Annotated in this window: 60 protein-coding genes, 1 tRNA gene, 1 other RNA gene and 1 pseudogene (1 of these 63 running past the window's edge); 39 read left to right on the top strand and 24 right to left on the bottom strand. The window is 39.1% G+C overall.

Going from position 1 to position 57,671, the window contains the following annotated elements; genetic code table 11:
* A protein-coding gene (locus JWR23_RS12655; protein WP_299516501.1) for a hypothetical protein crosses the window boundary here: on the bottom strand, positions 1-108 show its start. Its footprint begins 438 nt before the window's first position; only the first 108 of its 546 coding nucleotides appear in the window; its start codon is at positions 106-108; its stop codon lies beyond the left edge, outside the window.
* Positions 109-238: 130 nt separating this feature from the next.
* Between JWR23_RS12655 and JWR23_RS12650 the strand changes: the two genes are divergently transcribed.
* The 3 genes from JWR23_RS12650 (at position 239) to JWR23_RS12640 (ending at position 1,705) form a co-directional block, all read left to right on the top strand.
* Positions 239-370, top strand: coding sequence for a hypothetical protein (locus tag JWR23_RS12650; protein WP_299516499.1), 132 nt, complete (start codon positions 239-241; stop codon positions 368-370).
* Positions 371-381: 11 nt separating this feature from the next.
* A complete protein-coding gene (locus tag JWR23_RS12645; RefSeq protein ID WP_299516497.1) occupies positions 382-867 on the top strand; it encodes a DUF4126 family protein in 486 nt (161 codons plus the stop codon).
* A gap of 220 nt (positions 868-1,087) precedes the next feature.
* Positions 1,088-1,705, top strand: a complete 618-nt coding sequence (locus JWR23_RS12640) for a TetR/AcrR family transcriptional regulator (protein ID WP_299516495.1) — start codon at positions 1,088-1,090, stop codon at positions 1,703-1,705.
* A gap of 216 nt (positions 1,706-1,921) precedes the next feature.
* Here JWR23_RS12640 and JWR23_RS12635 read toward each other — a convergent pair whose 3' ends face one another.
* Entirely contained in the window at positions 1,922-3,160 is a 1,239-nt protein-coding gene (locus JWR23_RS12635) for a nucleoside recognition domain-containing protein (protein ID WP_299516493.1), read from the bottom strand.
* A gap of 107 nt (positions 3,161-3,267) precedes the next feature.
* Here JWR23_RS12635 and JWR23_RS12630 point away from each other — a divergent pair, with 107 nt between their 5' ends.
* Both JWR23_RS12630 and JWR23_RS12625 read left to right on the top strand, forming a co-directional pair.
* The gene (locus JWR23_RS12630) at positions 3,268-3,705 is read left to right on the top strand and encodes a DinB family protein (RefSeq protein ID WP_299516492.1); all 438 of its coding nucleotides are present in this window, start codon (positions 3,268-3,270) and stop codon (positions 3,703-3,705) included.
* 13 nt (positions 3,706-3,718) lie between these two features.
* Complete coding sequence (locus tag JWR23_RS12625) at positions 3,719-4,138, top strand: DUF3052 domain-containing protein (RefSeq protein ID WP_299516490.1); 420 nt, start codon at positions 3,719-3,721, stop codon at positions 4,136-4,138.
* Here the strand turns inward: JWR23_RS12625 and JWR23_RS12620 are convergent.
* A complete protein-coding gene (locus tag JWR23_RS12620; RefSeq protein WP_299516488.1) occupies positions 4,135-4,611 on the bottom strand; it encodes a hypothetical protein in 477 nt (158 codons plus the stop codon). The genes JWR23_RS12625 and JWR23_RS12620 overlap by 4 nt on opposite strands.
* A 104-nt stretch (positions 4,612-4,715) precedes the next feature.
* Here JWR23_RS12620 and JWR23_RS12615 point away from each other — a divergent pair, with 104 nt between their 5' ends.
* From JWR23_RS12615 to JWR23_RS12605, 3 genes are all read left to right on the top strand, one after another.
* Entirely contained in the window at positions 4,716-5,144 is a 429-nt protein-coding gene (locus JWR23_RS12615) for an OsmC family protein (protein WP_299516486.1), read from the top strand.
* Between the two features lie 20 nt (positions 5,145-5,164).
* Positions 5,165-6,352 (top strand): aminotransferase class I/II-fold pyridoxal phosphate-dependent enzyme, encoded by a 1,188-nt coding sequence (locus JWR23_RS12610; RefSeq protein WP_299516484.1) that lies wholly within the window; start codon positions 5,165-5,167, stop codon positions 6,350-6,352.
* Positions 6,353-6,649: 297 nt separating this feature from the next.
* Positions 6,650-8,032, top strand: a complete 1,383-nt coding sequence (locus JWR23_RS12605) for an OmpA family protein (protein WP_299516482.1) — start codon at positions 6,650-6,652, stop codon at positions 8,030-8,032.
* Between the two features lie 87 nt (positions 8,033-8,119).
* Here JWR23_RS12605 and JWR23_RS12600 read toward each other — a convergent pair whose 3' ends face one another.
* Positions 8,120-8,500 carry an SRPBCC domain-containing protein gene (locus tag JWR23_RS12600; protein ID WP_299516480.1) on the bottom strand — a complete coding sequence of 127 codons (381 nt, stop codon included), beginning with the start codon at positions 8,498-8,500 and terminating at the stop codon, positions 8,120-8,122.
* A gap of 9 nt (positions 8,501-8,509) precedes the next feature.
* Positions 8,510-9,094 (bottom strand): acetate uptake transporter, encoded by a 585-nt coding sequence (locus JWR23_RS12595; RefSeq protein ID WP_299516478.1) that lies wholly within the window; start codon positions 9,092-9,094, stop codon positions 8,510-8,512.
* 101 nt (positions 9,095-9,195) lie between these two features.
* On the opposite strand from JWR23_RS12595, the gene gpmA reads away from it, so the two are divergent.
* Complete coding sequence (gpmA, locus tag JWR23_RS12590) at positions 9,196-9,885, top strand: 2,3-diphosphoglycerate-dependent phosphoglycerate mutase (protein ID WP_299516476.1); 690 nt, start codon at positions 9,196-9,198, stop codon at positions 9,883-9,885.
* A 100-nt stretch (positions 9,886-9,985) separates the two neighbouring features.
* The gene (locus tag JWR23_RS12585) at positions 9,986-10,447 is read left to right on the top strand and encodes a nuclear transport factor 2 family protein (RefSeq protein ID WP_299516474.1); all 462 of its coding nucleotides are present in this window, start codon (positions 9,986-9,988) and stop codon (positions 10,445-10,447) included.
* Positions 10,448-10,543: 96 nt separating this feature from the next.
* Here JWR23_RS12585 and proC read toward each other — a convergent pair whose 3' ends face one another.
* Together proC and argB are read right to left on the bottom strand one after the other, a co-directional pair.
* Positions 10,544-11,362, bottom strand: a complete 819-nt coding sequence (gene proC, locus JWR23_RS12580; RefSeq protein WP_299516473.1) for a pyrroline-5-carboxylate reductase — start codon at positions 11,360-11,362, stop codon at positions 10,544-10,546.
* Complete coding sequence (gene argB, locus JWR23_RS12575; protein ID WP_299516472.1) at positions 11,359-12,156, bottom strand: acetylglutamate kinase; 798 nt, start codon at positions 12,154-12,156, stop codon at positions 11,359-11,361. Before argB ends, proC begins: the two co-directional genes overlap by 4 nt.
* 302 nt (positions 12,157-12,458) lie before the next feature.
* Between argB and JWR23_RS12570 the strand changes: the two genes are divergently transcribed.
* Both JWR23_RS12570 and JWR23_RS12565 read left to right on the top strand, forming a co-directional pair.
* On the top strand, positions 12,459-13,754 hold the full coding sequence (locus JWR23_RS12570; RefSeq protein WP_299516471.1) for an NAD(P)/FAD-dependent oxidoreductase: 1,296 nt from the start codon (positions 12,459-12,461) through the stop codon (positions 13,752-13,754).
* 26 nt (positions 13,755-13,780) lie between these two features.
* A complete protein-coding gene (locus tag JWR23_RS12565) occupies positions 13,781-15,028 on the top strand; it encodes a sodium:proton antiporter (protein ID WP_299516470.1) in 1,248 nt (415 codons plus the stop codon).
* A gap of 24 nt (positions 15,029-15,052) precedes the next feature.
* Here the strand turns inward: JWR23_RS12565 and JWR23_RS12560 are convergent, their stop codons facing one another.
* From JWR23_RS12560 to JWR23_RS12515, 10 genes are all read right to left on the bottom strand, one after another.
* Positions 15,053-16,000: an acetylornithine carbamoyltransferase gene (locus JWR23_RS12560; protein WP_299516469.1), complete on the bottom strand. Its 948-nt coding sequence runs from the start codon at positions 15,998-16,000 to the stop codon at positions 15,053-15,055.
* A gap of 105 nt (positions 16,001-16,105) precedes the next feature.
* Positions 16,106-17,233, bottom strand: a complete 1,128-nt coding sequence (locus JWR23_RS12555) for an aminotransferase class III-fold pyridoxal phosphate-dependent enzyme (RefSeq protein ID WP_299516467.1) — start codon at positions 17,231-17,233, stop codon at positions 16,106-16,108.
* A gap of 61 nt (positions 17,234-17,294) precedes the next feature.
* Positions 17,295-18,293 (bottom strand): N-acetyl-gamma-glutamyl-phosphate reductase, encoded by a 999-nt coding sequence (gene argC, locus JWR23_RS12550; protein WP_299516466.1) that lies wholly within the window; start codon positions 18,291-18,293, stop codon positions 17,295-17,297.
* Positions 18,271-18,621, bottom strand: a complete 351-nt coding sequence (locus tag JWR23_RS12545; RefSeq protein ID WP_299516465.1) for a cupin domain-containing protein — start codon at positions 18,619-18,621, stop codon at positions 18,271-18,273. Before JWR23_RS12545 ends, argC begins: the two co-directional genes overlap by 23 nt.
* A complete protein-coding gene (gene argG, locus JWR23_RS12540) occupies positions 18,621-19,814 on the bottom strand; it encodes an argininosuccinate synthase (protein ID WP_299516464.1) in 1,194 nt (397 codons plus the stop codon). Before argG ends, JWR23_RS12545 begins: the two co-directional genes overlap by 1 nt.
* 33 nt (positions 19,815-19,847) lie before the next feature.
* Positions 19,848-20,210, bottom strand: a complete 363-nt coding sequence (locus JWR23_RS12535) for a four helix bundle protein (RefSeq protein ID WP_299516463.1) — start codon at positions 20,208-20,210, stop codon at positions 19,848-19,850.
* Positions 20,211-20,247: 37 nt separating this feature from the next.
* Positions 20,248-20,916 carry a GNAT family N-acetyltransferase gene (locus JWR23_RS12530; RefSeq protein WP_299516462.1) on the bottom strand — a complete coding sequence of 223 codons (669 nt, stop codon included), beginning with the start codon at positions 20,914-20,916 and terminating at the stop codon, positions 20,248-20,250.
* Between the two features lie 415 nt (positions 20,917-21,331).
* Positions 21,332-22,291 (bottom strand): YpdA family putative bacillithiol disulfide reductase, encoded by a 960-nt coding sequence (locus JWR23_RS12525; protein WP_299516461.1) that lies wholly within the window; start codon positions 22,289-22,291, stop codon positions 21,332-21,334.
* A gap of 124 nt (positions 22,292-22,415) precedes the next feature.
* Positions 22,416-22,514: signal recognition particle sRNA small type (ffs, locus tag JWR23_RS12520), an RNA gene on the bottom strand.
* Between the two features lie 142 nt (positions 22,515-22,656).
* A complete protein-coding gene (locus tag JWR23_RS12515; RefSeq protein ID WP_299516460.1) occupies positions 22,657-23,274 on the bottom strand; it encodes a 2'-5' RNA ligase family protein in 618 nt (205 codons plus the stop codon).
* A 73-nt stretch (positions 23,275-23,347) separates the two neighbouring features.
* Here JWR23_RS12515 and dinB point away from each other — a divergent pair, with 73 nt between their 5' ends.
* From dinB to eutC, 4 genes are all read left to right on the top strand, one after another.
* Positions 23,348-24,532 carry a DNA polymerase IV gene (gene dinB, locus JWR23_RS12510; protein ID WP_299516458.1) on the top strand — a complete coding sequence of 395 codons (1,185 nt, stop codon included), beginning with the start codon at positions 23,348-23,350 and terminating at the stop codon, positions 24,530-24,532.
* A gap of 210 nt (positions 24,533-24,742) precedes the next feature.
* Positions 24,743-26,071 (top strand): ethanolamine permease, encoded by a 1,329-nt coding sequence (gene eat, locus JWR23_RS12505; protein WP_299516457.1) that lies wholly within the window; start codon positions 24,743-24,745, stop codon positions 26,069-26,071.
* Positions 26,072-26,164: 93 nt separating this feature from the next.
* On the top strand, positions 26,165-27,541 hold the full coding sequence (locus tag JWR23_RS12500; RefSeq protein WP_299516455.1) for an ethanolamine ammonia-lyase subunit EutB: 1,377 nt from the start codon (positions 26,165-26,167) through the stop codon (positions 27,539-27,541).
* Positions 27,538-28,287 carry an ethanolamine ammonia-lyase subunit EutC gene (gene eutC / locus JWR23_RS12495; RefSeq protein ID WP_299516453.1) on the top strand — a complete coding sequence of 250 codons (750 nt, stop codon included), beginning with the start codon at positions 27,538-27,540 and terminating at the stop codon, positions 28,285-28,287. The genes JWR23_RS12500 and eutC overlap by 4 nt, the downstream gene beginning before the upstream one ends.
* Positions 28,288-28,298: 11 nt before the next feature.
* On the opposite strand, the gene JWR23_RS12490 is transcribed toward eutC, so the two are convergent.
* The 4 genes from JWR23_RS12490 to JWR23_RS12475 form a co-directional block, all read right to left on the bottom strand.
* Positions 28,299-28,826: a DUF4251 domain-containing protein gene (locus JWR23_RS12490; RefSeq protein ID WP_299516451.1), complete on the bottom strand. Its 528-nt coding sequence runs from the start codon at positions 28,824-28,826 to the stop codon at positions 28,299-28,301.
* A 78-nt stretch (positions 28,827-28,904) separates the two neighbouring features.
* Positions 28,905-29,426, bottom strand: a complete 522-nt coding sequence (locus JWR23_RS12485; RefSeq protein WP_299516449.1) for a DUF4251 domain-containing protein — start codon at positions 29,424-29,426, stop codon at positions 28,905-28,907.
* A 120-nt stretch (positions 29,427-29,546) separates the two neighbouring features.
* Entirely contained in the window at positions 29,547-31,430 is a 1,884-nt protein-coding gene (htpG, locus tag JWR23_RS12480; protein ID WP_299516447.1) for a molecular chaperone HtpG, read from the bottom strand.
* A 153-nt stretch (positions 31,431-31,583) separates the two neighbouring features.
* Positions 31,584-32,102 (bottom strand): NADPH-dependent FMN reductase, encoded by a 519-nt coding sequence (locus JWR23_RS12475; RefSeq protein WP_299516445.1) that lies wholly within the window; start codon positions 32,100-32,102, stop codon positions 31,584-31,586.
* A 362-nt stretch (positions 32,103-32,464) separates the two neighbouring features.
* Between JWR23_RS12475 and trxB the strand changes: the two genes are divergently transcribed.
* From trxB to JWR23_RS12460, 3 genes are all read left to right on the top strand, one after another.
* Entirely contained in the window at positions 32,465-33,421 is a 957-nt protein-coding gene (gene trxB, locus JWR23_RS12470) for a thioredoxin-disulfide reductase (protein WP_299516443.1), read from the top strand.
* Positions 33,422-33,560: 139 nt separating this feature from the next.
* Entirely contained in the window at positions 33,561-35,870 is a 2,310-nt protein-coding gene (locus JWR23_RS12465) for a family 20 glycosylhydrolase (protein ID WP_299516442.1), read from the top strand.
* An 11-nt stretch (positions 35,871-35,881) separates the two neighbouring features.
* Positions 35,882-36,646: a hypothetical protein gene (locus JWR23_RS12460; protein ID WP_299516441.1), complete on the top strand. Its 765-nt coding sequence runs from the start codon at positions 35,882-35,884 to the stop codon at positions 36,644-36,646.
* A 48-nt stretch (positions 36,647-36,694) separates the two neighbouring features.
* Here the strand turns inward: JWR23_RS12460 and JWR23_RS12455 are convergent, their stop codons facing one another.
* Complete coding sequence (locus tag JWR23_RS12455) at positions 36,695-37,414, bottom strand: DUF72 domain-containing protein (protein WP_299516440.1); 720 nt, start codon at positions 37,412-37,414, stop codon at positions 36,695-36,697.
* Positions 37,415-37,541: 127 nt separating this feature from the next.
* Here JWR23_RS12455 and JWR23_RS12450 point away from each other — a divergent pair, with 127 nt between their 5' ends.
* The 14 genes and pseudogenes from JWR23_RS12450 (at position 37,542) to JWR23_RS12385 (ending at position 51,408) form a co-directional block, all read left to right on the top strand.
* On the top strand, positions 37,542-39,614 hold the full coding sequence (locus tag JWR23_RS12450; RefSeq protein ID WP_299516439.1) for a BatA domain-containing protein: 2,073 nt from the start codon (positions 37,542-37,544) through the stop codon (positions 39,612-39,614).
* Positions 39,615-39,619: 5 nt separating this feature from the next.
* Positions 39,620-40,882, top strand: coding sequence for a dihydroorotase family protein (locus tag JWR23_RS12445; RefSeq protein ID WP_299516438.1), 1,263 nt, complete (start codon positions 39,620-39,622; stop codon positions 40,880-40,882).
* On the top strand, positions 40,879-41,547 hold the full coding sequence (locus JWR23_RS12440) for a hypothetical protein (RefSeq protein WP_299516436.1): 669 nt from the start codon (positions 40,879-40,881) through the stop codon (positions 41,545-41,547). The genes JWR23_RS12445 and JWR23_RS12440 overlap by 4 nt, the downstream gene beginning before the upstream one ends.
* Positions 41,548-41,563: 16 nt before the next feature.
* Positions 41,564-42,124: a DUF4199 domain-containing protein gene (locus JWR23_RS12435; protein ID WP_299516434.1), complete on the top strand. Its 561-nt coding sequence runs from the start codon at positions 41,564-41,566 to the stop codon at positions 42,122-42,124.
* 21 nt (positions 42,125-42,145) lie between these two features.
* Positions 42,146-42,916, top strand: coding sequence for an AraC family transcriptional regulator (locus tag JWR23_RS12430; protein WP_299516432.1), 771 nt, complete (start codon positions 42,146-42,148; stop codon positions 42,914-42,916).
* A 66-nt stretch (positions 42,917-42,982) separates the two neighbouring features.
* Entirely contained in the window at positions 42,983-43,495 is a 513-nt protein-coding gene (locus JWR23_RS12425; RefSeq protein WP_299516430.1) for a hypothetical protein, read from the top strand.
* A gap of 72 nt (positions 43,496-43,567) precedes the next feature.
* A pseudogene (locus tag JWR23_RS12420) lies at positions 43,568-43,692 on the top strand (IS3 family transposase); the annotation flags it as partial.
* A gap of 455 nt (positions 43,693-44,147) precedes the next feature.
* The gene (locus JWR23_RS12415; RefSeq protein WP_299516428.1) at positions 44,148-45,077 is read left to right on the top strand and encodes an SIS domain-containing protein; all 930 of its coding nucleotides are present in this window, start codon (positions 44,148-44,150) and stop codon (positions 45,075-45,077) included.
* Between the two features lie 6 nt (positions 45,078-45,083).
* Complete coding sequence (locus JWR23_RS12410; RefSeq protein ID WP_299516426.1) at positions 45,084-45,869, top strand: helical backbone metal receptor; 786 nt, start codon at positions 45,084-45,086, stop codon at positions 45,867-45,869.
* Between the two features lie 131 nt (positions 45,870-46,000).
* Positions 46,001-46,082: transfer RNA gene (locus tag JWR23_RS12405), tRNA-Leu, on the top strand.
* A gap of 182 nt (positions 46,083-46,264) precedes the next feature.
* On the top strand, positions 46,265-46,660 hold the full coding sequence (locus tag JWR23_RS12400; protein ID WP_299516424.1) for a cupin domain-containing protein: 396 nt from the start codon (positions 46,265-46,267) through the stop codon (positions 46,658-46,660).
* 172 nt (positions 46,661-46,832) lie between these two features.
* Positions 46,833-48,677, top strand: coding sequence for a CocE/NonD family hydrolase (locus JWR23_RS12395; protein ID WP_299516422.1), 1,845 nt, complete (start codon positions 46,833-46,835; stop codon positions 48,675-48,677).
* 123 nt (positions 48,678-48,800) lie between these two features.
* Positions 48,801-49,685 carry a TIM barrel protein gene (locus JWR23_RS12390; RefSeq protein ID WP_299516420.1) on the top strand — a complete coding sequence of 295 codons (885 nt, stop codon included), beginning with the start codon at positions 48,801-48,803 and terminating at the stop codon, positions 49,683-49,685.
* Between the two features lie 382 nt (positions 49,686-50,067).
* A complete protein-coding gene (locus JWR23_RS12385) occupies positions 50,068-51,408 on the top strand; it encodes an MFS transporter (protein ID WP_299516419.1) in 1,341 nt (446 codons plus the stop codon).
* Positions 51,409-51,630: 222 nt separating this feature from the next.
* On the opposite strand, the gene JWR23_RS12380 is transcribed toward JWR23_RS12385, so the two are convergent.
* Entirely contained in the window at positions 51,631-52,551 is a 921-nt protein-coding gene (locus JWR23_RS12380) for a c-type cytochrome (RefSeq protein ID WP_299516418.1), read from the bottom strand.
* 148 nt (positions 52,552-52,699) lie between these two features.
* Between JWR23_RS12380 and JWR23_RS12375 the strand changes: the two genes are divergently transcribed.
* The 3 genes from JWR23_RS12375 (at position 52,700) to JWR23_RS12365 (ending at position 54,385) form a co-directional block, all read left to right on the top strand.
* Complete coding sequence (locus JWR23_RS12375) at positions 52,700-53,428, top strand: (Fe-S)-binding protein (protein ID WP_299516417.1); 729 nt, start codon at positions 52,700-52,702, stop codon at positions 53,426-53,428.
* 98 nt (positions 53,429-53,526) lie between these two features.
* A complete protein-coding gene (locus tag JWR23_RS12370; protein ID WP_299516416.1) occupies positions 53,527-54,108 on the top strand; it encodes a DUF4468 domain-containing protein in 582 nt (193 codons plus the stop codon).
* 49 nt (positions 54,109-54,157) lie between these two features.
* The gene (locus JWR23_RS12365) at positions 54,158-54,385 is read left to right on the top strand and encodes a hypothetical protein (RefSeq protein ID WP_299516415.1); all 228 of its coding nucleotides are present in this window, start codon (positions 54,158-54,160) and stop codon (positions 54,383-54,385) included.
* On the opposite strand, the gene JWR23_RS12360 is transcribed toward JWR23_RS12365, so the two are convergent.
* Positions 54,377-54,898, bottom strand: a complete 522-nt coding sequence (locus JWR23_RS12360; protein WP_299516414.1) for an O-acetyl-ADP-ribose deacetylase — start codon at positions 54,896-54,898, stop codon at positions 54,377-54,379. The genes JWR23_RS12365 and JWR23_RS12360 overlap by 9 nt on opposite strands.
* A gap of 133 nt (positions 54,899-55,031) precedes the next feature.
* Here JWR23_RS12360 and thrS point away from each other — a divergent pair, with 133 nt between their 5' ends.
* The 3 genes from thrS to JWR23_RS17770 all read left to right on the top strand — a co-directional run.
* The gene (thrS, locus tag JWR23_RS12355; protein WP_299516413.1) at positions 55,032-56,957 is read left to right on the top strand and encodes a threonine--tRNA ligase; all 1,926 of its coding nucleotides are present in this window, start codon (positions 55,032-55,034) and stop codon (positions 56,955-56,957) included.
* Position 56,958: 1 nt separating this feature from the next.
* The gene (gene infC, locus JWR23_RS12350; protein ID WP_299516412.1) at positions 56,959-57,525 is read left to right on the top strand and encodes a translation initiation factor IF-3; all 567 of its coding nucleotides are present in this window, start codon (positions 56,959-56,961) and stop codon (positions 57,523-57,525) included.
* 92 nt (positions 57,526-57,617) lie between these two features.
* The coding region (locus tag JWR23_RS17770) for a 50S ribosomal protein L35 (RefSeq protein WP_367277554.1) at positions 57,618-57,671 on the top strand (54 nt) is incomplete at its 3' end.

The raw sequence follows: 57,671 nt of genomic DNA, 5'->3' as shown, positions 1-57,671 counted from the left end.
TATCATTTGCGATAGAGTAATAGCTGCTGTCGCTGCTAAGCCTGCAAGTAATCCTTTGCCTACTGCACTACCTAACTCGCCTAAAGCATTATTTTGATGAATTTTCATAAGTGATAGTATTAAATGTATTTAAATTGCTATTACAAATTTAGTATTCAAAATGATGCCACATTTTTAGGAATGATTATTGTATTTATGTTAAACAGGCTATTATATTAATCTACCTAAAAGTATTTGTATGAATAACTTACAACTTAATAACGACATAAGAGTAGAAGGTAACCCAACCTACGGTTTTCCGCTTAAACCAGAGATACCCGATTTATGGATGACCTTTAAAGAAAAAGAAAAACTGGTAAAAGGAAATTAAACAAAGTGAACATGGAATTTAAAATAGAAAAGCCTTTATGGCAAGCGTTAAGTATTGGCATATTGGCAGGTATGCGGTCTGCATCAGCTCCGGCTGTTACAAGCCATATTTTGAGCCATCATCACTCAAAAATATTAGAAAAGTCGCCATTGAGTTTTATGCAGGCGAACGCTGTTGCAAATGGCTTAAAAATAATGACATTAGCCGAGTTTGTTGGTGATAAACTTCCGTCAACCCCTAACAGAATAAAGCCTGCTGTTATAACCGTACGTTGCCTGTCGGGAGCATTAGCAGGGGCGGGAATACTTAAGGCGAGTGGAGGTAATGCAATAGTAGGAGCGATATTGGGTGGTACCGCAGCTTTTGCATCAACATTCGGAAGCTTCTTTTTGCGCAGGGCAATGGTAATAAGTTCAGGTATAACAGATCCAATTATTGGTGCCATAGAAGACGCGTTAGTTATTGGTGCAGGAGTTGGCTTAGCCAGATTAGCTTAATTTGCTAAAAAGTCAAATATGATTGTCATTTATAGGAGAAGCAATTGAGAAATGACATGAAGTATATTTTGTTATATAATATAGAGACACTGTAACCTGATTGTAATTTCTATATCAATTTTGTGAGTTTAAACACTTATAGCATGCATATTTGAGTTAATAATGTAGAATTTTTGATAATTTTGTTTAAATAGTCAGTTTTGCAGTAATAAGTCTACAAATGAGCTCAGGAAGCGACCAGCAGGATATAAAAAGAGAGAAGATTTTAGAGGCAGCCTATCAACGGTTTTTGCATTATGGGTATTCAAAAACCACTATGAATGAAATAGCCGGCGACCTGTCACTTTCAAAAGCATTGCTTTATTATTATTTTCCGGATAAGAGTCAATTGTATATTGCGGTAATGCGTAAACTGGCGGCCGAATACATACAGAAACTGCAAAATAAACTTAATAAGTTTGACAACCTGAGAGAAGCTTTCATATTTCAAATAGATACCCAACATGACTTTGTTGTAAAGAATTACAATTTTTTTGATTTTTTCAGGGTGAACGAGCAAAACCTGCCGGATACCATTTGGGAGATTATAACCGAGATACATCAAACAGAAATGGTGCTTTTAAGCGCCGCTATTCAAATTGAAGCCGATAAGGGCAATATTAAACCGGTTGATAACCCGGGTGAGATAGTAGACCTGTTATTAGACGCATTGCATGGCGTAAGGGTAAGCGCGGTATCACACAAAAAGGCAATGTTTCCGCAAAAAGAGCACCTGGAAGAGATACATACCAAACGCTTGTTATTGCTTGATATTTTTATAAAAGGCTTGATGTATTAGCTAATAAGTTACTGTCACCCAGCAGTAAAAAATTACACTATTTAATTTTTGCAAATAACTTATTAATACCTTTGACTAAAGTATTTACCAAGTCAATAATTAATATTATATACATATCAATTATCAAAGATACTTCTAAAGTTAAGAGGTGATTGTTTTAGAGTGATTAAGCAGGCCGGAAGTGATTCCAGCCTGCTTTTTTTATATAAAAAAGAACTATCCAAAGAAAAGATAAGAGATTAAAATAGCGGTAACTATTCCAAAAAAATCGGCTATCAACATGGCAGGTATGGCATAGCGTGTTTTTTTAATACCAACGGCACCAAAGTATAGTGCCACAATGTAAAACGTAGTATCCGCAGTACCATATAAAACACTGGATAAATGCCCGGTAAAGCTATCTGCACCAAATGTTTTTAGGTTATCAAGCATCATAGCACGCGCCCCAGATCCGCTTAACGGGCGCAAAAAAGCAATAGGCAAAACATCAGTAAAGCGGGTATCTATGTTAAAGTGGCCAAATACCCATTTAAAGCCATCGCCCAAATAGGTAACTGCTCCGCTAATTCTGAATATGCTTACAGCTGCCAATAAAGCTACCAGGTAGGGTATTATTTTTATAGCTATGTCAAAGCTTTCTTTTGCACCTTCAATAAAAGTTTCAAATACATTTATTTTCTTCCTTACGCCGCCTAAAATAAACAATACAGGCAAACCAAATAAAGTTAAATTGCTAAATACTTTTGAAACTTCGCTTATCTGGGCTTTTGTTAACCAGACCGTGAAATACCAAATTACAAATCCTATAAAAGCGGTTATACCACCCAGCCAGGTTAATATAACCCTATCAAACAGGTTTATTTTTTGTTTAATACTTACCACTATTAAACCGGCAAGTGTTGCAACATAAGTTGCTATAATGCAAGGGATAAAAATATCGGTAGGGTCTTTAGAATGATAGATGGCCCGCTGCGCTATAATAGCTATGGGTAAAAGCGTTAACCCCGATGCATGTAACACCAAAAACATGATCTGCGCATTTGACGCGGTGTCTTTATCCTTATTTAGTTCTTGCAGGCCGTTCATGGCTTTCAAGCCAAAAGGGGTGGCAGCGTTATCAAGACCTAATAAATTGGCTGCATAATTCATCATCATTTGCCCAACAGCGGGGTGATCTTTTGGTACTTCGGGAAACAAGCGGTTAAAAAACGGACCTACCAGGCGCGAAAGGAAATTTATTGCACCGGCTTTTTCGGCAATTTTTAACATGCCCAGGTAAAACGCCATGATGCCTACCAACGGCAATGCTATATCCATTACAGATGCTTTGGTAGAATCGAACGTGCCTTCTACCATTAGCCTGAAAATTTCTGTATCACCAAAAAATATTAACTTAATAAGGCCGATAACAAAGGCAATTACAAAAAATAATATCCAGATATAATTTAAAGCCATAGTTTGATTTGCAAATATGCAGATGTGAAAATATACAAATGATTTTGATTTTTACAGATGAACAATATGTTCATGATTTTAATTATCTTCAAATAAATAATATTAAAGTGAAAGATACTATTCTGAAATTAAGTGACACAATTGATGAGGTGCTAAAAGTAGACAGGCAAACTATAAATTGGAATTATAAACCCACAATTGATAAATGGTCGAAAAAAGAGATTATTGGGCATTTAATTGACAGTGCACAAATTAACCTGCAACGTTTTGTACGTTGTACTTACGAAGAAAATTTTAAGCTGATATATGAACAGGTAGAGTGGGTTAAGGTGCAGCACTATCAGGATGTTGATACACATGATATAATAACGCTGTGGAAATTGCTTAATCAACAAATTATCAGGGTATTAAAAAACTATCCGGTTGATAGGTTAAATGCCAAATGTGATAATGATAAAAATGAAGTTCAACTACATACGGTGGAGTGGCTTGCGCAGGATTATGTTGATCATTTAAGGCACCATTTAAAACAAGTATTAAGTTAAATGAACAAGTGATATGTCTCAATCTGCAGGTTACTCCGGGACCCCCTTAGCTAAGAAATTGGGTATTAAAGCTGGTTATACTCTAAGTTTGATAAATGAGCCGCCAAATTACTTCCAATTATTTACCGAGCTTCCTATTGATATAAAGATTACAAAGAATGAAGATGTAAAAAAAGATCTTATTCATTTTTTTACAAAACAAGAGCCTGAACTTGTTTACCTGCTTCCACAATTAAAAGCACAAATTAAGCCGGATGGGATAATCTGGGTATCGTGGCCCAAAAAAGCCTCAAAAATGGTAACAGATATTACAGAGGACTATATCAGGAATTACGCCATCAGTATTGGATTGGTTGATATAAAGGTGTGTGCTGTTGATGAAATATGGTCGGGATTAAAATTAGTTATACCCGTTAAAGACCGGATATATTAATCATAAGCCGTAATGTTTTTATCAGATATTATCTGCACAACGTAATCCTTCTTTAACGGATCGTAAGGCATAGTATCATTGGTAGTTATATAGATCTCACAAAGATTTTTTATAACATATGTTTGTATATCACCTATTGCCCCCTTTGTGTGGATATACTGTGATATAGAATTGTTTAGCAAGTCATACTGCTCCATTGCGTTTGTTTCCAGTTCCATAAACAAACGCTTGCCATCCGCCCGTAGGCTTACATTTACATGGCTGCCGCCCTTTATGGACAGAGTATATATCCTGTTATTTGTTTTGGTATTTTTTAGTGTGAGGGTATAACCCTTAGCCATCAAAAAGGTATCGGCCCTTTGTAGGTTGTTATGCAATATGTATTTGAGATCTTCATAGGAGATTAAACTTTTTTGACCAAAACATACACAGGTTGAGCAGGTAAGCAGCACTGCTAATACTAAGTTTTTCATGACAGGTTTTACAATAAGATGTTCTTAAAATTACAGAAATGTTATTTTAGAGCAAAATTTACTCCCTCAAAAGTTATAACTTAGCGCACTTGTTACAATAATATATGCCTACAATACAACTTTCGCGCGTGCATGGCGATTTTGGCTTTGCCGCCACCGATGAAAACGGACATACCGTTAATATGGATAGCAGCCCCGAAAGCGGGGGCCAAAACTATGGCGTGCGTCCAATGCAAATGCTGCTTATGGGCCTGGGCGGATGCTCTGCAATTGATGTAATCGCTATATTAAAGAAACAGCGTCAGGAAGTTAAGGATTATAAGATGGTGATCAACGGCGAACGCGAGGCAGGCAAAGAACCTTCTTTATGGAAAGAAATTAATATCGTATTTCACTTATATGGCGACATTGATCTTGACAAAGCCAAAAAAGCAGCAGAATTATCAGTTAATAAATATTGTTCAGTAGGTGCCACTTTAAATAAAGCAGGCGCCGAAATTAAATGGCAGGTGTTTGTACATCCTGCTGCATAATTATAAAACTATCTTACATCATGTCATCTACATCTAAATTAGATCCGATAAGCCAGGCTATACGCATTCAAACAGAAAGAACGCAGCAGCGCGAACATTCTACACCCTTATATTTAACCAGCAGCTTTATATTTGAAGAAGCGGAAGCTATGCGCGCCGCATTTGCTGATGAAACTGATGATAATATATACAGTCGTTTCAGCAATCCTAATGTAGACGAGTTTATAGATAAGATGTGTGCCCTTGAAGGCGCAGAAGATGGTTTTGCAACATCTACCGGAATGAGTGCCATATTCGGTGCGTTCTTTGCGCTGCTTAAGCAAGGCGATCATATAATAAGCTGCAGCTCTGTTTTTGGGAGCACTTATACCCTGGTTACCAAATACCTGCCCCGTTATGGTATTACCTGCACGTTAGTGCCTGCCGGCGACGAAGCGGCATGGGAAGCAGCTGTACAGCCAAATACAAAAATGATTTACCTGGAAACCCCAACCAACCCGCAATTAGAGGTATTGGATTTGGAGTGGTCAAATAAATTTGCCAAAAAGCATAACCTTATATTAAGTGTAGATAATTGTTTTGCAACACCATTACTGCAAAAACCCATTGAATACGGCGCGGACCTGGTAATACATTCTGCAACCAAATGGATAGACGGACAGGGTAGGGTGCTTGGTGGTATAATTGTTGGGCGCAAAGATCTGATAAAAGAAATTTACCTGTTTTGCCGTAACACCGGCCCGGCTATGTCACCTTTTAATGCCTGGGTATTAAGCAAAAGCTTAGAAACGCTTGATGTACGTATGCAACGCCATTGTGAAAATGCGCTTAAGGTTGCCGAAACCTTGCAAAAGCATCCTAACGTTTCGTGGGTAAAATATCCTTTCCTGGAAGGGCATCCGCAATACGCTATAGCTAAAAAACAAATGAAATTAGGCGGCGGTGTGTTTTGCATGGAAATAAAAGGCGGACTGGAAGCGGGCCGTAAATTTTTAGACGCTTTAGAAATGCTTTCGGTGACAGCTAATCTTGGCGATACACGCAGCATTGCATCACACCCGGCAAGTACCACGCACTCCAGGTTAACCGATGCAGAAAGATTAAGCGTTGGTATTACACCCGGGCTAATTCGTATTTCTGCCGGTTTAGAAAAAGCAGAGGATATTATTGCAGATATTATCCAGGCATTAGAAAAAAGCGCAGGTTAATTAAAACCTGTACTTTTTAAAACTATCCCCATATCATTACAAAACTGTATAGTTTTAAACTCATAACCTTTAATCCCTCAAACAGGTCATTTGTTATTCATTTAAAATATTATCAAGTGATTTATATCATTTGATAATTATTTTATACTCCATTTTCAATATATAACTTATTGTTTTTAAGTTCAGTGTATTTATTAATTTAAGTAAGTTGAATTGCGTTTTTGTGTATGGCACTAATGTTGCCTAAAGCCAGTTAACATCTGTCTTATTTAAGGCAGATCAACTAAAACAACAATCATGAAAAAAAATTTAAAAAAAGCCGCCCTCTTATTAACAGGAGTTCTGTTAGGCGGCAGTGTATTTGCCCAAACCGACTCTGTAAGTAGTAGAGAGTATGTAAAGCCATTTTCAGGCATTGGCTCATACCGCACCTGGTCAATAGGTGCTAACATTGGTGCTCCATCACTTTTGCTTGCTACAGGCGGACATAATGGTTTTAATCACTGGGACCCTACATTAGGCTATGGCCTGTCAATAAGGGATCAACTGGTACATTCATTCGGCCTGCAACTTGATTATAATGGTGGAAAGGTAAAGGGGGGAGTATCTTCAAAACAGCCCTATGTTACTAATATATATGGAGAGCGTTACACCAGTTTCAGTACTAAATATAATCAAGTAACCCTAAGCGGTGTATTAAACTTTGCTACGGTTGATTATTTGCGCCGTAAAAACGCTATTGGGTTTTATCTGAGCGCCGGTTTGGGTGTTGTTTATTATACGCCGACTGTTTATGGCGCAACTACCCCGGGTATCCCAACCACTGAATCAGCTTCATTTAACTCATCAAACATTGTTCTACCTGTTGGAGTAGGTGTAAAATTCAGGTTAACTGATGCGGTAAATTTAAACCTGGGATATAACGAAAACTTTATTGATGGAAGTAGCTTCAATGGTGCTAATCAATACCCTGTTACGAGTCATTACTCTTATGGTTATGCAGGTTTAGAATTTACATTAGGTGCAAAATCAAAACCAAGTATACAATGGGCTAATCCCATCGCCTCAATACGTCACGAGTATTTGACAGAGGAGCAAAGGCTGCAAGCATTAATTAATGCACAAAAAGCTGCAAATGATAAATTAAGAGCAGATATGGATGCAATGAATGCAACTTTGGCCAAATTTACTACCGATAGCGATGGTGATGGCGTTCCAGATTTCTTTGACAAATGCCCGGGTACGCCTGCAGGTGTTAAAGTTGATGGCTCTGGTTGTCCGTTACCTGTAGCAGCTGCAAAACCAGCTGATGTCAAAGTTTATATAACAGAAGAGGATAAGAAAATTGTTAAAGAAGCTATCAGAAATCTTGAATTTGATTTCGGTAAATCTACTATACGTGCGCATTCATTCCCAAGCTTAAGTAGGGTTGCTCAATTATTAATTGACAAGAACTTTAGCCTAAAATTGGCCGGACATACAGATAATGTAGGTTCGAACGATTTTAACTTAAGGTTGTCTAAAAATCGCGCGGAATCTGTTAAAGCTTTTTTAGTAAGTAAAGGCGCTAATCCGTCAAGCATAGAAGCTACAGGTTATGGAGAAACACAACCAATTGCAACTAACAAAACTGCAAAAGGTCGTCAAATGAACCGTCGTGTAGAGTTTACATTATTCTAATATCTAATACATAAGTGCAATTTCGTGTCTTTATACAATAGAAAAAGCCGCTCAATTTTGAGCGGCTTTTTCTATTAATGATTTTAATTACCCTTCATAAAAATCTATTAAAGCGCCAAAGTAGCTATTGTTCCAGCCATCAACAAAATCATCATATCCAGAATCGGGAATATTAGTATGTCTTAATTCTGCCGATGTGCCTCCTTTATCAGGATGCAGTTTGATGGTTACAATAGATTCTTCTGTCTGTCCATCAAAATACCATTGCTGAACTATTTTTTTACCGGGATCAAACTCAAGGTTCTTGCCAATAATACTCCCATCCCACATAGAAAACTCAGAGCCGGGTTCCGTCGACATTTCTGCAGTGTCACCCGTCCATAACTCAATAGTAAGCGGATTGGTAAGCGCCATATAAACTTCATCCGGAGTAGCCGGAATTATATAATATTTTTTAAAATCTTTCACTTGCGCAATTTAGCTATTTACCGGGCCAATTGGCAACACCGTTTTTCCATAAACTTCATTTAGTACCTGGGCAATACCTGTATAAATTGCCGATGCGCCGCAAATTATACCTTCATATCCGGCTAAATGTGTAATGTTTTTATTTTCAGTGGCATCGCCAATAGCCAGTAATGCAAATAAAATGGTAAGTGAACCAAAAACAAATTGTAATGCGCGATTTAATTTTAGTGTACCAAAAAATAGACAAAAGGTAAACAAACCCCACATTGCCAGGTAAGCAACCATGGCAGAACCCGCCGGAGCCGCAACCCATCCTAACTTTGGTAATACAATTAATCCTACAAGCGATAGCCAGAAAAACCCATAGGATGTAAAAGCTGTTAAACCAAAAGTGTTATTTTTTTTAGCTTCAATAATACCAGCAATCACTTGTGCCAGGCCGCCATAAAAAATGCCCATTGCCAGTATCATGGAATTTATTTCGAAAAATCCGGCATTGTGAATATTTAACAGAACGGTTGTTATACCAAAAGCGCATAAGCCAAGTGGTGCAGGATTGGCTATGCCATCCTTAACAGGAGCAATTGTTGTCATAAAATGATTTGGTTTTAATGGTTTATGATGCAATTTAAATGATTTATAATCATTTGCAAATATTAAAAGCAGATTAATAACTTTATATTTAAGCCACAACCATGCAAAAATTAGTATTAATACGCCACGGTGAAAGTGTTTGGAACCGGGAAAACAGGTTTACGGGATGGACAGATGTTGATCTTTCGGATGAGGGCTATCAGCAAGCTAAAAGGGCAGGGCAGTTATTAAAAAAGTATGATTATAATTTTGATATTGGATTTACTTCATTGCTAAAGCGATCTATAAAAACCCTGCATATAGTATTAGAAGAACTTGATCATTTATGGATACCTGTTGAAAAATCATGGCGGCTTAATGAGCGTTTTTATGGTGCTTTACAAGGAATAAATAAAGATGAAGCAGTGGGAAAGTATGGCATAGAACAGGTACAAAAATGGCGCAGGGATCCGAATGAAGCTCCACCATCTATTACCAAAGAAGATAAGCGTTACCCGGGCCATGATATACGATATGAGGACCTTACCGAACGCGAATTACCACTAACAGAAAATTTAAGCCAAACGATGGATAGGGTATTACCCTTTTGGAATGAGACCATCATACCCGCAATTCGTAAAAATGAAAAGGTAATTATTTGTGCGCATGGCAATAGTTTACGGGCATTAATTAAATATATAGATAATCTTTCTGATAAAGATGTTACCGCCCTTGAAATACCAACAGCTGTACCATGTGTATATGAGCTGGACGAAGGGTTAAACAGGATACGGCATTATTACCTGGAGTAAGTAACTTATTTGATGGGATAGTAATGAAAATACTTCATTAACTTGTATATCTGCCTGCATCGAATTACTTTCGTTTATTATTATAAACCCAATAAACCACATGAAAAAGTTAACAGGATTATTATTGATTCTTTCGTTATTTACTGTAACAGCTTTTGCGCAAAGCGCTGATCAGAAAGCCGTAGCAAAACAAATTGAGGCGCTGCGCAAAGCCATGATTGCGGGCGACAGGGCTGCGCTTAACAGCCTTACCCTGCCCGACCTCCATTATGCACATTCTATGGATGTTATACAAACCAGGTCTGGTTTCGTTGATTCATTAGCTACTAAAACATGGACCTTTACCAAAATTATAATTACCAAACAGGAGATACATGTTAGCGGCAATACTGCAACTGTAACACACCGGCTTTATGGCGATATTAAAAATGTTGGAAAAGATGCTGCAAAAACAGCCTTAGGTGTAATGCAGGTATGGAAAAAAGTAAACGGGAAATGGTTACTATTGGCAAGATCTGCTTACAAGTTGATGCCGCCAAATGATGTGCCGCCGGCTCAATAATATATTAACCTTACGAAGTTTAATTCGGTAGTGTTTGTTTTTAAAGGCCTCATTGAGGGCTTCGCCGTTTAAAAACTTCGTAAGGTTTTCTAAAGATTAGCTTTCACTCTTATACAGATCACCTGCTTTTTCAGCAGATAATTTTATACCTTTTATCATAGCAGAACTGAAGCCATTATGCTCCATTTCATTTAATCCGGCTATGGTACAACCCTTAGGTGATGTTACTTTATCAATTTCCTGTTCAGGGTGTGAATTTAACTGCAGCAGCAGGTTAGCCGCTCCTTTAGCGGTTTGCGCGGCCATTTTAAGGGCATCATGGGCATGAAAACCAATCTCAGTTCCGCCTTGCGATGCGGCACGTATAGAACGCAGGAAAAATGCTATACCGCAGGCACACAATGCAGTTGCGGCAGTCATTAATTCTTCATTAATAATAATACTTACACCTACTGTATCAAATAGTGACCTTACCAGTGTGATATTCTTATTGGTCCCATTATCGGTAGCAATACAAGTCATAGAATCGCCAATAGCTATAGCCGTATTTGGCATAGCACGCACAACCTGTATGTTCACTTCAAGGTGTTGGCGTATCTCTTCACAACTTACACCTGATATTACAGAAACAAGCAACTGTTTTTCTGATTTAATACCAGGTTTTATTTCATCCAGTAATTTATTTAACTGTTGAGGTAATACAGCCAATATTACAATATCGGCCTTTTTTGCAGCCTTAGCATTGTTATTTGTGATTTGATAACCCAGTTCTGCATAATCAGCTAATGCATCTAAATTTCTGCGTGTAAGGGTAATTTGCTGGGGTTTAAAAATACCGGCTTTTACCAATCCCTTTGCTAACGATAAACCAATATTACCGCTGCCTAATATGGCAATATGTTGTTGCATGTTCATATATCTTTACTTAAACGTGTGCCAAATGTTTTGTTTTGTTTTAGCTCTCCTAAATCATTACTGTGGCCAATAACTACGGCTTTAACACCGCATGCTATCGCCGTAAATGCATTGTCTAATTTGGGCAACATACCGCTATGTATGATCTGCCGTTTTTTTAATTCTTCATAACGGGCGGGGTTAATATCCCTTATTATAGAATCGTCATCATTTATATCCATTAGTACACCTTTCTTTTCGAAACAGTATATCAATGTGGTTTCAAATAAGTCAGATAAGGCAACAGCTAACGCCGACGCTATTGTATCTGCATTAGTATTTAAGAGTTGTCCTTCGCCATCATGTGTTAGTGCGCAAAAAGCAGGAGCGAAGCCTGCTTCCATTAATTTGCTTAACCCTTTACTATCAATTGATTTTTCATCTATATCGCCAACAAATCCATAATCAATTGTTTTTACCGGTCGTTTTTTTGTGCGGATAAAATTTCCATCGGCACCTGTAAGCCCAATGGCGTTTGTACCAAAGCGTTGCAACTGCGCTACAATATTCTTATTTATTAATCCCCCATAAACCATGGTAACTACCCGCAGGGTTTCAATATCAGTTATTCTGCGGCCATCAACCAGCTGGGTTTCAATGCCTAATGTTTCGGCTAATTGTGTAGCTACCTTACCACCTCCGTGTACCAATATCTTATAACCATCCAACGCTGTAAAATCCTTTAAAAAATGATACAGGTTTTCTGAATTATCAATAACATTTCCCCCAATTTTAATGATATTTAGGTTTTTCATTGATGATATTTGATATTAAAGGGTAAAAATAGCTAAATAATAGGTTAAATAAGGAGATGCGGTCTAAAAAAATACTTCTTTTAACTAAATAAAATCACAAAACTGCTTAATGTGACAAAAAAGTAGTAAAACTATTGTATATGCTACTGTAAATACAACCAATCATATATAATATAAATGATAATAATATCACAGTGGTAACAACTAACTATACGTGGTTTGGCATCATTAATGTTAATATATTTACACAATTATGAAAATGAGGCCTTTACAAACACAATGTTTATTGCATACTATTGTACATGGATCAACAAAAAAATAGCAAACCCCGCGTAGTAATTATTGGCGGCGGGTTTGCTGGTTTACAATTGGCAAAAAAACTCAAAAAAGCACCGGTTGATATACTAATGCTTGATAAGCACAATTACCATACCTTTCAGCCTTTATTATACCAGGTGGCAATGGGTGCTATTCCGGCCGATTCTATCGCTTTTCCTATCCGTAGAATATTTACCTGTCAGGACAATTTTAGTTTTAATCTGGCTCATGTAGAAGCTATTAACCCTGAAACAAATATCCTTACAACCAATATAGGCAATATTCATTATGATTATTTGGTTATTGCAACAGGCTCAAATACCAACTTTTTTGGTAATACAACAATTGAAAATTGTGCAATGCCAATGAAAAATGTACCGGAGGCATTAAACTTACGGGGCCTTATTCTACAGCATTTAGAGATGGCCATGATAACCAAAGAAAAAGACGAGAAAGATGCCTTAATGACTTTTGTAGTAGTAGGAGGCGGCCCTACAGGCGTTGAACTTTCAGGGGCTTTAGCCGAGATGCGACATTTAATTCTGCAAAAAGATTATCATGGACTGAGTAAACATGACATGAACGTTTATTTGGTAGAAGGCAAAGACAGGCTACTGGCAGCAATGTCTGACGGGGCTTCAAAAAAGGCTAAACAGTTTCTTTTGGCAAATGATGTTACCATATATAACAGCGTTCATGTAGAAAGCTATGACGGGTTAATATTAAAGATAGATGATGGAATGACGATAAAAACCCGTAACGTATTTTGGGCAGCAGGTGTAATGGGCGAGGTACCCCAGGGAATAACAAATGCTACGTTAACCCGTGGCTCGCGCATACAAACCGATGAAATAAATAGGGTAAAGGGCTATCAAAATATTTTTGCTATAGGGGATGTATCAGCTATAATAAGCGAAGAATATCCTAACGGCCATCCGGGTGTTGCACCTGCAGCTATACAACAAGGGGCATGGCTGGCCAAAAACCTGGTTCATTTAATAAATGCAGAACCGACAGAACCTTTTAAATATCATGATAAAGGTACGCTGGCTACCATTGGGCGTAATAAATCGGTAGCAGATTTGGGCAGGCTACATTTCCAGGGATTTTTTGCCTGGCTTTTATGGGGTTTTGTACATATCATGTCGTTAGCGGGCTTTTCAAATAAAACGTCGGTTTTTTTAACCTGGGCCATAAATTATTTTACCAAAAACAGTGATAACCGCTTAATAATAAGAAGTTTTAACCGTCAAACCAGAACGGTTGAACCTGAAAAGTAATATAGTCATAACTTAATACCATTAAAATGGATCTGTTTGTAATTATTGCTTTATTGGTTATAGTGAGTGCCATCTACTCCTACATTAATGCCCGCTTTATAAAACTACCGGGTACAATTGGTATAGTTACTATAGCTATACTGGTATCGGTAATAACTATTACTATTGATAAGCTAAACCCAGGCATTGAACGATATCTTACGTTACTGGCAAAGAATATAAATTTTTCGAGCACGGTATTAAACATTATGCTGGGTTTTTTACTTTTCTCCGGTTCGTTTTCATTAAATACTAAAAGATTAAAAAAAGAAATGCGGCCCGTATTTATACTAAGTACGTTAGGGGTTATATTTTCAACCGCTATTTTTGGTGGATTGTTTTATGGTGTTACCACGCTGTTTCATATCCATGTGCCGTTGGTTTACTGCTTTTTATTTGGTGCGCTGATTTCGCCAACCGACCCGGTAGCAGTAGGAGCGATCATCAAAAATTCAAAATTGCCGGTAAACCTGGAAACTATAATTTCCGGCGAATCCTTATTTAATGATGGTATAGGGCTGGTACTATTTATTACCATATTAGAGTTTACGCAGTCAGGCAGCGACAAATTAGATTTTGCCAAAACAAGCATTTTATTTATTCGTGAGGTGTTTGGTGGAATCATTTTGGGAATTGTATTTGGTTTTATTGCTTTCCGGCTAATGAAAACCATTACTGATTTTCAAACCATTGTTTTGGTATCACTTGCATTAGTTATGAGCATTTCTGTTGTAGCTGCGTTTATGGATTTTTCTATCCCGTTGGCTGTTGTGTGCGCCGGGTTATTTGCCGGTAACCAAACTATAAATATTGATAGTACTGAGCACTCGCACCAGGCGCTCGAGAAGTTTTGGCAGCTAATAGATGAAATGCTAAACACAATTTTATTTGTAATGATAGGCCTGCAAATGATCAATTTACCCTATTTAAATAATTACTGGTTGATAGGTGGGGTGGGAATATTTGTGATATTAATAGCACGTTGGCTAAGTATTAGTTTACCCTTAACTTTTTTGCGTCGTACATTAAATATTAGTTATAGCAGTGTAAATATTCTTACCTGGGCAGGATTGCGTGGGGGCATATCAATTGCGTTGGCGCTATCATTACCTGCCAGTCCCTATCGGCATATTATATTGGCAGGTAGTTATTTTATAGTGATATTCTCGGTGATAGTGCAGGGGTTAACCTTGAATAGGGTTATTAACGCATCAATTAAGCCTGATGGTAAATAATTATTTCAATTTTGCCATATAAGTTTATAAACTCTCCAACATTTGCTTCAATACTGCCTGAGCTGCCCATACACGATTACCAGCTTCGTGAACCACAATTGAGTTCGGTCCGTCTAAAACCTCAGCTGATAACTCCAAATTACGGCGCACTGGTAAGCAATGCATTACCTTTGCATTGTTGGTGATCTTTAATTTTTCATTGGTCAGCATCCAATCTTCATTACCCGGGAATATCTGCCCGTAAGGCTCAAAAGCCGACCAGTTTTTTACGTAAATAAAATCAGCGTCAGCTAAAGCCTCATCCTGGTTAGTGGTGATGGTAGCGCCTTGTGTAAAATCGGTACAAAGTTCATAACCGGCAGGTTGGGCAATAGTAAAATCAACATCAGCCTTACATATCCATTCGGCAAAAGAGTTTGGTACAGCCTGTGGTAGTGGCTTAATATGTGGTGCCCAGGTTAATACAACTTTAGGGCGTGCTTTAGTTTTTAATTCTTCTATAGAGATCAGATCGGCTAAACTTTGTAGTGGGTGACGGGTGGCCGATTCTAAACTTACCAACGGCACACCGCAAAACTCAACAAACTTATTAAATACTACTTCGGCATAATCCTCATTACGATCTTTTAGTCCGGGAAAAGAGCGTACCCCTATAATGTCCACATACTGCCCCATAACAGCCGCAGCTTCGCGAATGTGCTCTACAGTAGTGCCGTTCATTACAACGTTGTCACGAAGCTCTAATGCCCATCCTTCCTTATCTACATTAAGCACCATAACGTTCATCCCCAGGTTAAGGGCAGCTTTCTGCGTGCTCATGCGCGTACGTAAGCTTGGGTTAAGAAAAACCAGTCCCAATGTTTTGTTTTTACCCAAATGCTGGTGCGCGTAAGGGTTTTGCTTTAACTCCAATGCTTCGGCAACAAGTGCTTTAATATCGGTTACGTCGTTAACGGAAGAGAATAGTTTCATAATTTATTAAAATTCTTTGTCATTTCGAGCGCAGCGGGAAATCTATACATGCTAAGCAAATATCCAACTAATGTATAGATTCCTCCCGCTGGTCGAAATGATATGCTATTTATTGATTACAGTTGTAAAAGCCTCTAAAAATTGATCAGCATGTGCTTTGGTTAAATTTAATGCCGGCAGCAGCCTGATCACGTTTGGTTTAGCCTCGCCGGTAAATATATGATGTTTAAATAGCAGGTCCTTTTTGGCGTGTGCATATTCGGCAGGCAGTTCTATGCCTATCATTAGGCCACGTCCACGCACTTCTTTAACCTGTTTGAATTTCTTCAATTCATCAATTAAATATGCACCAACTGTAGCTGCATTTTGCAGTAAATTATCCTGTTCCATTACTTCTAATACTGCTAACGCAGCAGCGCAGGCCAAATGGTTGCCTCCAAAAGTAGTACCCAACATACCATATGCGGGCTGTATTTTTGGCGATATACTTATGGCCCCAATAGGGAAACCGTTACCCATTCCTTTAGCCATAGTATAAATATCTGCATTTATCCCGGCAAAATCATGCGAATAAAACTTGCCTGTCCGTCCGTATCCGCATTGTATACCATCTGCAATAAATACCGCGTTATGGGTATCGCAAAGCGACCTTATTTTTTGCAGGAAACTTTCCGGTGCAACCTGTATACCACCAACTCCCTGTATACCTTCAATAATTACTGATGATATTTCATTATCAACAAAAGTCTGTTCTAAAGCTGCCTCATCTTTCCATGGAACGAAAATTACATTATCTGTTTCATTAACAGGGGCAACTATCTTTGGGTTGTCTGTAACTGCTACTGCTAATGATGTCCGTCCGTGGAAAGCACCGGTAAATGCGATAACCTTCTTTTTGCCATTATAGAAAGAGGCCAGTTTTAAAGCATTCTCATTGGCTTCAGCGCCCGAGTTAACTAAAAATAACTGGTAATCTTCCTTACCTGATACACGACCTAATTTCTCGGCTAATTCTTTTTGTAAAGGAATTTCTATTGAGTTAGAATAAAATCCTATTTGATGTAATTGATTTTCTAACCGTTTTACATAATGCGTATTAGTATGGCCGATAGAGATAACAGCGTGGCCGCCATACAGGTCCAGGTATTCTTGTCCTTTATCATCATAAACCAAACTGCCAACACCTTTTACAATATTGATAGGGTTAATAGGATATACGTCGAATAATTTCATTTTTATTTAGATAAGGTATAAAATTTAGATACTTAATACAGTGTTTCGAGGTGGCTCGGGGCTAAAAGCCCGTCGCCTTAAGTCGTAATCCTGCGCGCTCATCAAAGCCAAATAATAGGTTCATGTTCTGAACCGCCTGACCCGAGGCGCCTTTAAGTAAATTATCTAACATGCTTATAATAAATAGTTTATTACCATGTTTCTTAACCTGTAAAAATACTTTATTGGTATTTACCACTTGTTTAAGGTCTATATTCCTGTCGGTTACATGGGTAAATGGGTGACCTGCAAAAAAGTCCTCATAAAGCTTCAACGCTTCTTCTTCGGATAACTCGCTATCCATATAAATAGATGCAAAAATGCCTCTTGTAAAATCGCCCCTATATGGTATGAAATTTAAAGTTTGATCAAATGTAGGTTGTAGTTGTTTTAAAGATTCGCCGATCTCACTTAAATGCTGGTGATTAAAAACCTTATAAACCGAAAGATTATCATTTCTCCAGGTAAAGTGAGAGGTAGCAGCCAAACTCTGACCAGCACCTGTAGAACCAGTTGTAGCCGAAATATGAACCTCGCTATTTAATAATCCTTTGCTGGCTAATGGCAATAAACCTAATTGCAGGCAGGTAGCAAAGCAGCCCGGGTTTGCTATATTTTGTGCCGATTTAATAGCGCCCCTGTTTAATTCTGGTAAACCGTAAACGAAACTTTTTGAACCTGTTTTTGAATTTTTACTCAACCTAAAATCCTGGCTTAGGTCAATAATCTTCACATTATCAGGTATCGCGTTAGCCTCTAAAAACTTTTTAGCATCGCCATGGCCGACGCATAAAAATAGTACATCTATGTCGGTTTGTAGTCCGTCCGAAAATTTTAGCTCTGTATCACCGAACAGATCGGTATGCACCTCGTAAATATAATTACCGGCATTGCTGGTACTATTTACAAAGGCAATATCTACGTTGGGGTGGTTAATTAATATCCGCAGCATTTCACCGCCGGTATAGCCCGCACCACCAATTATTCCGGCTTTTATTTTATTTGATCTCAATTCTGTCATTTTTTGTTGATGGATAAGAATATAAAATAAACTCCAGGTCGGTATTTTGATGATTAGCTATAAAATGCTTCTGATTTGGATTGATCTGTATGGCCTGCTGCTCCCTTAGTTCAATCACCTTACCATCAATAGTAAACTTGGCCCTTCCCCTTAAAATAAAGAAAAATTGGATAGCCTTTTCATGATGATGCATCTTTTCAGCCGTATCAGGCGGCATTAATTCTTGCTTGACGGATAGCGCTTCGGTATCAACAAAGGTCCACCCATGGCAATCATCGCCCCAGGTATAATGCTCAATACATTCGCCTTTTGAAAATACCGTATTCATTATTCAGGTCCGTTAACTTTATGATAGATCATTACCTGGTTACCAAATATTTTTGAGAACCCTTTTACATCCTCGCCACTCCATGAATTATTCATTTCACCATAGCTGCCAAATTTGTTCGACATCAGGTCATGATCCGACTCAATACCAATTATTTGGAAACGATAAGGATGCAATTGTACAAATACTTTGCCGCTTACATTCTTCTGCGTATCAGTTAAAAATGCTTCCATATTACGCATAATAGGATCATGAAACTGCCCTTCGTGCAGCCAGTTACCGTAAAACACAGATAGTTGGTCTTTCCACGTTAACTGCCATTTGGTTAAGGTATGTTTTTCTAAAGTATGATGAGCTTTAATAATGATCATCGGCGCGGCAGCTTCAAAGCCAACACGGCCCTTAATGCCTATAATAGTATCGCCAACGTGTATATCACGGCCAATACCATAAGGTTGAGCGATAGCCTGTAAAGACTGTATAGCTTTGGTCGGATGATCATATCTTTCATCATCTATACCAACTAATTCACCCTTTTCAAAAATTAACTCAAGGCTCCTGACTTCAGACTCACTGACTTGTGTTGGCCATGCCTCTTCCGGCAAACCTAAGTTTGAGGTTAAAGTTTCTTTACCACCAACTGATGTTCCCCAAATGCCTTTGTTGATAGAGTACTTCGCTTTTTCAAAGTTCATTTCAACGCCGTGCTTTTTAAGGTATTCTATCTCGGCTTCACGACTTAATTTCAGATCGCGAATAGGAGTGATGATGCCCACTTCGGGGATAAGAATATTAAATATCATATCAAACCTAACCTGGTCATTACCGGCGCCTGTGCTGCCATGAGCCACATATTCGGCACCAATTTCTTTGGCATAGTTAGCAATAGCGGTTGCCTGACTAACGCGCTCCGCACTTACAGAAAGAGGGTAGGTGTTATTTTTTAATACATTACCATATATAAGGTAACGTACGCAGGTATTGTAAAAATTCTCGGTCTCATCAACTACATGGTGCGATGTTACACCCATTTCATAAGCGCGCTTTTCCACCTGGTTCAATTCTTCAGCACTAAAACCGCCAGTGTTTACTATTACTGAGTGTACCTCGTAACCTAAATCACGCGTTAGATAAATGCAGCAAAATGAGGTGTCTAATCCGCCGCTGTAGGCAAGTACTACTTTCTTTTTCATTGAGGTAAAAGGTAAAAGGAGAAAGGTAAAAGGTTATTTTCCATTTCTTAAAAAATTTATAAATGAAATTAACATTGCCTTTACTTCGTTAATTAATGAGTTTATTAAATCGTATTGATCTTGGGTAATATAATCAAGATCGAAAATTAAATAGCAAGTATATTCTGCTTCAAGGGTCGAACCCAAAGCATTATCCAGATAATGTGCAAAATCTTTATCGGTGTTTTTACCACACCCTTCTACAATATTTAAAGGAATCGAGTAAGTTGACCGACGTAATTGGCTGGTTAAAGCAAAGCGCTCTTCAATAGGCATTAATGGCAAAACATCTTTATACATTTGCTTTGTCAGTAAATGTGATTTTTTCCATACATCGAGTTTTTTATAATCTCTCATTACCTTTAACCTTTCGCCTTTTACCTTTAACCTCTATCTAAAATACTTTCAAGTCCTGACCAAAACTTTTAATGGCGTTTTCAATACGCTCAAATAAAGTGGCTTTGTGTGTTATTTTTCTAAGCTTGTCATCATCATTCTCTTTCTTCTCCGCATCTTTTGCTTTCTCTGCCGGATCAAAAAGCATAGCGGTACACATGCAGTTTTTGCGCTCTTTCATGGTTAATATATCATAATTAACGCAGCTTTTGCAGCCTTTCCAAAAATCCTCATCCTGCGTAAGTTCAGAATAAGTTACCGGTTCGTAGCCTAACTCAGAGTTTATCTTCATTACGGCCAGTCCGGTTGTTAGGCCAAATAGCTTTGCTTCAGGGTACTTTGTTCTTGAAAGCTCGAATATTTTATGCTTAATAGCCTTAGCTAAACCTACTTTACGGTATTGCGGCGCTACTATTAAGCCAGAGTTAGCCACAAAGTCGCCGTGGCTCCAGGTTTCAATATAGCAAAAACCTGCCCAGGTACCATCTTTATATAGCGCGATAACCGCTTTGCCTTCCAGCATTTTATCGGCAACATACTCAGGCGAGCGTTGGGCAATGCCCGTGCCACGTGCCTTTGCCGACTCTGCCATCTCATCGCAAATGATAGGGGCATAGTCTACATGCTGGGCAGAAGCAACCTGAATATCAAAATCTTGTATAGTCATTGTAAATAGAAAAATTACTGTTAAAATAATGGTTTGTTAAACCTTAAGTAATTAGATGATTTTTTGTTGAAGAAGTTTAAAAAACTTCGGTGACGGGCAATAGGATAGCTTAGCAATTAAACCCGCGGGATAAATAGCCTTCGTCGTGATGGAGAAAATAAAACAGTTGAAACCAAAGCAGCGGCAACCGGAGCAATAATTGCTCTTACAGTGGGCTTATTTAAGGTTTGCAGATTCATTTTAATTATAATGTTTGTTTTATTTAAAATTTGATGCAAAAGTTTGCATTAAATTTTAAATATGCAAGGAAAATGTTAATTAGTTTTTGGTTGATTAGGTTAAATGGTTAATTAAGTTAAGTAGTTGACAGTGTTATGATAAAACCAAACCATTCACTTAATCAACTATTCACCAATCAACGCCGCTTCGCAACTATATCATCTACTATCATATCCGCGTGTATGCGGCTGTTTTCAATGAACCATAAATGCGTATCTAAACCACCGCATACTACGCCTGCAAGGTATAAGCCGGGCAGGTTGGTTTCCATAGTTTCGTGATTGTATTCGGGGATAAATTTATCATCGGATAGTTTGAGCCCCCATTTCTTTAACTGGTCGAAATTTGGTTTATAACCTGTCATCGCCATAACAAAATCATTAGGGATGGTTATAGTACCTTCCGGCGTTTCAATATCAACCTCGGTTTCGCGTATGGCTTTAAGGTTCGAGTTAAAATAAGCTTTAACACTGCCTTCTTTAATACGGTTAATAATATCGGGTCTTACCCAGTATTTAACACGCTGGCTTATTTCGCTTCCGCGGATTATGAGCGTAACGTCAGCACCTTTTCTAAAGGTTTCCAGTGCCACATCAATGGCCGAATTGCTTGACCCCACCACAACTATCTTTTGCATGGCGAAGTAATGCGGGTCTTTATAATAATGCTTTACTTTAGGCAGGTCCTCGCCGGGGATATCCAGGTTAACGGCCACATCATAAAATCCGGTTGATATGATGATGCGCTTAGTCTGGTAAGTAGCTTTGCTGGTTGTAACCGTATAAATAGCGTTATCGCGCGTAACAGCTGTTACTTCTTCAAATAGATTTATAGGAAGATGATTAGATGTTGCCACCCTGCGATAATATTCCAACGCCTCGGCACGGGTGGGTTTGTTGCTGATGGTTACGAATGGTATGCCGCCTATCTCCAGTTTTTCTGATGTAGAAAAGAAGGTCATGGTAGCAGGGTAGTTATAAAGCGAATTTACCAGGCAACCTTTTTCGATAATAACAAAGCTTAAACCTGCTTTTTGTGCCTTAAGGCCGCAGGCTATTCCTATGGGGCCACCGCCGATGATGAGTATATCGAGCATTTTATTTTGAGTGATTAGAGATTGAAGATTAGATATAGTGTGGATATACTATCTAAATAACTTCGTCATTCAATATTCGGTGTTCAAAATTTATTAGTTGTCACCCAAATAACAAAAAATAAAAAAAGGGTAAGCTACTTTTATCGCACCGCTCAACTCTCTACCCTTGCTGCGTTCCCACCCTGGGGGAGTTCAAGAGGAGCTGGCCGTAAAAGACTTACCCCGGCGCAAATATAGCAAAAGGTTGGTTTTTGAGTTAATAAATTGTTAAAAAAGGACTAAGATTCTTAGGATTAGAGGATTATAAGATCTTACTTAATCAAGGTTATCATACAATCCTAAGAATCATGGTTCAGACAAAATCTCTAAAACAAACTTATCTGCTGGCTATTCACCGGCTTTAATAACGATGGTTTCGGCGGTGCAAGGCTGTACTGCGCTTTACCTTCAAATTGTAGTTCGGTAAAGGGTTCCCATTTGGCAAAGCTGGCAAAGGTTTCGCGTTGCAGCACGGTAAGCGCATTAACGGTAAAGGTTTCTTTCCACTCCATAGCTTTAAAGTGCGGCCATAGTTTTTCAAAATCAGCCACGGGTATGTTGCGGCAAATGGTGATATGCGGTACCATGAACTCTTTTATACGCAGGTGCTGCTTCAGCATTTTAAACCAATGGCTGGTTTCGGGTGTGCTGCGTATGCGGGCGTAAATGGTTTTAAAATCTTCGCCGTGGTTAAAGTAATCAAAGCCATCAATGGTAAGGGTTACGGGGGGTATAACACATAACCTTTTCCTGAAGGCCAATATATCCGGTTCGGTTAAAAAGGTTTTTTGGCGATGCATCATTTTAATAGAGATATGCGCTATTGCGTGCATGCTCTCATAATTGCCTATCACACTTGCCGCATAAAACTTATGATTATGCACCACGGCTTTCACTCTATCAGAAGGAGAAAGCAACATTAAAAAATCTGTATAACCTTTCATACACTTTAAATTTACGGGAAACAATAATACTAATATTTTTAGCATTTATGCAAATTAATTTTATATTTGTGGTATGGAAGCAAAGCGCTGTATAGTACATATTGATCTGGATTCCTTCTTTGTATCGGTCGAGCGTAAGTTTAATCCCGACCTGATTGGCAAAGCAGTTTTAATAGGCGGATCGGCAGACAGGGGGGTGGTAGCCTCATGCAGTTACGAGGCGCGTAAATACGGTGTACACTCGGCCATGCCCATGCGGCAGGCCATGAAGCTTTGCCCGCATGCCATTGTGATACGTGGTAGTCACGGGCGCTATAGTGAAGCCTCACGGCAGGTTACACAGATCATCCATGATAGTGTACCCCTTTATCAAAAAACATCAATAGACGAGTTTTATATAGATATGACAGGCATGGAGCGCTTTCATGATTGCTATAAATTGGCTACTGAACTTCGCGCGCGTATTACCAGGGAAACCGGCCTGCCTATTTCCTTTGGAATGGCATCCGGCAAAACAGTTGCTAAAATGGCTACCAACGCCGCCAAACCAAATGGACAGTTGCTTATAGAACACGGTAAGGAAAAAGAGTTTATGGCGCCGCTATCCATCCGTAAAATACCTATGCTGGGCGAAAAGACCTGCCAGAAGCTATACCAATTCGGCATTGAAAAAATTGGCGACCTGCAACGGGTAGAACTTAAATTTTTAGAGACGGTTTTTGGCAAGCATGGCCGTTATATATGGGAGCGGGCAAATGGTATTGACGAAAGCGAGATAGTACCGCATAGCGACCGCAAAGCCATATCAACAGAAAATACTTTTCATACCGATGTAGCCGACAAGAAAACGCTGGAAACCGTACTGGTATCTATGACCGAAGAGCTGGCCTTTAAACTTCGTCAGGAAAACAAAGTAGCATCATGTCTTGCTATAAAAATACGTTACGCCAATTTCGAGACCCATACCGTACAGGAAAAAATAGCCCTCACCGCTGCCGAGCATATACTAATACCCGGCATAAAAAACCTGCTCACAAAAGCCTGGAACCAGCATAGGCCCATACGCCTGATAGGTGTTAAACTAAGCAACTTATGCCAGGGCAGCTACCAGATAAACCTTTTTGAGGATAACGAAGAGCGCATTAAGCTATATCAGGCTATGGACAAGATCAACTTTAAATTTGGCGATAAAACGGTTTGCCGGGCAGCGGGTATGGCCATTGGTACCAGGAATTTTAATCCGTTTTTGAGGGATTAGGCAACTCCACGCGTCATTGCGAGGAGGAACGACGTGGCAATCTCTACATGATAGGTCGACGGCTTTTATTACCACTAACATTTTGCTTATTGATTAGTATGTGTAGAGATTGCCACGCTTCGCTCGCAATGACGTGTTGGATATGGTCATTTTGAATTCCCCTGCACTTTCACTATCTTAACCCTGCAATAACAACTACAAAACAGGCTTATGGCAGGTACCGGTACAGAACAGTTAAAGCGGGTATTAAAACCTGTGCATTTATGGGCAATTGGGGTTGGGCTGGTTATATCCGGCGAGTATTTTGGGTGGAACCTTGGCTGGGCCGTTGCGGGCACAATAGGGCTTTTAATAGCTACGTTGGTAGTCACCCTGATGTATGTTACCTTTATTTTTAGCTATACAGAACTTACCGCCGCTATACCACACGCGGGCGGCGCATTTGCTTATGCTTACCGGGCCATGGGGCCATTTGGCGGCCTGATAGCCGGTTATGCCACACTCATAGATTTCTTGCTGGCTACGCCTGCTATAGCGGTATCATTGGGTAGTTACCTGCATTTTTTATATCCTGTTATCCCCATAATGCAATCGGCGTTGTTGTTTAACGCGGTATTTATTTTGCTGAATATATCCGGAGTTAAAGAATCTGCTACCTTTTCGGTTTTCATTACCATATTGGCAGTAGCCGAATTACTGCTGTATATGGGCATAGTAACCCCTCATTTTAAAATGGTAAACTATATAGCTAACCCCATGCCATTTGGTTGGGCGGGAGTATTCGCCGCTTTACCATTCGCGGTATGGTTTTATTTGGCGATAGAAGGTGTAGCCATGGTAGTTGAGGAGGTTAAAGAACCTAAAAAGAATATACCTAAAGGGTATATATCAGCCATAATAACACTGGTTTTTTTAGCATTAGGTGTAATGATATTAACAGGCGGCGTTACCGACTGGCGCAAATTAAGCAACCTTGATTATCCTTTGCCCGAAGCCATAGGCATTGTATTGGGCAAAGCCAACGGGTTAACCAAAATATTTGCCAGCATTGGCTTATTCGGGTTAATAGCATCCTTACATGGCACTATATTAGCATCGTCAAGGCAGGTATTCGCAATGGCGCGCAGCGGGTATTTACCAAGAGGATTGGCGCAAATTAACCATCGGTTTAAAACGCCGCATTGGGCGCTGATAGTAAGCGGACTGGTAAGCTTTATAGCCATATACATTGGTACAACCGCACAGATCATTATACTATCTGTATTAGGCGCGGTGGTAATGTATATGATGAGTATGGTTAGCCTATTTATGTTAAGAAAAAAGGAACCCAATTTAGAACGGCCATTTATCTCGCCCTTTTACCCAATATTTCCGGCTACGGCATTGGTTATATCGTTGATATGCCTGGTTGCAATTATGTATTTTAGTGTAATAGTTAGCCTTATATTTTTTGCCATATTAGCTATGGCCATTATAATTTTTATGCTGATGGGAAAACATAAAGTAAAGATATTGGACGATGTACTTTTAGAGGTGTAGGGTAAAAGGTTTTAGCGGACAAAAAGGTAGTCATTTTAAAATCGGACGGACAGTACTAAATAACATAATGATTAATGACCCAATGACCAACTAATGTATAGATATACCATAAAAAGCAAAGTATACAGGTTTGAGGATCTAAAAACCCTGCTTGCCAGGGCATCGCCATACCGGTCGGGTGATGAGCTGGCAGGGATATGTGCCTCAAGCTATGAAGAGCGTGTGGCAGCGCAGATAACTTTGGCAGATGTGCCTTTAAAAACATTCCTGAATGAAGTAGTTATCCCCTATGAGCATGACGAAGTAACAAGGCTTATTATTGATACGCATGATACTGAAGCTTTTGAACCGATAAGCCATTTAACCGTTGGTGAGTTTTGCGACTGGCTGTTAAGCGATGATACCACAACCCAAATCTTGCAAAGCATTGCAACTGGTATAACCCCCGAAATGGCTGCAGCGGTATCTAAACTAATGCGTAACCAGGACCTGATCGCGGTAGCAAAAAAATGCGAAGTGGTTACCCGGTTTCGCAATACCATTGGCTTAACGGGCCATTTCTCAACCCGCCTGCAGCCTAACCACCCAACAGACGACCCGAAAGGCGTGGCAGCAAGTATTATTGACGGGCTGCTTTATGGCAGTGGCGACGCGGTTATTGGTATTAATCCGGCAACGGATAGCCCCGCGGCTGTAGCTAATTTATTAATCCTGATAGATAACCTGCGGCAGCAATTTGATATACCCACGCAAGCGTGTGTACTTAGCCATATCACCACAACCATACAGCTTATTAATGAAGGCGCACCGGTTGATCTTTGCTTTCAATCTATTGCCGGTACAGAGAAAACCAATTCAAGCTTTGGTATCAGTTTAGAATTGATAGAAGAAGCCTACCAGGCAACCTTATCATTAAAACGAGGTACGGCAGGCGATAATGTAATGTATTTTGAAACCGGGCAGGGTAGCTGCCTGTCGGCCAACGCAAATTTCGGGGTTGATCAGCAAACTTGCGAAGCGCGTGCCTATGCTGTGGCAAGGAAATATAAACCATTGTTAGTCAATACAGTTGTAGGGTTTATCGGTCCCGAATATTTATATGATGGCAAGCAAATTATACGTGCAGCTTTGGAGGATCATTTTTGCGGGAAATTGCTTGGTCTGCCTATGGGGGTTGATGTATGCTATACCAACCATGCCGAAGCCGACCAGGACGATATGGATAATCTGCTTACCCTCTTAGGGGTAGCCGGATGCAATTTTGTGATGGGTATACCGGGTTCTGACGATATTATGTTGAATTATCAATCCACCTCATTTCATGATGCTTTATACCTGCGTAAAGTATTAGGCCTGCGCCCCGCCCCTGAATTTGAACTATGGTTAATTAAACAGGGGATAGTTGATGATAAGGGCAATTTATTATCGGTTGATTCAATGCATGGATTGCTTAAAGCGGGTAAAATATGAAAAAGGCAATTAAATCGGCAGAGCTATTAATTGCACTACAAGAATTTACGGCTGCACGTATAGCTATTGGGCGGGCGGGTACCAGTATCCCGCTTAAAGAATCGCTGGAGTTTAAATTAGCCCATGCCCACGCGCGGGATGCTGTATATTCAGAATTAGATATTATTGGATTAACAGATAGCCTTAAACAATTTAATTTACCCGTATTACATCTGCAAAGTATGGCCGGCTACAGGGAGCAATATTTAAAAAGACCAGACCTGGGCAGGAAATTAAATGAAGCATCATTAACCAGGTTGGCAGATCATCATGTGCCAACAGATATATCCATAATTATAGCCGACGGATTATCAGCAACTGCAGTTAATGCAAATGCCGCAGGTTTGTTAGAAACATTGATGCCAATGCTGCAAGCAGTAAATTTTAAATTGGCTGATATAGTACTTGTTGAACAGGGAAGGGTAGCTATAGCCGACGAAATAACATCAGCATTAAAAGCTAAATTATCATTAATATTGATAGGTGAACGGCCCGGATTAAGTTCGGCAGATAGTATAGGGGCTTATTTAACTTATAACCCTAAACCGGGTTTAACAGACGAATCAAGAAATTGTGTATCTAACATAAGGCCCGGTGGCCTTAACTATAAACAGGCATCAAAAAAGATATTTTATTTAATACAAGAATCCTTTAAAAGAAAACTTTCGGGCTTTCTTTTAAAGGATAACGCGGGATTATTGAAATAACAGGCGTTAAATCAATTATCATCCATCTTTTTATATTTTTGGATATACCCCTGGAAACCTATAGGGTCAAGATTTGGATCTGTAAAAATAACCTGTACCTGCACAACATCTTCTGTTATAATACTAACAACAATTTGGGCAACATTAGTCATATCGGTTGTGCCGGGTTTTGGGGTTATCAGCATATTGTATTGGTATGGATTAGTTGAAGGCACAGTTTTTTGCGACTGATAATCAAAATTGGTTGTGTGAAACTTGGCTTTTATACCCGCGTTGATAATTTTATCTCCGCCATAATAAGGTAAGTTACACTCTGCTACACCATGCGAAATACTAAGATAAGGCGAGCCGGATAAAAGTATTTGATTCATATTTTTAGGAAAAGCTTTTTCCATAATTATAGTAAAATCGGCGGTGTCAATCATTTTTTGATAAGCCGCCATTCTTGCCGCTTTTTTATCCACCTTTTGTGCTTTTACCGAATTTATGCTTAATAAAGCAACTGTAAAAATCAATACGGTTTTTATTAATGTGTTCATTCTCATGGTTTTTTTTGGTTTATTGGTAGTTAGTATGAATTTTTAAAGCTAATAAGTTTTTAAATAAAAACCATATAGTTACTTTTCCTTTTTTTGCTCTTCAATAGTTCCGTTAAATGATATAGACTCTCTGTTAAGGCTGGTAACCTGCAATGATGCATATCCATCGGCTGATATAGAAAGCCTCAATAATTGCACATCTTTTGAACCAGATGTTTCCCTGTCTTTTGGTTTTATAACCACATCCCAGTTGCCTTTTTTGTTTCGTTCCGCTTTATAATCAAAATGAATGGTGTTTAATTTTATGCCTCCATCGCTTGCATCCATTGGTGCAATATATGCCCTGCCAAAATAGGGCAGATAAATAACTAACTTGTTTTTTGAGACAGATACGCTATATTCTCCGCTTAGCTGTTTACCGCCACCATGTAAGGGCAAAACATAATTGGCATTAAAAATATAATTTTTAGCGTTTATAATTCTGCTTGTTTCGACTGATCTGGCAGCTTTTTTATCCGCTTTCGCGGTTTGTGCATTAACAGTGTTGAAACTGTAAACACAAATTAGGGTAACACCTAATATTTTAAGTAATCTTTTCATTGTAAGTAGGATTGATAATATATCAAAAGGTTTATTATAGAATAAAAATACTCAAATATTGTTTAATAAAAAAGCCGCCCCAATAACAATCGGGGCGGCTTTTTGTAGTATAATTATTTATCAGATCAAATTAACACTCCGGTTAACAAATTCAGTTAAATCGGCACCGGTTAGCAATCCCTGTGAAAGCAAGGCAAGGTCAAACGCTTGTTTAGCTAATTGCGATTGCACATCTTCATTCTCGTCCTGTAATATGCGGCTTACCAATTTATGGTTGCCATTGACTATTACTTTATAATTATCAGGCATGCTGCCATAAAAGCCCATTCCGCCACCCATTGCTGCCATATCTTTCATACGGCGCATAAACTCGTCCATAGTTACAGTTACCGGTAATTCATCCGGATTAAGGCTTTCCAACTCAACTTTATAAGCAGGGCGGTTTATAGCCTTATCAAAAATGGCTTTAACTTTGGTAGCCTCCTCTTCTGTTAAAACATGCGCCGGAGCATCATCCTTTTTTATCAACTTATCGGCCACATCAGCATCAACACGCTTTAAAGATGTTTTTTCCAGCTTTTGCTCCAGTTGGCTGATAAAATGATTGTCGATAGGCGAATTCATCAACAATACATCATAGCTTTTTTTATTGGCAGATTGTATAAACGCGTCCTGTTTAGACGGATCATTAGTATAGATATATATCAGCTGGCCATCTTTATCAGTTTGTATTGGTTCAACCTTAGTTTTGTATTCGTCTAAAGTAAAATTCTCTTTAGCGGTATTGGTTAACAAAACAAAGTCTTTCGCCTTATCATAAAACTTGTCTTCGCTTATCATGCCGTATTTTACAAACAGGCCAATATCGGCCCATTTTTCTTCATAAGCTTTACGGTCGTTTTTAAATAGCTCTGCCAATTTATCAGCTACTTTTTTAGTGATGTAGCTATTTATCTTTTTAACATTGCTATCAGCTTGTAAAAAGCTGCGGGATACATTCAGCGGAATATCCGGCGAATCAATAACACCATGCAGCAACATTAAAAATTCAGGTACAATATCTTTTACTTCATCAGTAATAAATACCTGGCGAGAGAAAAGCTTGATCTTATTACGTTGAATCTCAAAATCATTTTTCAGCTTAGGGAAGTATAATACACCTGTTAAATTAAATGGATAATCAACATTTAAGTGTATCCAGAACAACGGATCCTCAGTAAAAGGATATAACTCTTTATAAAAAGCCAAATAGTCCTCATCCTTTAAATCAGCAGGTGCTTTTGTCCAGATAGGGTTAGTAACATTAACAATGTTATCAACCTCTACATCAATATATTTTGGTTTACCTTCTTCATCAACCCCATCTTCAACAGATTCTGTTGTTGTGCCGAATTTAATAGGCACAGGCAAGAAACGGCAATATTTATCAAGAATTTGCTGTAAACGTTGTTTATTTAAAAACTCTTCAGATTCTGCATTAATATGCAGGGTTATTTCAGTCCCGCGTTCTGCCAGGTTGCCTTCGCTTATTTCAAACTCGGTACTTCCATCGCAGGTCCAATGTGCAGGTTCGGCACCTTCCTGGTATGATAGGGTTTCAATTTCCACCTTATCGGCTACCATAAATGCAGAGTAAAAACCTAAACCAAAGCGACCAATGATCTCGTTAGCATCTTTAGCTTCTTTAAACTTCTCCATAAACTCGGTAGCGCCCGAAAATGCTATCTGGTTAATATATTTTTTTATCTCATCGGCGGTCATGCCTAAACCATTATCAGAAATAGTAATGGTTTTTTTCGCTTCATCAAAAGCTATTTCAACACGCAAATCGCCCAGATCGCCATTATACTGACCCAATGACGCCAAACGTTTTATTTTTTGCGTAGCATCAATAGCGTTCGATACCAGCTCCCGTAAAAATATCTCGGTATCAGAGTATAAAAATTTCTTAATTATCGGAAAAATGTTTTCGGTGTGTATCGAAATGGTTCCTTTTTCTTGCATAATTTTATTATTGATTTTCTGGTTAATGATTAGTAACAAATCCTGCTCATCAATGAGCGTTCCAAAGAGGGATGATTGTCAAATTGGCAGTAATCCAAATCAGGGATAGATTTAAGGAGGTAGCCCTGCAAAATATAGAATGGTTGTAATTAGTTAACCCAATCTATTCAGAAAAGCATTTAATACATCTCGCAAATTTTCAATCGTATCCTTATCTTTGATATCCCCATCCATATCCATTTTCGATCGTACAAATTGTATTAACAAAGTTGGCCCAATTTTAGCCGATAACGCACGCAGAGTTAACAATAGCGAAGCATACGCATTCTTGCCGCCTAATGATGCGGTGATAACAGCCACGGGCTTATCAACTAATGTGCTGCTTGATACCATCCAATCAAGCATGTTTTTTAATTGGCCGGGTACACCAAAAGCGTATTCGGGTGTGCAGATGATTATGCCATTGGCCTCCGTCAATAACTTACGTAATGAAGCTACTGATGCAGGCGGATTATCGGTATCCAAGCCGGGATCAAAAGGTGGTATTTGTGCAAGATCGTTGTAGATGTTGTATTCAATATCCGCAGGCACAATTGAACTTAAATATTGTAAAATAGCATGGTTGGATGAACCCTGGCGTAAACTGCCTGATATGGCTAAGATATTTTTCATGGTTTTAGAGCCGGCAATTTATTACATCCTTGTCTAATTAACTAATGTTGTTTCACTAAGTTGTTTCATCGGTGTTTAACAGCAGGTAAATTAACCAATTTTCAATGTGTTGATTATCAAATCAATAGTAAAATTTTATGCTTACTCTTACAAACGTATAAGTTGTTTCATTTTGTTTCACCACATTTTATCAATCATCTAATAGTCAACATTTTAAGCAAAAATATTGTTTCACATGTTTCATTTGTTTCACTTATTCGTGAAACAAATGATCGCATCCAAATCTAATGGCAATATGCTGACTAATGCCTATTGATGCGAACCGCAATTAATACTATTTTTGTGCTTCATTTTTTAATTCGATGTCTGAAAATATTGAACATGTTAAATGCCTGATAATTGGTTCGGGTCCTGCCGGATATACAGCTGCCATATATGCTTCGCGTGCTGACCTGAAACCGGTTATGTATACCGGAATGCTTGCCGGCGGCCAGCTTACCCAAACTACCGATGTGGAGAATTTTCCGGGGTATCCTAACGGAATCATGGGGCCCGAAATGATGGAAGATTTTCGTCATCAGGCCCACCGTTTGGGTACTGATATTCGTTTTGGATACGTAAGCTCCGTTGATTTTTCGAGCCTGCCGCATAAGGTTGTGGTTGATGAAAACAAAACCATATTGGCCGATACCGTTATTATATCAACCGGCGCGTCTGCCAAATGGCTTGGGTTGGAGTCCGAACAAAAATATAGTGGTTTTGGCGTATCTGCCTGCGCGGTGTGCGATGGTTTCTTCTTTAAGGGCCAGGATGTAGCCATAGTAGGAGCGGGTGATACTGCTGCCGAAGAAGCAACCTATTTGGCTAAATTATGCCGTAAAGTGTATATGATTGTTCGCAGGGACGAGTTTCGTGCATCAAAAGCGATGGTGCACCGTACTTTAAACACGCACAATATCGAGATACTGTACAATACCGAAACTAAAGAGATTTTAGGCGACGGACAAAGTGTGAACGGTGTTAGCGTGTTTAACAACAAAACAAACGAAGAAAGAGATCTGGATGTTACCGGCTTTTTTGTAGCCATAGGCCACTCGCCTAATACCGAAATATTTAAAGAGTGGATAGATATGGACGAAACCGGCTATATCAAAACCAAACCCGGCTCAACACAAACCAATATAGAAGGCGTGTTTTGCTGCGGCGATGCACAGGACCATATTTATCGCCAGGCGGTTACCGCCGCGGGCACAGGCTGTATGGCAGCAATTGATGCCGAACGCTACCTGGCTGCTAAAGAACACCCGGTTATTGCTTAATAAAATTTAATTTATATATAAATAGCTGCCCGAAAAGGCAGCTATTTTACTTTACAGCAATTTTTTTACGTAGCAAATGCAGATTAATTTTTCAAATCTGCTAACTTCACGATCTTTATTAATCGGTTAACTTATAACTATGTATAAGAAGATATTTTTATTGCTTTTTAGCTTCCTTTACCTTTCTGAATTTATTGTAAATGCACAAGGTGCTGATCCTAATTTAGGGATAATACCGGCCCCTGTATCCGTAAAAAAGGCCCCCGGCCAATTTGTTCTTAGCCAGGAAACCGTATTACAAACTGATAGCTTAGACACAAGGCCGGTAGCTTTCTTAATAGATTACCTGCAGAACAAAGCGATACTTCGTATTCAGCCCAAACCTTATACCGGGCAGATTATAAATAGCATCATTTTAACCAGTTCAGGTACAGATGGTTTACCTGCCGAAGGTTATCGTTTAACCATAACTCCTCAAAATATTACCATTGCCGCTAAAGATGCCGGAATGTTTTACGGCATACAAACCCTGATACAATTAATGCCCTTAGAGCGTGCTGCAACTGCCAAATTACCCTGTGTGCAAATTGAAGATTATCCCCGCTTTAGCTATCGCGGATTTATGCTGGATGTATCCCGCCATTTCGCTTCAGTCGAGCAGGTTAAGAAATACATTGATCTGATGGCAGCTTATAAACTGAATAATTTTCACTGGCATTTAACTGATGATCAGGGTTGGCGCATAGAGATAAAAAAATATCCAAAGCTTACCGCGATTGGCAGCAGGCGCGCAGAAAGCCTTATAGGCAATTACCATGACCGTACCCCCCAGCAATTTGACAATACACCTTATGGGGGCTTTTATACCCAGGACGAGATACGCGATGTGGTAAAATATGCTGCTACAAGATACATTAATATTGTGCCCGAAATTGAAATGCCCGGTCATTCGGATGCCGCGTTGACTGCTTATCCCGAGTATGGCTGTAATCCGCCGGATACCTATAAAGTATCCGGAACCTGGAGTGAACGGCACGATGTGTTTTGTCCAACGGAGAAAACATTTACCTTTCTGCAAGATATTTTAACAGAAGTGATGGAGCTCTTCCCCGGAAAATATATTCATATAGGCGGCGATGAAGTAGCAAAAGACGATTGGATAAATAATGATTTCTGCCAAAAGCTTATCAAAAAATTAAAGTTAAAGGATGAGAAGGGCTTGCAAAGCTATTTTATCTCGCGCATGGAACAGTTTGTTAACTCAAAAGGGCGCAGCGTAATTGGCTGGGACGAGATATTAGAAGGAGGTTTAGCGCCAAATGCTACGGTTATGAGCTGGCAAGGCGAATCGGGCGGTATACAAGCCGCAGGGTTGAGCCATGATGTTATTATGGCACCAAGCAGCCAGGGCCTTTACTTTGATCATGCACAAGGTAAACTGGGTACAGAACCTTTAGGAATAGGTGGTTACGCGCCTATACAAAAAAGCTATGCTTATAATCCTGTTCCGGCTGTTTTAACACCTGAGCAGCAAAAATTTGTAATTGGTGTGCAAGCCAACCTATGGACAGAATATATACCTACAGCTAATAAGGTGGAATATATGTTATTGCCCAGAATGCAATCGTTGGCAGAAATAGCGTGGACACAGTTAGCCAATAAAAATTATACAGATTTTTCTGAGACACGACTGCCTGCGCATTTAGCCTGGTTTGATAAAAATAATTTTAATTACCGGGTGCCATCTACTATTGGCGCAAAAGATACTATCATATTTGGTAACCAGTTAAAGGTCGATCTCAAATCGTCTGTAAAAGGTGCAAAGGTTTACTATACTATTGATGGTTATACACCCAGAGAAACTGATTTTGAATACAGCACACCGGTAATTTATAATGTACCGCCTGATCAATACCGCGAATTACAAACCATTGTAATAACACCTGCCGGCAAGCGAAGCACAGTTACCAAAACCGTGGTTTATAATAAAACACTATTACCTGCGGTTAAGTATACAGCTACTACCGCAACCACAGGGTTACGTTACCAGGTTTTTCCGGGCGAATTTAATACTACCGCCGATTTTAAAATATCAGATAATACAGATACATTGGTAGCAAAAAGCTTTAATACACTTACCTTTAGAAAAAATATGCCGGCGTTTGGGGTAATATATAATGGTTTTATACGTATTGATGCTGATGGAGTTTATGGATTTTCAACCCTGTCTGATGATGGGTCGTTGTTATTGATAGATGATATACCGGTTGTTGATAATGACGGCAAGCATCCTGTATATGAAAAGGGTGGTTCTGTTCCTTTGCAAAAAGGGTATCACCGTTTTACCTTGAAATATTTTAATATAGGAATAACGGGTAGTTTGCGGGTTTTTATGACCATACCGGGTAAACCAAGTGGCGAGTTATCAGCAGATTCTCTGTTTAATTAAACCAACCTACAATGAGAATAAGATTTTATTTTTTTATTTTAATTGGCTGCGTTATCCTGGCGGGTTGTACCGGGGATCAGAAAAAAGCAACTAATTTGACCAACATAGTTAAACCTTCGGCTATAATGGATCCTTTCAGATATCATAAGCTGATAGAGGTTTCACCCGGCCAATATTACGATGTTTTAAGCTGGGGCAGGGGTGCGGTTGATACCGGCTCATTTTTGATATTACACTCCGATTCATCAGGAAAAAAATATACTACCACAACCGGCGATCTTAACGGTAAAATAGTAGATGTTTATAATGCCGATATGGATGTAGACGGTCATCCCGAAATATTGATACAGGCAAAGGGAAAAGACACTATTACTTACACCACTATTTATGCTTTTGAATTTTACGATAATAAAGTGCAAAAACTTGATTTTCCTAAACTAAGCAACTCACAAAAAAAGGGATATCGTGGTAATGACAATTTTTATATAGCAGAAGGAAAATTTATAAGGGAGTTCCCGATTTATACCGGAAGCGGAAAAGATGCTAAAACAACCGGGCAAAAACGAAAATTAGAATATAGTTTAAACAGCAATAGTTTTACGGTAAAACAATTAAGCAAAGATTCAACATTGGTTGCTGATAAGGCCACAGTACAGCAGCCTGTTAAACAATCATCCGCAGAAACAACTACCACAACTAAAAAAGCCGATAAAAAGCGCCATAAAACCGAAGTACATAAAAAGAAACGAAGAAGACATCATAATAATGAGGGATAATAGATTGCAACATACTACTGCACCCTCAGCAATGGCGCGTTTTTATAATCATTTTACCAACCTTATCATATCCTTCGCGTTTTTCACGCCCACAGCGTCATAGTCGTTATTAAAGTAGAACCAGCCTTGCTTTGCTTCAGTATTTTGTTTAACCGCGTCAATTACTTGCTGCAAAAATCCGATAGAGTAAGGTGAACGATATAAATTAGGTACCCCATGAAAACGATAATATACCGATGGCATATTTTGGATAACATCATCAGGTAAAGTTGGGTGGCTCATGCCGCAAAATGTGATTTTGTGTTCGGTTAATTTTTTATATACATCATCCCGCCACCAGCTAACATGCCGCAGCTCTAATACATTATTAAATGACGGGTCAATGCTGTTGATAATACGTTCCAGCTTTTCTTCATCATAATGAAAGCTTGGGGGCATCTGGAATAGTACCGGTCCTAATTTTTTCTGTAAGCCATTATTAATGGTATCGTAAAAGCTCAAAACAAGATCGGCTGTATCATTAAACTTTTTATAATGAGTAATAGCTCTTGGCGCTTTTACGGCGAAACGAAATTCTGCCGGGCTTTTCTGGTACCAGTTCTGCAAAAACGATAATTGCGGAAAACGATAGAAGGTAACATTAAGTTCCAGTGTATCAAAATGCTCACAGTAATAATCAAACCACTTGCGTTGTGGTAAGCCTTCGGGATAAAATTTGCCCTTCCAGTCATTATAATGAAAACCTGAACAACCAATATGCCATTCCATAAAAAGGTAACTATATCGGTATAGTTTTGTTTTGCAGAATGTAGCGGTGCAAAATATTGCGTCTCTGCGCTCCGTTTATATTAAAAATTCGCACATTTGTATATCTGCACATTTGCACATCCAAGAAATGCACTTTCTATATCCTGCCTTTTTATTTGCATTAATATCCATGGCCATACCTGTATTGGTTCACCTGTTTAATTTTAGGCGGTATCAAAAGGTATATTTTAGCAATGTCCAGTTTCTTAAAGAGATACAGGAGCAGCAATCGTCTCGCAGAAATTTAAAAGAACGATTAATATTAGCGGCTCGTTTATTGGCCCTTTTCTTTTTGGTATTAGCATTTGCCAGGCCATATATTGCCAGTCAACACAACACAAATGCCGGATCCCAACGTATTATCAGCGTTTTTTTAGATAATTCTTACTCTATGCAAACCCTTAACAGGGAAGGTTCATTACTTGACGAAGCTAAACGCCGGGCAAAAGAAATTGTATCGGTTTATTCAATGAATGATCGTTTCCAACTGCTTACGCAGGATTTTGAAGGTAAACATCAGCGATTATTAAGCCGCGACGAATTTAATGACGCGATTGATGCGGTAAAAATAAGCCCGCAAAGCCGCAATCTTCAACAAATAATTAACAGGCAGCAAAACTTGTTGAATATACAACCCGGTGCCAGCCGGTCAATTTACATCGTATCAGATTTCCAAAAGAATATTGCCAACAGCCAGCCATTAAAAATTGATACCGGGGTGCGTATTAGCCTGGTACAATTAGCCGCAAACACACCTGCAAATGTTGCGGTTGATTCGGTTTGGTTGCTAAGCGCTATACATCGCCCCGGCGAAACCGAAAAACTGGTAGTGAAGCTACATAATTATGCCGGCGAGAACTCAACCAAGATCCCGCTTAAATTATTAATTAATGGCGAACAGAAGGCTTTGGGCGGTTTTACCATCAACGCGCGTTCTGTGCAAAATGACACGCTTACATTTTCAGGGTTGAAAGCAGGATGGCAACGCGGAGAAATAACATTGCAGGACAACCCGGTTACGTTTGATAACCAATTTTATTTCAGCTTTAATGTAAAGCGGCAAATGCCGGTGTTGCTTATTGACGGCGGTATGCCTAATCCATACCTTAAAGCGGTTTTTGGGGCCGACCAGTTCTTTGCAGCCAACCGGGTACCCGAAGGTAATGTTGATTACGCGGCCTTAAATACTTATCCATTAATTGTTATAAGTGATGTTAAAGCTGTTTCGGCAGGATTATCACAACAATTAAAAACCTATGTGAGCAAAGGCGGTACATTAGCAGTGTTTCCTGCCGCAGATGCGGATATGGGTAGCTATAAATCATTTTTACAGCAAATGGGCGCGGCTTATCCCGCAAAACTGTCAACAGAAAACATTAGAGTATCGGCTCTTAATATGCAAAACCCGGTATTTAAAAACATTTTCGAAGACTTTCCTAAAAACCCCGATCTGCCGGTGGTTAAAAAGTATTACCAGTTAAGCACATCATCCGGCAGTAATGAAAATTTAATGCAGTTGCAAGGTAATCAGCCTTTTTGGGCCGAATACAATAGCGGTAAAGGCAAGGTATATGTATCTGCAGTGCCATTAAATGAAGATTTTAGCAATTTACCGCGCCACGCGCTTTTTGTGCCTGTTATGTTCAGGATAGCATTATTAAGCGGGCATGACCAGCCTCTGTTTTATACCCTTGGTAATGACAAAACCATAGAGACAGCACCTGTACAAACATCTGAAAAGCAATTATTGAAATTAATTAAAGGCAAGCAAAGCGTCATTCCCGATATAAGGCAGCAGGAGGGAAGTACGTTGTTATATCTATCTGACCAATTACAGGAAACTGGTCTGTATGATCTTAAAAAACAGGATAGTATTGTTTCTGTAATGGCTTTTAATGATAACAGGAGCGAATCGGATATGAGCTATTATACACAGGCCCAATTAGATAAAATAGTACCTAATAAAAGTAATGTAATACAAGCCGGCAACGGCTCATTAAAAGATATTGTAAGCCAAACAAATTTCGGTGTGCAAATATGGAAACTTTGTATAATTTTGGCATTGATATTTCTGGCTGCCGAAATACTGCTTGTTAAGTATTATAAAGATGGTAAACAGGTGTTTTTGCAAACAGAAGAATCAACCTCAATCAACACATAAGGCTAATGAATTTGCTTATCAAATCCGCTACAATTGTTGACCCCAACTCACCATTCAATAATAAAGTTGCTGATATTTTAATAAAAACCGGAACTATTGCAGAAATAGCCAAAGACATACAAGCTGATACGGAAGTTTTTGATGCCAAAGGCAAACATGTTTCGCCCGGTTTTTTTGATCTGAACTGTAATATTGGCGAGTTAGGGCTTGAAACAAAAGAAAATTTACAAACCGGAACAGCCGCTGCCGCAGCAGGTGGCTTTACAGGTATAGCATTAATGCCAAATACCCAGCCACCGGTACATTCAAAAGCCGAAGTTGAATATTTGCTTAACCGCGCCAAGGGCAATTTGGTAGATGTATATCCTTTAGGTTCCTTGTCGCATAAACGAGAGGGTAAGGACCTGGCCGAAATGTATGATATGTACCTGAGCGGAGCCAAAGCTTTTACAGATGGCAATCGCCCGGTACAGGACGCAGGGTTAATGGAACGCGCCTTGCTTTACACCAAAGGTTTTGAAGCCACTATATTTTCTTATCCTGAAGATACTGCAATAGCCGGTAAGGCAAAAGTAAATGAGGGTAAAATGAGTACCTTGCTGGGCATGAAAGGTATACCTTCATTAGCAGAAGAGCTGATGATAGCACGCGATCTTTATTTAGCTGAGTATACGGAGTCTAATATTCACTTCAGCACGATATCGACTGCCCGGTCTGTTGAACTGATAAGAGAAGCACGTAAAAAAGGATTAAAAGTAACTTGCGATGTGGCTGCACATCACCTGGTACTTACTGACGACGCATTAGCGGGCTTTGACAGCCTTTATAAAGTAAAGCCACCCTTGCGCACACAAAATGATGTTGACGCGCTTATAGCGGGTTTAAAGGATGATACCATTGATGCTATAGTATCGCAGCATACCCCGCACGAGATAGAATTTAAAAATGTTGAGTTTGAAGTTGCCGAATTTGGGATAACAGGCTTTCAAACCGTTCTTTCACTGGCAATAAGGGCCGGATTGGCGATCGACCTGATCATTCAGAAATTAGTTATTAACCCACGTAATATATTGAAATTGGAAGTTCCGGCTATAGTTGCAGGGCAAAAAGCTAATCTTGTTGTTTTTAATGCGACCGCAGAATGGACGTATAGCAAAGAGAATAACAGATCAAAATCTTATAATTCTCCTTTCATAGGGCAGAACTTAAAAGGACAAGTATTGTTAACCTGTAACAATAATCATATATTTAAATCGAACAAAAAATGATCGACCCTAAAATAGAAGTAGCGCTTGGCGCCGCACTGCAGGCATTTTCGCAACAGAGCGGTTTAGATGTTAGCCATATACACCAGGAATTTCAAACCGTATATGAACTGGAAGATGATTTTTTAACCAAAGTTGACGCTTTAGATGAGGTTTTTAATAATCATCCGCAGCTGGAAGTTTTACGGGAGGTGTTTTTTGATCTGCTGATGATTAACTTTTTTAGCGCTGACGTAAAGAAGCTGGAAGAAGATTACCTTGATACGCCCGAATGGGAAGACATTGAGGAGCAAACGTTAGACAGAGGTACAGAGCTTTTAAACTTACTGCTTTATTTGAATGAGTGCGAGGACGAAGATATTGAGCCTGAACTGGAAGATTATCTGAAAGAGTTTTTACTGGTGGATGAAGATGAGTTTCAGGATGAATACCGTATTTATGAGCCAGTTATAGCACACCAGGTATTAATGGAAAGCCCGGTTGAAGAAATAGCTAAGGTAGCTGTTAAATTACCGGAAGATTCAGAGTTAAAAGAGCTGTTTTACCCAATGATGTGCTTTTTTCAGAATACCAATCCTACTGCCGACGAAAAGAATAATATTGCTGCCAACGCGGTAAGCAAAGACTTTGACATGGCTGTGTTTTCTATATTAGAATCATTTATTTAAACCTAAATCAATTATAATGGAAGAAGGAATTAAACCAGCAGCAAGAAATAACCCCACTGTGGTAGCTACCAAGTGGGCGTTTATAAACGCATTAACTGCTATTGTAATTACTTATGCGTTTGAGTTTTCGAATGTTGATCCCAATTCGTCATTAAAATATCTTTCCTATATTCCTTTTATTATCTTTTTGTTTTTAACACAAAAAGAATTTAAGGATCGGATAGGTGGTTTCATGACTTTTGGTGAGGGATTTTCAGCGGGTTTCAGGTATGCGTTATTTACCGGTTTAATTATGGCTGTATTTATTTATTTGTATTGCGCCGTACTAAGCCCTGCGTTTTTTGACAAAGCAATAGAAGCTTCAAGGGCTAAAATGGAAGAACGTAACATGTCAAGCGAGCAAATTGATAAAGCAATGGAGATTTCAAAAAAATGGGGGCCTTTAATGGCTGCTTTTGGTACTGCAGTTGTATACCCTATTATTGGCGCTTTAATCAGCCTAATAGGTGCTGCAATATTTAAAAAAGAACGCTCAGCCTATGATATAGTTGAGGATGCGGTGGATCCTACAGTGTAATAAAATACTTTTCTAACGAAAATGATGTTATACAAAGAATTTCTTCCTATCCCTGAATTAAGGGATAGGATAGAATGTTATTGGAAATTCTTTGTAGGCCCGGATATATCACAGCCATTATTACATGTTTTTCCGCCGGATGGTTGTTGCAATTTGCTTTTTGTTAAGTCTCCCTATAAAAGCTTTATTTTATTCTCCGGCCCCTCCACTATAGTAAAAGAAATTAATATATTTCCTGATACTATTTTTTTTGGTATTCGCTTAAAACCAGGTTATTCGGGCTGGTTATACCCCGCTGACGTTGCCGAACTTAAAGATAAAAGCATTAATCTTACATCCACAGAAATATCCACATGGCAAGCCAATTTTTTAAGCCAACTCCATTGGGAGTTTGATGACGTTTCATTTTTTGATAATACCTTACTTATATTAAAGAGCGTAAAACCCGTTGTAATAGATGAGCGTGTTGCAAAAGCCATAAAATTGATTAGTGAGCATGAAGGAAATATATCTTCAAAACAGATAGCAAGCAGTGTATGTATGAGCCCGCGTAACCTGGAGAGGGTTTTTTTGCGATCAACAGGAGTTAAAGTTAAGCAATTTTCACAGCTGAGACGTTTAAGAAAGGCCATTATTGATATGTGTGTCGAAAAAAAGGGACGGAATGAAATGATAGTTGAGCGGGGATATACAGATCCGGCACATTTTTATAAATCTTTTCGCAATATTTCAAATTACCCATTGGATAAATTTCAGCAGCATTTACGCCTTATTGAAAATCAGCTTATTTAATAGTCGCTTTTTTACACTTCTCGTTTCCGGCGTTTTTATAATTTTATGATCTCATAAATATATAATATGAAAAAATATTTGATCATTCCGTGTTTACTTATCACGTTAAAGCTTGCTGCACAGGATCCTGTTGTTATTCAACAACAAAAAATGAAAGACGCTCAACTATTATCAGGTACATGGGCGGGTGAGGGATGGATAATAATGCCGGATGGGAAAAAACATATGTTTAACCAAACGGAAAAAGTTGTAGGAAAAATGGATGGGGCTTTGCTAACAATTGAAGGTAATGGTAAAGACAGTGAAACCGGAAAGTCAATACATAACGCATTCGCTATTCTTACTTATGATAATGGCAAACAGGCCTATCGTTGGACAGCGGTATCATCCGGTTATTTAACTGACGTAGTACCCGATGTATACCCCGGAGGTTTTACATGGAGTTTACGTATAAGGACCGGAACCATTCGCTATACAATTAGTTATACAGCAAATGAATGGATTGAAAAAGGTGATGTTTCAACAGATGATGGAAAAAGTTGGGTTCAAAATTTTGAAATGCATCTTAAAAAATCCTGAGCTTATTATATATTAAACTTAAAAAGTTATACTTCGATTTAATCAAAGTATAAGCCTAAAAGCCTTCGGGCAGATCAGTTATGGGTAAGCGATATCACTTATCTTGCATTAAGCAATAAGAAGCTTTTCTAAGCCTGGTGACGGATGCCTACAGCCGTAAGATCATTGGCTTCCATGTAAGTAACAGCCTTAGTGCCGATGGGACTGTACCGGCGCTGCAAATAGCTATCGGAGATCGCAAAGAGATCCACAGCCGTAAGAACATTTATAACTATCTGAGGCCGCATTGCAGCATATCCATGCTGACCCCGGCCCTGGTTCATGGCAGGAACCTGAATATAAAACGTTGCTGGAAAAACTATTATCGAACAAGAAAGGCGAACATAGCGGATATAGTTATCCACTAAAAAGAAGTAACTTTTAAAAAGAAAAAAAGAAAAACGTGTCAGGATGTGAGTAACGCGGAGCGTTACTCACATCCTGACACGACAAACAAACAATAAATGTTTTTACCTTTATAAAATAACTGTCAACCTTTTCAGGACGAGTCATGGTGAAACAAAATGAAACAAGATTTATACGGTGAAACAAACAGCGCCTTAAATCCTATCCGAACACAATAACGTATTATGTAAAACGTATAACATAACTAATGAAAGAGATTGCCAAAAGAGTTTTTGATGTTGAAATAGAATCATTGCAGCACGTTGCAGGTTTAATTGACGATACATTTACCGCCGTTGTACAGGCTGTATTAAATAATACAGGCAAAGTCATAGTTATTGGTGTGGGCAAATCGGGCCTTATTGGTAAAAAAATAGCGGCTACTTTATCAAGTACAGGTACGCCAAGTTTCTTTTTGCATCCCGGTGACGCGTTTCATGGTGATTTGGGTATTGTTGGCGCGCAGGATACCGCTATACTCATATCTTATTCGGGCGAGACGGATGAGGTGCTTAAGGTTATTCCGTTTTTAAAGTGGAACAAAAACCTGATAATCAGCATTACTGGCAATCCAAACTCAACTATAGCTAAAAACAGCAATCATCACTTAAACATAAAAATTACCCGCGAGGCTTGCCCGCTGGCTTTGGCGCCAACTTCATCAACTACGGCAGCATTAGTTATGGGCGATGCTTTGGCTATAGCGTTGATGGAATCGCGTAATTTTCAGGAAGAAGATTTTGCACGCTTTCATCCGGGTGGCAGCCTGGGGCGTAAACTATTGACAAGAATAAAAGATTTGATGCGGGTTGATAATTTACCATTTATACAAAAAGACGCTTCTTTTACCGATGTACTGCTAAGCATGTCTGAAGGTAAGTTAGGGATGGTAATTGTAGGCAATAAAGATCATATAGAAGGTATTATTACCGACGGCGACCTGCGCAGGGCCCTATTAAAAAACCAGGATATAGCTAAGCTGTCTGTTACGGATATGATGACCGCTAATCCAATAATTATTGACGGTGATGAGTTTATTGGCCAGGTGGAAATATTGATGATGGAAAAGAAAATAACCAATGTACTGGTAGGTAAAAACAGGAAATTGGCCGGTGTTTATCAAATATATAATCAGTAACACATCATGGCTGTATTTTACGATCAGCTAAACCGCGGGGTAAACTTACCTTCAGTTCCAAAAAGAATAATTTCTGTAGTACCCTCACAAACCGAATTGCTTTTTTATTTAGGATTAGATAAAGAGGTTGTTGGTATAACCAAATTCTGTATTCATCCCGAGGATAAATTTAAAACTACCATCAAAGTTGGCGGCACCAAGCAGTTAAACACCCAACTGATAAAGGAGCTAAAACCCGATCTTATTATCGCCAATAAAGAAGAAAACGAGCAATCGCAGATAGAAGAACTGATGACCGTTTGCCCGGTTTGGATAAGTGACATTAGTAATTTGGATGAAGCTTTGGATATGATAACGAAAGTAGGAGAGATGGTAAATTACCAAAAAGAAGCACAACTATTAAAAGCAAAAATCAGTAGACTATTTAGTCAGTTAGTAATTCGGTCCGAAAATTTACGGGTGGCTTATTTAATATGGCGCAAGCCTTATATGGTTGCAGGTAAGTATACGTTTATTGATGACCTGCTGCAAAAATGCGGTTTAATAAATGCTTTCGATGAGGGCCGTTATCCCGAAGTAACGTCTGAAATGCTTATCGATACAACGCCGGATGTAGTATTACTATCGTCAGAACCTTATCCGTTTACCCAAAAACATATAGATGAGTTTAAATCAATGTTACCCAATTCACAGATAATATTGGTTGATGGTGAGCTGTTTTCCTGGTATGGAAACAGGTTATTGCATGCGCCGGATTATTTCAAACAGCTTATTGACAGAATAATTGGATGAGTGATGGTAAGCTAATTGGTTTATTTTCAACTACTCACTCAATCTACCATTCACCTAATCAACAAAAAGATAATTTACTTTTCATATTCTGTCAATTTAATCTATCTTTGCCACTCTTAAAAATCCTAACTGCGGAAGTGGCGTAATTGGTAGCCGCACCAGACTTAGGATCTGGCGCTTCACGGCGTGGGGGTTCGAGTCCCTTCTTCCGCACAAACCCGCCATATGTTCAAATATGGCGGGTTTTTTAGTAAAGGGACACAGACATTTTCAATTTAAATTCAGGTCATTATCATTAACCGTCGCCCGGTTAACCGGCTATTTTTGCTCAATGAAATAGTTTAAACGAAACTTCAGTGAGTAATTCAGGTTTTAATATATAAAAGAGAAAAATTATGGAAATTAAACGCAGCGGTTCACAACCTTCAAGTCAAGGCCCCGCAGAATATTTTACCGGCTCAGTACGAATAGACCCGCTTATTAATCCACCAGAGCCAGCCCGGGTCTCAATGGCGCTGGTCACTTTTGAGCCTGGTGCCCGTACTGCATGGCATACTCACCCATTTGGACAGACCTTAATTGTTACAGCTGGCTCTGGTTGGGTACAACGCGAGGGGGAAGCAAGAGAAGATATCCATCAGGGAGATGTTGTGTATTTGTTTCCCAGCGAAAAACACTGGCACGGGGCTACTGCTACCACTGCAATGAGCCATATTGCCATCCAGGAAAAGTTAAACGGTTCCCCGGTTGATTGGATGGAACAAGTGACCGACGAACAGTACGGTAATTGAGTAACTAATTTCTGATTCGTTTATTGACTTGATTATCAATAAATATCTTTGAGGCATTATAACGCATTCATATGTTCCATACTACATTAACCCGGTCAATTCCGATTGGGTTTTTTGTTTCTGGGGCTAACTGAAATTTTATATATTTACGTTTAACGTATTCATATTCACAATGAAAAAATTAGCCTTCCTTATCATTACGTTTTTCCCTTTAATCGGAGCCGCTCAAAACCCTGATTCTACCTGGTTTGTAAATAACTACATCAAAAAGGAGATTTCTATACCCATGCGCGATGGTGTAAAGCTTTTCACATCCATTTACCAGCCTAAAGATCAATCAGAAAAACACCCTATATTAATTACCCGCACGCCCTATTCTATTGCGCCTTATGGCAAGGTGTATAAAGCTTACTGGCGAAGTTATATGATGAAATATTGCAGGGAGGGTTATGTTCTGGTTAACCAGGATATCCGGGGAAAATATATGAGCGAAGGTATATTTGAAGTGGTAAGGCCCTTTAACCCTAATAAAAAGACCAGCAAGGATATTGACGAAGCAAGCGACAGTTATGATACTATCGACTGGCTAATAAAGAATATAGATAATAATAACGGCAATGTTGGTGCCATAGGTATTTCGTTCCCGGGGTTTTATGCTACTATGGTTGCTTTGAGTGGACATCCGGCTTTAAAAGCGGTTAGTCCGCAGGCACCGGTAACTGATCGTTTTTTTGGTGATGACGACCATCATAACGGTGTTTTAATGTTGATGGATGCCTTTGATTTTCATGTGGCGGGCAGCTTTAGCGCGCCAAGCAGGGTACCTTCAACAAAGGGTGCAAGAGGGTTCCGTATCGCCGATCAGGATAACTATAATTATTATTTAAAAATGGGCGCCCTGCCCAATTTTACTAAACTAAGCGGCGACACCATGAAATTTTGGAGCGATATGATGAACCATCCTAACCTTGATGCATGGTGGAAGGCACGCGATGCCAGGACGGGCATGAAAAATGTAAAGCCAGCTATGCTGATAGTAGGCGGGCTATTTGATGCTGAAGATGGTTATGGCGCCTGGAACACTTATAAAGCATTAGTAAAACAAAGCCCACAAACCAATAGTAAATTGATAATTGGCCCCTGGTATCATGGGCAATGGGCCAGTAACGATGGTACGCATTTAGGCAATGTGCAGTTTGGCAGCAATACCGCAACCTATTACCAGGATATGGAGGTGCCGTTTTTTAATTACTACCTTAAAGGTAAAGGGACCGATAATTTAAGCAAAGCAACCATCTTTTTTTCGGGCGAGGATAAATGGCGCAGTTTTTCGCAATGGCCCCTGGCTGATATTAAACCAACACCCATCTACCTGAAAGAAAATGGAAAGTTATCATTTGAGGCCTCAAAGACCCCAACACCTACGTTCGACAGCTATATTAGTGATCCGGCCAAACCTGTTCCTTATGCTGAAAAAGTGCACTTAAGACGTACACGTGAATATATGGATGATGACCAGCGCTTCGCGGCACGCCGCACGGACGTGCTGGTTTATGATACTGGCCTATTAACAGATGATATAACTTTAGCCGGCCCGGTAGTTGCCGACCTCATGGTTAGCTTATCAAGTACTGACGCGGATTTTGTAGTAAAGCTGATAGATGTGTTCCCGGAAAATACGCCGGTTGACCCTGTTACCAAATACCCAATGGGCGGTTACCAAATGCTGGTACGGGCAGAAGTTATGCGCGGCAAGTTTCGCAACAGCTTTTCGGCACCCGAGCCATTTGTGCCCGGCAAACCAACACAGGTAAAATTCACTTTGCCGGATGTTGCCCATACTTTTAAAAAAGGGCATAAATTAATGATACAGATACAAAGCTCATGGTTCCCACTTACTGACAGGAACCCGCAGCAGTTTGTTGATATTAACAAAGCTAAGGATGCTGATTTTGTAAAAGAAACTATCAAGGTTTATCATAATAGCTCTAAAATAATATTACCGGTAATAAAATGATGAGGTAAAGCATAACTCAAAGTAGATGAAAAATAAATCGGTTATACTCATATACACATTCGTTTGTTTTATTATACCTTAGTGTAGCTTTTACGCTAACCAGTTAAACCAAATTTAAATATTATGATATCAAGACGTTCATTCGTTAAAACCTCGGCTATGCTTTCTGCCGGGCTTTTGGCAGCACCACGCTTATTTGCTTATGATAAAAAATACATAGGCCTGCAACTATACACAGTTAGGGATGCCATGCAGGCTGATCCTGCCGCCGCGCTTGCAAAAGTAGCGCAGGTAGGTTACAACTCTGTTGAAGGCGCAACCTATACCGGCGATGAAAAATTTTATGGTATGGATACTAAATCTTTCAGTAAGGTGCTTAAACAAAATGGCCTGGTAATGTTAAGCAGCCATTATCGCCTGGGCGAAGAACAAACAAATGGAAAAGATACCCCCGGTACCATGCTGCATGACTGGGATAAAGCTGTTGAAGATGCGCACGAAGTTGGCTTGAAATATATGGTTTGCGCCTACCTTTCAAATCCGGAAAGAGGCAGTTTAGACCACTACAAAAAACTGGCTGATGATTTTAATACTGCCGGCGAGAAGTGTAAAAAAGCAGGCATACAATTCTGCTATCATAATCACGACTTTGAATTTATACAACAGGACGGTAAATATCCTTATGAGACCTTGTTGAAAAATACAGACAAGGACGCGGTTAAAATGGAAATGGATCTGTATTGGGTTACTAAAGCTAAGCAGGACCCTATCGCGCTAATTAATGAAAATCCGGGCAGGTTCCCGTTATTTCATGTTAAGGATATGGACAACACACCTAAAGCCAACTTTACCGAAGTTGGAAACGGCATAATTGATTTCAAGAAAATATTCACACATGCGGATAAAGCCGGCATGAAATATTTCTTTGTTGAACAGGATAGGACTCCCGGTGATCCGTTTGTAAGTATTAAGCAGAGCTTTGACTATATTAAAAAGAACCTGGTATAGCCGTTAAATTTACCGACATGAAAAGGAGCATTTTATGCTCCTTTTTTACTGGTGTGCTGTTTCACAAAATAATGAAACACATGAAACACTCTTTTAGGTTAACCAATTGATATATAGCAATTTGACAAAATGAGTGAAACACTTTGAAACAGTACAAAAGCTTTAGGTAAAGTATTGTAAATTGTTTATAATAAGGATTTTATGCTGTTTTATCAATTTTTGCAAAAATAGGGTGAAACACCTGATGTGAAACACTTTTTTTGCGTGACCCGTCCTGAAAAAAGTTTACACTTTTGGTTGTTAATACTTGATTGAATTTACACTTTTGTTGTTTTTAAAAATGTTTTGTTACTGCTAAAAATTATATACTTTTAGCAACTACATGGAAGCAAAAAATAACAAGAAAACCATTTGGGCATGGTGCATGTTCGATTGGGCAAATCAATCCTATAACATGGTGATAACCAGCACCATTTTCCCGGCGTATTATGTAGCCGTAACCGCCAATAAAAAAACCGGCGATGTGGTTACTTTCTTCGGGCATAAATTTGTTAATACCGTATTGTCTAATTTCGTTTTGGGCCTATCGTATTTGGTGGTGGTAGCCATATTGCCTATTCTAACTTCCATTGCCGATTATAAAGGTAACAAAAGAGCATACCTTCAGTTTTTTACCTGGTTAGGAGCGCTGTCATGTGCAGGCTTATTCTTTTTTAAGCCCGATAGCAGTCTCGAAATTCCCATGATATGTTTTGGACTGGCATGTATAGGTTATTGCGGCGGCTTTGTTTTTTACAATTCTTATCTTCCGCAAATAGCAACCGAAGATCAGTTGGACAAAGTGAGCGCCAAAGGGTTTATATATGGTTATGTGGGTAGTTTGGTGATGCAGATATTATGTTTTGTAGTGGTATTATCGCCTAAAACATTTGGTATTACCAGTGACGACCTGCCGTCGCGTATTTCCTTCGTAATGGTATTTGTATGGTGGATAGGCTTTTCCATTATACCCTTCAGGTTATTACCAAAGGGGCAACCCAACGCGGGCAAACATAATTACAATGTATTTACAGGCGGTTTTAAAGAGTTGAGCAAGGTTTTTAAAAAGGTACGTACCATGCCTTTGTTAAGGCGTTTTCTTTCTTCTTTTTTCTTTTATTCGGTTGGTGTGCAAACCATTATGCTGGTAGCTGCCCAGTTTGCAGCAAAAGAGTTAAATATGCCGCAGGATACATTAATTACTATTATATTAATTATACAGGTGGTAGGGGTAATAGGGGCATGGCTCACATCCATACTATCTGCTAAATATGGTAATATAAAAACGTTGGTTGGTTTGGTATCCATCTGGACGGTACTTTGCCTGTCAGTATACTTTATAGCCAATACGCCGCAGTTTTTTGTTGCAGCCACAATAGTAGGTGCTGTAATGGGAGGGGTGCAATCCATATCGCGTTCCACTTATTCAAAATACCTGCCGCCAAACATACCTGATACGGCTTCGTTTTTTAGCTTTTATGATGTTACCGAAAAATCATCAATAGTTGTTGGTTTGCTCTGCTTCGCTTCCGTTGAAGCATGGACGCATGAAATGCGTGACGCTGCTTTAGCATTAGATTGCTTTTTTGTTGTAGGGCTTATGCTGATGATATCGCTGCTATTTGCCGAGAAAAAAGCTAAAAAAGCACCGATGGCACCACAGTCGGAAATGGCAATAGTTTAATAGACCAGCGAGATTTGACAACTTTTAAAAAGTTGTCAAATCTTACTCGGCACACAAAGATAATGCACACGTTAGTTATACCATTAGCTAATGTGCTCCATAGGAGCTACCTGTTTGTAGCTTAAATAAGCAGAAAAGAAATTGCTCCGTAGGTGCAACCCTTAGCTATGTTATAAATCTATTTATAGGATTAAAAAGTATCTACAACCCTATATGCAGCGGTTATATAATTTTTAAGCCTTTTATTTTATGGTATACCGGCGCAATTGTTTGTAAATAGCTATAAATAGCATCTATTTCACGGTCATTTAGGCTTTTATATTTTGGCATCGGTGGATGAAGTTTCCTTTTGGGAGATTCGCCGTCCTTTAAAGCTTTTCGAAAATCTGCTTTAGTATATTTTCCTATTCCGGTTTCTTTATCCGGGGTTATATTAGAAGCGTATATATTATCGCCTTGTTCATTTTTAAATTTTGCCCCGCCTGCCAGGTAACCTTTGGTTTGTTCCGGGTCGAGGTAATTTAATGAAGTAAGCTTTTTAGAGTGGCAATGAAAACAGCCAATATTATCAACCAGGTAGCGCCCCATAGCAATATTATCAGCAGGTAATTTTATACCGGTTTTATAGGGCAATGGTTTTGCGGTTATGCCCATATATAGTTTCCCCATAATATTATAATGAGTAACACCAATAGTTGTATCGCCCGCGGTAACCGCCGGATCATTTGAATGCAAATAAACTATAATAGCGTTAATATCATCATCAGCCATATTGGGGCGGAGCATGTAAGGTATAAAACGCCCATCTTTGGCTATACCGGTTTTAAGCAAATACTTTAGCTGCTGGTCTGTATAATGCGAAGTGATACCATGGTTTTTTGAATTGGTGAGATTTGCCGAATATACCTTGCCAACAATTCCTGGAACATCATGAATAGGATTGCCGATAAACTTATTAACCGAACGATTATAATGGCAACCGGCGCAGGAGCTAAACACCATCGCCTTTCCTCTTTCAAAAGCCAAGGGTGATGCTGTAGCTTTATAATTTTCTTGCCCGGTAGCGAAGTGGGTTTTACAGCTGTATACCGTAATGGCTGTAATTATTAAACATATTACGGCAATTAATCTATGCTTTTTCATAATTACAGGAGTACCCCTTTGTTGGAGATATCTTATTAAAAGACAGAATTGCCAATACAATGTTTTAGAAATAATTAAATCATATTACTTTAAAGTAAACGACTTAGGTTTTAGGACTAACAAAAACTTTTTCTCAAATTAGCGCCCAATGAAGACCGAACTATTTATACCTTGTTTTATAGATCAGCTATTTCCGGATACTGCTTTTAATACTGTTAAGCTACTGGAAAAAGCAGGCTGCACAGTTGAGTATAATCCCCAGCAAACCTGCTGCGGACAACCGGCTTTTAACGCGGGGTTTTGGGATGAGGCTAAGGTTGTTGGTCGTAAATTTTTAGATGGATTTTCTGAGGATAGCGTAATTGTAACTCCATCTGCATCATGTACGGGTATGGTGAAAAATTATTATAATGACTTGTTCACCAATACGGTAGTGCATAATAAATGCCGTACCATACAGGGCAATATCTATGAGCTTTCTGATTTCCTGGTAAACATACTGCAATTTGACTATTTCGGTGCCGAGTTGGAGGGCCGTGCCGTTTATCACGATAGCTGCGCCGCTTTACGCGAGTGTAAGATAAAAGAAGAACCGCGCCGACTACTATCAAAAGTATTAGGACTTGAACTGGTTGACCTACCACAAAGCGATACCTGCTGCGGTTTTGGCGGTACATTTGCGGTTAAGTTTGACGCTATATCAAGCGCCATGGCGCAGCAAAAAGTAGAGAACGCGCTTTCGGTAGATGCGGAATATATCATCTCTACAGATGCATCATGTTTATTGCACCTGCAAAGCTATATCGACAAAAATAACCTTCCTATAAAAACCATCCATTTGGCCGATGTATTGGCGCATGGGTGGGGGAATGTATAAACGGCTTAGCATATTTATTTTCGTTTCCTTTAAACTTCATCTGTGGCCGGTTGTCCAAAAAATAATTACATTGATAATTTTTACCTAAATCATCACACATGAAAAACCTAATTGTATTGGTATTTATACTGATCACCAAAATCACACTTGCCCAACAAACAGACACCGTGGGCTTAAACACACCTTTTATTAACGGTGAGGTTGCGTATCAAAAAGTTTTTAATGCACCCAATAAGCCAGGCCCGCTGCTTTTTAGTAATGCTCAGCTATGGTTTGTTAAACATTACAAAACCCTTAACAGTATCCAAATTCAAGACGATGTAGTTGGCCGGGTGGTTGGCAAGGGTGTTGAATTATTGACATTTAAAGGCATGCTGGGAATTAATGGCGGTTACGATGTTGATATGACTATCCAGATAGATTGTAAAGACGGCAGATACCGTACGCGCATATTCAATATTGTTATTGAAACAGAGGACATAAACAAGGTTAAAACCTATACAAACGCAGAGCACCTAATGAACGATTTACTGGGGATTAAAACCACTGTTGTTGCTGCAAATTACAATAATCCACTTAACAAAAATCAATCAAAAAGGGCGCTGCAAAGTTTAAATGTTTTAGTTGATAATGTAATGGGGTCAATCAATCAAATCATGAACGATAATGATAATTTTTAACTAAGGTTTGCTATTAGGTTCTTTGGCAGTCCTTTTGTTGTATTGTTTTATGAAGCCTTATAAAACAGCCAATCAGGATACCGGAGTCATCGCTTACGAAACAGGCAAAGATAGCATCACCATCCAATTCAGGGATGGGTCTGTGTACTTATATACTAACAAAAGCGCGGGCGCGGATGCTATAGCCGAGATGAAGATCCTTGCTAAAAAAGGAGAGGGGCTTACCACTTATATTAACCAGCATGTGAGAGAGCATTATGAATTTAAGTTAAGATAATAAGTTCTCATACAGTTTATAATTCTCATCATCATAACAAACAAATATCACTTTTTCAATTTGTGGGTGATTAGTGAGGAAATCACTAACTGTATGTATAGCAATTTCAGCAGCATCGGGTTTCGGGAAATGATATACCCCGGTACTTATATTTGGAAATGCAATAGTTTTAACATGGTTTTGCACGGCCAATTCCAGGCTGTTACGGTAAGCATTAGTCAGCAATAGGTTAGACCGGGCACTTCCGCTTTTGCTCCAGACAGGCCCAACCGTATGTATTACATATTTGGCAGGCAGGTTTCCGCCTGTAGTTATCACAGCTTCGCCGGTTTTACAGCCTCCCTGGCGCTCACGAATTTTATAACATTCATCCAATATAGCCTTGCCTCCCGCCCGGTGTATGGCTCCATCAACCCCGCCACCTCCTAATAAAGAAGTATTTGCAGCGTTAACAATAGCATCTGCTTTTATTTTTGTGATATCGCCCTGTAATAATTCAATACGTTCGTTCATAACGGATTAACAACTGTTTAATAAGTGAGTTTTAGATAACCAATAAAATCCTTTAAATTCGCAACTCAAAATATGGTTACACACGTAGGTGACCGAGAAACGTAATTTTATAAACTTTAAATCATAGTTGTAGATGATTAATATTACACTCCCCGATGGGTCCGTTCGTCAGTATGACAAAGGGATCAATTCCATGCAGATAGCCATGTCTATCTCCGAAGGTTTAGCCCGTAACGTATTAGCCGCGGAAGTTGACGGCCAGGTTTGGGACTCAAGTCGCCCAATAGAACAGGATGCGAAAGTAAAATTGCTAACCTGGAACGATACTCAAGGCAAATCAACGTTTTGGCATTCATCGGCCCACTTAATGGCCGAGGCTTTAGAAGCGCTTTATCCGGGTACAAAATTTGGTATTGGCCCGGCTATCGAAACCGGCTTTTACTATGATGTTGATTTTGGCGACCGTGAATTTTCATCAGACGAATTCAAGAAAATTGAAGATAAAATAATTGAGCTGGCAAAAACAAAAGAAGAGTTTGTTCGTAAACCTGTTTCTAAAGCCGATGCATTGGCATATTTCACCGAAAAGGATGATGAATATAAGTTAGATCTGTTAAAAGATCTGCCCGATGGTTCTATCACTTTTTACTCGCAGGGTAACTTTACAGATCTTTGCCGTGGCCCGCATATTCCTAATACAGGATTTATAAAAGCTGTTAAGCTGATGAGTGTTGCCGGTGCCTACTGGCGCGGCGATGAAAGCAGGAAACAGCTTACACGTATATATGGCGTAACTTTCCCTAAAGCAAGTGAGCTTACAGATTACCTGCATTTACTGGAAGAAGCCAAAAAACGCGATCACCGTAAACTGGGTAAAGAGCTTGAATTGTTTGCTTTTTCAGAAAAAGTAGGCATGGGTTTACCGTTATGGTTACCAAAAGGCACAGCCTTGCGCGAACGTTTAGTTAACTTTTTACAAAAAGCACAGGTTAAAGCAGGCTATGAGCAGGTGATAACACCGCATATTGGTCATAAAAATTTATATGTAACATCGGGCCATTATGAAAAATATGGTGCCGATGCTTTTCAACCTATAAAAACACCGCAGGAAGGAGAGGAGTTCTTTTTAAAACCGATGAACTGTCCGCACCATTGCGAAATTTATAAAACCAAGCCACGCTCATACAAGGATCTTCCGGTACGTTTGGCTGAGTTTGGTACCGTTTACCGCTATGAGCAAAGCGGCGAGTTGCATGGCTTAACGCGTGTACGTGGCTTTACACAAGATGACGCGCACTTATTTTGCCGTCCCGATCAGGTAAAAGAAGAATTTAAAAAGGTTATTGACCTGGTACTATATGTGTTTAAAGCTTTGGGCTTTGATGATTATACGGCACAGATATCTTTACGCGATCCTGAAAATAAAGCCAAATACATCGGTACAGATGAAAATTGGGCGCTTGCAGAATCTTCTATTATTGAAGCAGCTGATGAGAAAGGCTTAAAAACTGTGGTCGAATTAGGCGAAGCGGCATTCTATGGCCCCAAGCTTGATTTTATGGTAAAAGATGCTTTAGGCAGGAAGTGGCAATTAGGCACTATACAGGTTGATTATAATCTGCCTGAACGCTTTGAACTGGAATATACGGGAAGCGATAATCAAAAACATCGCCCGGTAATGATACACCGTGCGCCATTTGGGTCGTTAGAGCGTTTTGTGGCGGTATTAATTGAGCATTGCGCGGGTAATTTTCCGCTGTGGTTATCTCCCGAGCAGTTTATTATCTTGCCTATATCCGAAAAATATGAAGAATATGCAAAAAAACTTTCAGATGAGTTAAAAGATTCCGATATTTGCGGGCTAATTGACTTCAGAGATGAAAAGATAGGGCGTAAAATACGCGATGCTGAGGTCAAAAAAATCCCGTATATGCTGATTGTGGGTGAAAAAGAAGCTGCAGAACAAGTAGTTTCGGTACGCAAACATGGTCAGGGCGATTTGGGAAGCATGAGTATAGAAGAATTTAAAAAACAAATAATTAAAGAAATAACCGTATAACTTGGCATTAAACAAACCTTTCAACAGAGGACCCAGGCTTCCTTTTAAGAAAAAAGAAGCTGAACATAACATCAATCAATTTATCAGGGCTGCAGAAGTTCGTTTAACAGGCGATAATGTAGAACAAGGTATTTATTCATTAAAAGACGCTTTAGCGATAGCTGTAGAACAAGATCTGGACCTGGTTGAGATATCTCCTAACGCTGTACCTCCTGTTTGTAAAGTAACCGACTATAATAAGTTTATTTACGAGCAGAAGAAAAAGCTGAAAGAAATAAAAAGTAACGCCAAGCAAACAGTTATAAAAGAAATACGCTTCGGACCGAATACTGACGATCATGACTTTGACTTCAAACTAAAGCATGCCACTAAGTTTTTAGAAGCAGGCGAAAAGGTAAGGGCTTACGTTCACTTTAAGGGCCGTGCAATTGTTTACAAAGAGCAGGGAGAAATATTGCTGTTGCGTTTTGCACAAGCTTTAGAAGATGTAGGTAAAGTTGAGCAATTACCAAAACTTGAAGGAAAACGGATGTTTTTAACCGTAGCTTCAAAAGGAGCTAAGAAATAAAAATTAATGTGCCGATGTGTGAATATACAGCTGTGCAAATGAAGATAAAGCGTTGAGATAACGTGAATAACTAACACAAATAAATAACGGATATGCCAAAAATGAAAACCAATTCCAGTGCAAAAAAGCGTTTTAAGCTTACTGGA

It is taken from the genome of Mucilaginibacter sp. (assembly GCF_028288205.1).
Classification (GTDB): domain Bacteria; phylum Bacteroidota; class Bacteroidia; order Sphingobacteriales; family Sphingobacteriaceae; genus Mucilaginibacter.
Note: the sequence above shows the minus strand (reverse complement) of the source record. Positions and strands in the feature narration are given on the sequence as shown.

Bases quoted from the DNA above. Each gene is read 5' to 3' on its own strand.
- JWR23_RS12370 (WP_299516416.1), top strand. From the start codon at position 53,527: ATGAAAAACCTAATTGTATTGGTATTTATACTGATCACCAAAATCACA.
- thrS (WP_299516413.1), top strand. From the start codon at position 55,032: ATGATTAATATTACACTCCCCGATGGGTCCGTTCGTCAGTATGACAAA.
- JWR23_RS12640 (WP_299516495.1), top strand. From the start codon at position 1,088: ATGAGCTCAGGAAGCGACCAGCAGGATATAAAAAGAGAGAAGATTTTA.
- JWR23_RS12365 (WP_299516415.1), top strand. From the start codon at position 54,158: ATGAAGCCTTATAAAACAGCCAATCAGGATACCGGAGTCATCGCTTAC.
- JWR23_RS12615 (WP_299516486.1), top strand. From the start codon at position 4,716: ATGCCTACAATACAACTTTCGCGCGTGCATGGCGATTTTGGCTTTGCC.
- JWR23_RS12400 (WP_299516424.1), top strand. From the start codon at position 46,265: ATGGAAATTAAACGCAGCGGTTCACAACCTTCAAGTCAAGGCCCCGCA.
- JWR23_RS12430 (WP_299516432.1), top strand. From the start codon at position 42,146: ATGATGTTATACAAAGAATTTCTTCCTATCCCTGAATTAAGGGATAGG.
- JWR23_RS12570 (WP_299516471.1), top strand. From the start codon at position 12,459: ATGGATCAACAAAAAAATAGCAAACCCCGCGTAGTAATTATTGGCGGC.
- JWR23_RS12385 (WP_299516419.1), top strand. From the start codon at position 50,068: ATGGAAGCAAAAAATAACAAGAAAACCATTTGGGCATGGTGCATGTTC.
- JWR23_RS12450 (WP_299516439.1), top strand. From the start codon at position 37,542: ATGCACTTTCTATATCCTGCCTTTTTATTTGCATTAATATCCATGGCC.
- JWR23_RS12565 (WP_299516470.1), top strand. From the start codon at position 13,781: ATGGATCTGTTTGTAATTATTGCTTTATTGGTTATAGTGAGTGCCATC.
- gpmA (WP_299516476.1), top strand. From the start codon at position 9,196: ATGCAAAAATTAGTATTAATACGCCACGGTGAAAGTGTTTGGAACCGG.
- JWR23_RS12555 (WP_299516467.1), bottom strand. From the start codon at position 17,233: ATGAAATTATTCGACGTATATCCTATTAACCCTATCAATATTGTAAAA.
- dinB (WP_299516458.1), top strand. From the start codon at position 23,348: ATGGAAGCAAAGCGCTGTATAGTACATATTGATCTGGATTCCTTCTTT.
- trxB (WP_299516443.1), top strand. From the start codon at position 32,465: ATGTCTGAAAATATTGAACATGTTAAATGCCTGATAATTGGTTCGGGT.
- argG (WP_299516464.1), bottom strand. From the start codon at position 19,814: ATGAAAAAGAAAGTAGTACTTGCCTACAGCGGCGGATTAGACACCTCA.
- htpG (WP_299516447.1), bottom strand. From the start codon at position 31,430: ATGCAAGAAAAAGGAACCATTTCGATACACACCGAAAACATTTTTCCG.
- JWR23_RS12455 (WP_299516440.1), bottom strand. From the start codon at position 37,414: ATGGAATGGCATATTGGTTGTTCAGGTTTTCATTATAATGACTGGAAG.
- JWR23_RS12375 (WP_299516417.1), top strand. From the start codon at position 52,700: ATGAAGACCGAACTATTTATACCTTGTTTTATAGATCAGCTATTTCCG.
- JWR23_RS12650 (WP_299516499.1), top strand. From the start codon at position 239: ATGAATAACTTACAACTTAATAACGACATAAGAGTAGAAGGTAACCCA.
- argC (WP_299516466.1), bottom strand. From the start codon at position 18,293: ATGACAGAATTGAGATCAAATAAAATAAAAGCCGGAATAATTGGTGGT.
- JWR23_RS12535 (WP_299516463.1), bottom strand. From the start codon at position 20,210: ATGAGAGATTATAAAAAACTCGATGTATGGAAAAAATCACATTTACTG.
- JWR23_RS12395 (WP_299516422.1), top strand. From the start codon at position 46,833: ATGAAAAAATTAGCCTTCCTTATCATTACGTTTTTCCCTTTAATCGGA.
- JWR23_RS12415 (WP_299516428.1), top strand. From the start codon at position 44,148: ATGAAAGAGATTGCCAAAAGAGTTTTTGATGTTGAAATAGAATCATTG.
- argB (WP_299516472.1), bottom strand. From the start codon at position 12,156: ATGAAAAACCTAAATATCATTAAAATTGGGGGAAATGTTATTGATAAT.
- JWR23_RS12610 (WP_299516484.1), top strand. From the start codon at position 5,165: ATGTCATCTACATCTAAATTAGATCCGATAAGCCAGGCTATACGCATT.
- JWR23_RS12490 (WP_299516451.1), bottom strand. From the start codon at position 28,826: ATGAACACATTAATAAAAACCGTATTGATTTTTACAGTTGCTTTATTA.
- eutC (WP_299516453.1), top strand. From the start codon at position 27,538: ATGAAAAAGGCAATTAAATCGGCAGAGCTATTAATTGCACTACAAGAA.
- JWR23_RS12530 (WP_299516462.1), bottom strand. From the start codon at position 20,916: ATGACTATACAAGATTTTGATATTCAGGTTGCTTCTGCCCAGCATGTA.
- JWR23_RS12625 (WP_299516490.1), top strand. From the start codon at position 3,719: ATGTCTCAATCTGCAGGTTACTCCGGGACCCCCTTAGCTAAGAAATTG.
- JWR23_RS12595 (WP_299516478.1), bottom strand. From the start codon at position 9,094: ATGACAACAATTGCTCCTGTTAAGGATGGCATAGCCAATCCTGCACCA.
- JWR23_RS12525 (WP_299516461.1), bottom strand. From the start codon at position 22,291: ATGCTCGATATACTCATCATCGGCGGTGGCCCCATAGGAATAGCCTGC.
- JWR23_RS12485 (WP_299516449.1), bottom strand. From the start codon at position 29,426: ATGAAAAGATTACTTAAAATATTAGGTGTTACCCTAATTTGTGTTTAC.
- JWR23_RS12460 (WP_299516441.1), top strand. From the start codon at position 35,882: ATGAGAATAAGATTTTATTTTTTTATTTTAATTGGCTGCGTTATCCTG.
- JWR23_RS12445 (WP_299516438.1), top strand. From the start codon at position 39,620: ATGAATTTGCTTATCAAATCCGCTACAATTGTTGACCCCAACTCACCA.
- JWR23_RS12635 (WP_299516493.1), bottom strand. From the start codon at position 3,160: ATGGCTTTAAATTATATCTGGATATTATTTTTTGTAATTGCCTTTGTT.
- JWR23_RS12435 (WP_299516434.1), top strand. From the start codon at position 41,564: ATGGAAGAAGGAATTAAACCAGCAGCAAGAAATAACCCCACTGTGGTA.
- JWR23_RS12440 (WP_299516436.1), top strand. From the start codon at position 40,879: ATGATCGACCCTAAAATAGAAGTAGCGCTTGGCGCCGCACTGCAGGCA.
- JWR23_RS12515 (WP_299516460.1), bottom strand. From the start codon at position 23,274: ATGAAAGGTTATACAGATTTTTTAATGTTGCTTTCTCCTTCTGATAGA.
- JWR23_RS12500 (WP_299516455.1), top strand. From the start codon at position 26,165: ATGTATAGATATACCATAAAAAGCAAAGTATACAGGTTTGAGGATCTA.
- JWR23_RS12560 (WP_299516469.1), bottom strand. From the start codon at position 16,000: ATGAAACTATTCTCTTCCGTTAACGACGTAACCGATATTAAAGCACTT.
- JWR23_RS12645 (WP_299516497.1), top strand. From the start codon at position 382: ATGGAATTTAAAATAGAAAAGCCTTTATGGCAAGCGTTAAGTATTGGC.
- JWR23_RS12605 (WP_299516482.1), top strand. From the start codon at position 6,650: ATGAAAAAAAATTTAAAAAAAGCCGCCCTCTTATTAACAGGAGTTCTG.
- JWR23_RS12390 (WP_299516420.1), top strand. From the start codon at position 48,801: ATGATATCAAGACGTTCATTCGTTAAAACCTCGGCTATGCTTTCTGCC.
- JWR23_RS12585 (WP_299516474.1), top strand. From the start codon at position 9,986: ATGAAAAAGTTAACAGGATTATTATTGATTCTTTCGTTATTTACTGTA.
- JWR23_RS12545 (WP_299516465.1), bottom strand. From the start codon at position 18,621: ATGAATACGGTATTTTCAAAAGGCGAATGTATTGAGCATTATACCTGG.
- JWR23_RS12360 (WP_299516414.1), bottom strand. From the start codon at position 54,898: ATGAACGAACGTATTGAATTATTACAGGGCGATATCACAAAAATAAAA.
- JWR23_RS12465 (WP_299516442.1), top strand. From the start codon at position 33,561: ATGTATAAGAAGATATTTTTATTGCTTTTTAGCTTCCTTTACCTTTCT.
- JWR23_RS12410 (WP_299516426.1), top strand. From the start codon at position 45,084: ATGGCTGTATTTTACGATCAGCTAAACCGCGGGGTAAACTTACCTTCA.
- JWR23_RS12380 (WP_299516418.1), bottom strand. From the start codon at position 52,551: ATGAAAAAGCATAGATTAATTGCCGTAATATGTTTAATAATTACAGCC.
- eat (WP_299516457.1), top strand. From the start codon at position 24,743: ATGGCAGGTACCGGTACAGAACAGTTAAAGCGGGTATTAAAACCTGTG.
- JWR23_RS12425 (WP_299516430.1), top strand. From the start codon at position 42,983: ATGAAAAAATATTTGATCATTCCGTGTTTACTTATCACGTTAAAGCTT.
- proC (WP_299516473.1), bottom strand. From the start codon at position 11,362: ATGAACATGCAACAACATATTGCCATATTAGGCAGCGGTAATATTGGT.
- JWR23_RS12475 (WP_299516445.1), bottom strand. From the start codon at position 32,102: ATGAAAAATATCTTAGCCATATCAGGCAGTTTACGCCAGGGTTCATCC.
- JWR23_RS12620 (WP_299516488.1), bottom strand. From the start codon at position 4,611: ATGAAAAACTTAGTATTAGCAGTGCTGCTTACCTGCTCAACCTGTGTA.